Here is a 57,671-nt window from a genome sequence, read left to right on the forward strand (position 1 = left end):
TCGGGTCAAGGTAATCGGGCGTGCCGTCGCCGTCCGTGTCGTCGTCCGTGGGGTCGCCGTCCTCGTCAGCGTCCTCGTCCGGGGTGTCGATGCCGTCACCGTCATCGTCGAAGTCACGGTAGTTCACGTCCTCCGTCCCATCGGTGTCCGGAAGGTCGTTCGCAGGGTCGTCGATCTCGTCGTTCACGTCGTAGCCGTCGTCAACATCGCTGCCCTCGTAGCCGTCGTCAAGACCGTCGTTGTCCGTGTCCACACCCGTGAAGGCCTGGTCCGGCACACCGTCGAAGTCAAAGTCGTTCCCCTCGTTGTTGTCCGCGACCAGGTCGTTGTCGCTGTCGTCGTCAAGGTAGTCCGGAAGCTCGTCATCGTCCGTGTTCTCGGGCGTGAGACCGCCAAGGTAGGCGCTGTTCACACCGTCGTTCGAGGCATAGGTCGCCTCGTCGTCATCGTTCGGGGGGATGTAGCCCGCAGTGGACTGTGCCTCCACGTTGTCAGGTATGCCATCGTCGTCGCTGTCTATGTCCAAGTGGTCGGGCCTCCCGTCACCATCGCTGTCCAAGGGGTCCGTCAGCGGGTCGCCGTCGCCGTCAAGGTTCGGGTCCTCGGTCGTGTCCAGTATCCCGTCGTTGTCGTCGTCAAGGTCAACAAGGTCCGGTACACCGTCGCCGTCAGTATCGTCGCCGGGGTCCTGGTCCGGGTCAAGGTAATCGGGCGTGCCGTCGCCGTCCGTGTCGTCGTCCGTGGGGTCGCCGTCCTCGTCAGCGTCCTCGTCCGGGGTGTCGATGCCGTCACCGTCATCGTCGAAGTCACGGTAGTTCACGTCCTCCGTCCCATCGGTGTCCGGAAGGTCGTTCGCAGGGTCGTCGATCTCGTCGTTCACGTCGTAGCCGTCGTCAACATCGCTGCCCTCGTAGCCGTCGTCAAGACCGTCGTTGTCCGTGTCCACACCCGTGAAGGCCTGGTCCGGCACACCGTCGAAGTCAAAGTCGTTCCCCTCGTTGTTGTCCGCGACCAGGTCGTTGTCGCTGTCGTCGTCAAGGTAGTCGGGGTTATCCGAACCATCTGTATTTTCAGGGGTTATACCTTCGTCTCCACTTCCTTCATAAGCGTTGTCCAATCCATCCTTATCATCATCGTTACCTGTTGGCGGAATGTACCCACTCGTGGGTTGACCTTCCACATTATCAGGCAGACCATCATTGTCACTATCAATATCCCTGAAATTTGGCAGGTCATCTGAGTCACTATTTATTGGGTGAATGCCCTCTCCTGCTCCGGGGTATGATTCATAATGGTCATCAAGGCCATTGTGATCAGAATCTATTCCGCAGGGTAGCACAATGTGATCTGGATCTTGGGCTTCAATGTTATCCAATATCCCATCATTGTCGGAATCGATATCACGAAAGTCCTTATGGCCATCACTATCAGTATCTATCGGGAGTAATCCTCCACAGCTTCCAGGAGTTTCTTCATAGGCATCATCCAAACCATTATAATCTGTGTCTTTTCCGCTAGGTGGAATATATCCTGTGGTGGTTTGTGCCTCAACATTATCAAGAATACCATCATTATCTGAATCTATATCCTTATAATCTGGAATGGAGTCTTGATCCGTGTCCACGGGAATTAGTCCCCCACAGCTACCTGGCGTTTCTTCATAGGCATCATCCAGTCCGTTACCATCTTTATCTTTTCCACTTGGGGGAATGTACCCATAGGTCGTTTGAGCTTCGATATTGTCAATGATTCCGTCATTATCAGAATCCACATCCAAATAATCGGGAATGGAGTCGCCATCCTTGTCCGAGGGATTGGTCAAGTGATTGTTGTCGCCATCAGCATTCGCATCCTCAACCGTATCAATTATTCCATCTCCATCATCGTCAATGTCGTCCTTATTAGGAATTCCATCACCATCCGTATCTGTAAAAGTCAATGTTTCTGAAGGGACCGCAACCTTAACGGTTTCAAAAGAAGTTATTGAAAGGAAAATGAACAGGCCCAATACCAAAAAAAGGCTACGCAACCCCAATTTCCCAGGAGCGGAGAAAGTATTTTTTTCCATATAATGATAGTTTTGGTCAACTAATCACCATGGCTTGAGGTCGATATGGGATAAGAAATTGGGGCTTCTTATCTAATTGGCTCAGCAAAATTGCTATGTTCTCTGGCCAGGATACATAATTAAAGTATTTGAGAGTTTCATCCTACTTTAATCGATAAATGACCATTTACACATCCTTATTTACCAATTATAAAAGATACGTATGTAACCGACAAACGGATTATCACCCTTAAAAACATGAGAACATACGGGTGGGAAAAGTACTTCACTTTTTCTTAACATTTTATTTTTTTTCGTGTTTTTTCGCTGCTATTTATCAACAAAATGGGATTGATCGCAATACAGATGTACCTACGGATAATTGCATTATTTTTGCGCAAATTTTGACCATGGATTTCGAGAAGGAAATAGCAAGGAGACGCACATTTGGAATTATATCCCACCCAGATGCTGGAAAGACAACTTTGACAGAAAAATTATTGTTGTTCGGTGGTGCGATTCAGGAAGCCGGAGCTGTAAAAAACAACAAAATCAAAAAATCAGCTACCAGTGATTTCATGGAAATTGAACGCCAGCGGGGGATTTCCGTAGCGACCTCTGTTTTGGCGTTTATTTACAAGGATAAGAAAATCAACATCCTGGATACGCCAGGTCACAAGGATTTTGCAGAGGATACCTTTCGAACCTTGACCGCAGTGGATAGCGTTATTGTAGTTATTGATGTTGCCAAAGGGGTCGAGGAACAAACCGAAAAATTGGTAGAGGTTTGCCGAATGCGAAATATTCCCATGATCGTTTTCATCAATAAACTGGATCGTGAGGGAAAAGATGCGTTTGACCTACTGGATGAAGTGGAACAGAAACTGGGACTAAACGTGACACCCCTAAGTTTTCCGATAGGCATGGGATACGATTTCAAGGGTATTTACAACATCTTTGAGAAAAACATCAATTTGTTTAGTGGGAATAGCAAGAAGAACATTGAAGAGACCATCGCTTTTGACGATCTTAACAATCCCGAACTTGAAAATATCGTTGGCCAAGAAGCGGCACAGGAGTTAAGGGATAATCTTGAGCTTGTTGATGGGGTCTACCCTCCTTTTGATAATGAAGCGTATCTAAAAGGCGAACAACAACCGGTGTTTTTCGGGTCAGCATTGAATAATTTTGGGGTACGAGAGCTTTTGGATTGCTTCATACAAATTGCTCCGGCACCAAGAGCAAAAAGGGCAGAAGAACGGGAGGTGAAAGCATCAGAGAAGGATTTTTCAGGCTTCGTTTTTAAAATCCATGCCAATATGGACCCTAAACACCGTGATCGCCTTGCCTTTATCAAAATAGTTTCGGGAACTTTTGAGCGCAACACTCCCTACCTTCATGTCCGTCATGATAAAAAACTGAAGTTTTCAAGTCCCAATGCTTTTTTTGCCGAGAAAAAAGAAATTGTGGATGTCTCCTTTCCAGGAGATATTGTGGGATTGCATGACACCGGAAATTTCAAAATCGGGGATACGTTGACCAACGGGGAAAAATTGAACTATAAAGGGATTCCAAGTTTTTCGCCAGAGCACTTCCGTTATATCAACAATGCCGACCCGATGAAGGCCAAGCAGTTGAACAAGGGTATTGACCAATTAATGGATGAAGGGGTTGCCCAGCTTTTTACTTTGGAGTTGAATGGCAGAAAAATCATCGGAACCGTTGGCGCTCTGCAGTATGAAGTTATCCAATATCGTTTAGAACATGAATACGGAGCTAAGTGTACCTATGAAAATTTTCCGGTGCGCAAAGCGTGTTGGGTGGAAGCTGAAGATGAGAACAACGAGGAATTCAAAGAATTCAAACGGGTGAAACAGAAGTTTTTGGCCAAAGACAAACAAGGACAGTTAGTATTCTTGGCAGATTCCCAATTCTCATTGCAAATGACGCAGCAGAAATACCCATCGGTTAAATTCCATTTTACTTCGGAGTTTGCTTAAGATTTTCCAATATGTTTAGAAAAGAAAAAAGCCCTGAAATAAATTTCAGGGCTTTTTTTAGGCTTCTCCAGTGGGTCCAAAATTGAGCGGAATGTGGGGTTGCTCATAGTCTTTGATAGTACCATGTGCTTTCTCAAATCTCGCCACATTGTCATTTAAGGCCTTCAGGAATTTTTTTGCGTGTTGCGGTGTCAAAACAATTCTGCTTTTTACCTTGGCTTTGGGCGCCCCGGGCATCATGCTGATGAAATCGACCACAAACTCGGAAACGGAATGATTGATAATCGCTAAATTGGAATAGATTCCTTCAGCCGTTTTTTCATCCAATTCTATGTTTATCTGCTTTTGATTTTGACTGTTGTCTGCCATATCTAATTTTACTTTAAAAAGAAAACCCTGACCATTTGGCCAGGGTTTGTATTAGAATTTGAATTCCTCTTTTCGGGCCATGATCTCATCATATTCCTCTTTCGAGCCAACGATGATGCTGTCATAATCCCTCATACCAGTACCGGCAGGAATTTTATGTCCAACGATAACATTCTCCTTCAATCCTTCCAAGGTATCTACTTTACCGCTCACCGCAGCTTCATTCAACACTTTGGTCGTTTCTTGGAACGATGCCGCTGAAATAAATGATTTCGTTTGAAGCGAAGCTCTGGTGATTCCTTGAAGGATAGGTGTAGCCGTTGCAGCCACAGCATCCCTTGCAGTCACCAAAGTTTTATCTTCCCTACGCAAAATGGAGTTTTCATCCCTTAACTCTCTGGCCGTCACAATTTGACCGGCTTTCAAGTTTTCAGACTCCCCAGCATCCTCAATTACCTTCTTACCAAAGATTTCGTCATTCTCTCGAATGAAGTCATCCTTGTGTACCAATTGATTTTCAAGGAAAGTCGTATCTCCAGAATCCTCAATTCGTACTTTACGCATCATCTGACGTACGACAACCTCGAAGTGCTTGTCATTGATTTTCACACCTTGTAAACGATATACTTCCTGTACCTCGTTCACCAAGTATTGTTGTACAGCTGATGGGCCTTTGATAGCCAAGATATCCTCAGGAGTGATGGAACCATCTGACAACGGCATACCCGCACGAACATAATCGTTCTCCTGAACCAAAATCTGGTTGGACAGTTTCACCAAGTACTTCTTGATTTCACCTGTCTTGGATTCGATAATTATCTCGCGGTTACCTCTTTTGATTTTACCAAATGAAACCACCCCATCAATCTCAGAAACCACGGCAGGGTTGGATGGGTTACGAGCCTCGAACAACTCGGTCACCCTTGGAAGACCACCTGTAATATCCCCAGCTTTGGCAGATTTACGTGGAATCTTCACAAGAATCTTTCCTTCCTTAATTTTCTCACCATCGTCAATCATCAGGTGGGAACCTACAGGTAGGTTATACGAACGAAGTGTTTCCCCTTTACCATCCTTGATCAACAAGGTTGGAATAAGCTTCTTATTTCTAGATTCGGAAATTACCTTCTCTTGGAAACCTGTTTGTTCGTCAATTTCAACTTGATAGGTTACCCCTTGCTCAATATTCTCGTAAGCAATCTGTCCGGTAAATTCGGAAACAATAACACCATTATAGGGATCCCATTGACAAATAACATCGCCTTTTTTGATTTTGGCTCCATTCTTAACGAACAATTGAGAACCATAAGGAATGTTATTGGTACTCAGGGTAATACCTGTATTGGCATCAACTACCTTGATTTCAGAAGTACGTGAGATTACAATATTTGCTTTTTCTCCTTCGCTGTTCTCACCGACAACGGTTCGCAAATCCTCAATCTCAGCAACACCGTCAAACTTTGCCTCCAATTTGTTGTCTTCAGAAATGTTACCGGCAATACCCCCCACGTGGAAAGTACGAAGTGTCAACTGTGTACCAGGTTCCCCAATGGATTGGGCTGCAACCACACCAACGGCTTCACCTCGTTGAACCATTTTGTTGGTTGCCAAGTTTCTTCCGTAACATTTGGCACAGATTCCTTTAGGTGCTTCACAAGTTAGTGCTGAGCGCACCTCGATTCTCTCAATCGGCGCAGCCTCAACTCTCTTGACATCCGCCTCTGAAATTTCCTGGCCAGCTTCAAGAAGCAACTCCTCGGTCAAAGGGTTATATACTTCATGTAGGGATACCCTTCCTAGAATTCTTTCTCCAAGGGTTTCCACAACTTCTTCATTTTTCTTAAGCGCTTGAACCTCGATACCTCTTAGGGTACCACAGTCTTCAATGTTGATGATAACGTCTTGGGATACATCCACCAAACGACGTGTCAAGTAACCAGCATCCGCAGTTTTCAAAGCGGTATCTGCAAGTCCTTTACGTGCACCGTGAGTTGAGATAAAGTATTCCAAAATGGACAATCCTTCCTTAAAGTTGGAAAGAATTGGGTTTTCGATGATCTCTCCACCGCCGGCGGTTGATTTTTTAGGCTTTGCCATCAAACCACGCATACCGGTCAACTGACGAATCTGCTCTTTGGAACCCCTTGCGCCAGAATCCAACATCATATACACGGAGTTGAATCCTTGTTGATCTTCGCGAATTCGCTTCATGGCCAATTCCGTCAACATGGCGTTGGTCGATGTCCAAACATCAATAACCTGATTGTATCGCTCATTGTTGGTGATAAGTCCCATGTTATAGTTCATCATGATACCATCAACCTGTCCATTCGCATCAGAAATCATTTCATCTTTCTCTGCTGGTATAATAATATCCCCTAAACTAAAGGATAGACCGCCCTTGAAAGCGAACTCATATCCCATGGTCTTGATCTTATCCAAAAACTCGGAAGTCGTAGGAACGTCGGTTACAGCAAGGATATCACCAATGATGTTCCGCAACGCTTTTTTGTTCAATACGGAGTTGATGTAACCTGCTTGCTCAGGCACAACACTGTTGAACAAGACACGACCTACCGTAGTCTCAATAATTTGATTGACCAACTCGCCCTCATCATTAAAGTCTTTGACCCTAACTTTGATTCCCGCATTCAAATCTACTTTTCCCTCGTTGAAGGCAATCACCACTTCCTCATCGGAATAAAAGGTCAGCCCCTCTCCCTTAACAGGAACTTCAGGAGTAGATTTTCGCTCTTTGGTCATATAGTACAATCCCAATACCATATCCTGCGAAGGAACGGTAATAGGTGAACCGTTTGCCGGATTCAAAATGTTTTGGGATGCCAACATTAACAATTGGGCTTCCAAAATAGCTTCTGGCCCCAATGGTAAGTGAACTGCCATTTGATCCCCATCAAAATCCGCATTAAATGCAGTACATGCCAATGGGTGCAAACGAATCGCCTTACCTTCAATCAGTTTAGGCTGGAACGCTTGGATACCCAAACGGTGTAATGTGGGGGCCCGGTTCAACAATACCGGATGTCCCTTAAGGACATTTTCAAGGATATCCCACACTACAGGCTCCTTCTTGTCTATAATCTTCTTGGCAGACTTTACAGTCTTTACAATACCTCTTTCAATCAGTTTACGAATGATGAAAGGCTTGTAAAGTTCGGCTGCCATATCTTTTGGAAGACCACATTCGTACAACTTCATTTCCGGTCCAACCACGATTACGGAACGTGCAGAGTAATCCACACGTTTTCCCAATAGGTTTTGGCGAAAACGACCTTGTTTTCCTTTCAAAGAATCGGAAAGGGATTTCAGTGGTCTGTTGGATTCTGTTTTTACTGCGGAAGCTTTTCTTGTATTATCGAAAAGTGAATCCACAGCTTCTTGAAGCATCCTTTTCTCGTTCCTCAAAATCACCTCAGGTGCTTTGATTTCCATCAATCGCTTCAAACGGTTATTTCTAATAATAACCCTACGATATAGGTCATTCAAATCGGAAGTGGCAAAACGACCACCATCCAATGGCACCAATGGACGCAATTCTGGTGGAATAACAGGTACCACCTTCATAATCATCCATTCAGGGTTGTTTTCACGGTTATTCTGCGATTCACGGAATGCCTCAACCACTTGAAGTCGCTTCAGAGCTTCGGTTTTTCTCTGCTTTGAAGTTTCGGTATTTGCCTTGTGTCTTAATTCATAAGACAGTTGTTCCAAGTCAATTCGGGATAACAGATCAATCAAACATTCAGCACCCATTTTGGCGATGAACTTGTTTGGGTCTGAATCTTCAAGATATTGGTTTTCTTGAGGAATGGATTCCAGAATGTTCAAGTATTCCTCTTCTGTCAAGAAATCCATTTTCTGGATTTCCTCTCCTTCAGGTCCTTTTGCAATACCTGGTTGAATGACCACATACCTTTCGTAATAAATGATCATATCCAACTTCTTGGAAGGCAATCCCAAGAGGTATCCAATTTTGTTGGGAAGAGAACGGAAATACCAAATGTGCGCCACTGGCACTACAAGGTTGATATGCCCTACTCGGTCCCTTCGTACCTTTTTCTCAGTCACCTCAACACCACAACGGTCACAAACAATACCTCGGTAGCGAATTCGCTTGTATTTTCCACAGGCGCATTCATAATCCTTGACTGGACCAAAAATACGCTCGCAAAACAACCCATCGCGCTCAGGTTTGTGCGTTCTGTAGTTAATGGTTTCCGGTTTTAAAACTTCCCCTCGGGACTCTGCCAAAATAGACTCTGGTGAAGCCAATCCGATTGAGATTTTATCAAACCTTTTTGGTACATTACTATCTTTTATTCTAGCCATAACAATATGGAGATGATATAATTAAAAATGCTTTATATAGTATTCTATTCTTCCAAACGGATATCCAAGCCCAAGCCCTTAAGCTCATGCATCAATACGTTGAAAGATTCTGGCAATCCAGGTTCCGGCATCGTCTCACCTTTTACAATGGACTCATAGGTCTTGGCACGTCCGATTACGTCATCTGACTTCACGGTCAAAATTTCACGCAAGGTAGAGGAAGCTCCATAGGCCTCAAGTGCCCAAACTTCCATCTCACCAAATCGCTGACCACCAAACTGGGCTTTACCACCCAAAGGTTGCTGTGTGATCAATGAGTAAGGACCAATTGATCTAGCGTGCATCTTGTCATCAACCATGTGACCTAATTTCAACATGTAAATGACCCCTACGGTAGCGGCCTGATCAAATCTTTGACCTGTTCCACCATCATATAGGTAAGTGTGCCCAAACAAAGGAACTTCGGCTTCATTGGTAAATTCATTGATTTGATCCAACGTTGCTCCGTCGAAAATTGGGGTTCCAAATTTTCTGCCCAATTTCTGACCGGCCCAACCCAAAACGGTTTCGTAAATCTGACCAATGTTCATCCTTGATGGTACACCCAATGGGTTTAAAACAATATCCACTGGTGTTCCGTCTTCCAAGAAAGGCATATCTTCTTGACGAACAATTCGTGCCACGATACCTTTGTTACCGTGGCGACCTGCCATTTTATCCCCTACTTTAAGCTTACGTTTTTTGGCGATATAAACCTTGGCCAATTTCATGATACCTGCTGGAAGTTCATCTCCGACAGAGATGGTAAACTTGTCCCTTCTCAGGTTACCTTGAATATCGTTCAACTTGATCTTGTAGTTGTGCAATAAATCGGCAACCAATGCATTGGTCTTATCATCAGTGGTCCAACTTCCGCTAATCAAGTGAGCAAAATCATCCACTGCGTTCAACATCTTGACCGTATATTTCTTTCCTTTTGGAAGGACTTCCTCACCCAAGTCGTTCATAACGCCTTGAGAAGTTTTTCCACCTACCAGTCCGAAAAGTTTTTCAACCAAAACGTCTTTCAACTGCTGGAACTTCACTTCGTAGTCCATCTCCAATCGAGAGATTGCCTCCTTATCCTCAGAACGCTTGCGCTTATCCTTGATGGAACGTGAGAACAATTTTTTGTCGATAACAACTCCCCTCAATGATGGAGAGGCTTTTAAAGATGCATCCTTCACATCACCGGCCTTATCACCAAAGATGGCTCGAAGTAATTTCTCTTCTGGAGTTGGGTCTGATTCTCCTTTCGGGGTAATCTTACCAATAAGAATATCTCCAGGTTTTACTTCAGCACCGATACGGATCATACCGTATTCATCCAAATCCTTGGTTGCTTCTTCGGATACGTTTGGAATATCGTTGGTCAATTCCTCGGCACCCAACTTGGTATCTCGAACTTCAAGAGCATATTCATCAATATGGATGGAAGTAAAGATATCTTCACGAACCACCTTTTCTGAAATCACGATGGCATCCTCAAAGTTGTATCCCTTCCAAGGCATAAAGGCCACCTTCATGTTTCGACCAAGGGCCAATTCACCACTTTGGGTTGCATACCCTTCACAAAGTACTTGTCCTCTCTTCACCTTATCCCCTTTGCGAACAATGGGTTTTAGGTTGATGGATGTACCTTGATTGGTCTTTCTAAACTTCACCAATTCATAGGTCTTGGAATCTTCTTCGAAGCTTACCAATCTTTCTTCCTCTGTTCTGGAGTACTTGATGGTGATTTTCTGTGCATCAACATATTCCACAACTCCGTCTCCCTCTGCATTGATCAATACCCTTGAATCGGTGGCGACCTGTCTTTCAAGACCGGTTCCCACGATAGGTGATTCAGGACGCAACAATGGCACGGCCTGACGCATCATGTTGGATCCCATCAAAGCACGGTTCGCATCATCATGCTCCAAGAATGGAATCAAGGAAGCAGAAATGGAAGCGATTTGATTTGGAGCAACATCCGTGTAGTTTACCTCGCTTGGATCTACTACCGGGAAGTCACCTTCCTCTCGTGCGATGACCTTGTCTGAATCAATCTTACCATCTTTTGCTGTTGGAATGTTTGCTTGGGCAATTTTCATTCCTTCCTCTTCTTCAGCACTTAAATAGATAAATTCCTTGGTGTCCACTTTTCCATCAGCCACTTTACGGTATGGTGTTTCCAAGAACCCCATGGGGTTCACCTTGGCAAACACGGATAGGGATGAAATCAAACCAATGTTCGGACCTTCAGGGGTCTCAATAGGACATAATCTTCCGTAGTGCGTATAGTGAACGTCACGAACCTCGAAACCTGCTCTTTCCCTGGAAAGACCTCCTGGTCCAAGGGCAGACAACCTTCTTTTGTGGGTTATCTCTGCCAAAGGATTGGTCTGATCCATGAACTGTGACAGCTGATTGGTTCCGAAGAAAGAGTTGATTACGGAAGAAAGCGTCTTCGCGTTGATCAAATCAATCGGAGTAAACACCTCGTTATCACGAACGTTCATTCGTTCACGAATGGTACGTGCCATACGAGCCAATCCCACACCAAACTGTTGTGACAATTGCTCACCCACAGTTCTCACACGACGGTTGGACAAGTGATCGATATCATCAATCTCAGCTTTGGAGTTGATCAACTCAATCAAATATTTGATAATGGTAATGATATCTTCTTTGGTCAAGACCTGCTTGTCCATTCCGATATCCAATCCCAACTTTTTGTTCATTCGGTAACGCCCAACTTCTCCCAAATTGTAACGTTGGTCGGAGAAGAACAGCTTATCGATGATACCACGTGCAGTTTCCTCATCGGGCGGCTCGGCATTACGTAATTGTCTATAAATGTGCTCTACCGCTTCTTTTTCAGAGTTGGTAGGGTCTTTTTGCAATGTATTGTGAATAATGGCATAGTCTGACTGGGCATTGTTCTCCTTGTGGAGAAGAATGGTTTTTACGTCAGCATCCAAAATTTCATCAATGTGTTCTTTTTCAAGAACGGTATCACGATCAAGGATGATTTCATTTCGCTCAATGGAAACCACTTCTCCCGTATCTTCATCAACAAAATCCTCGTGCCAAGTGTTCAATACCCTCGCGGCCAATTTTCGGCCCAAGACCTTCTTAAGTCCTGCTTTGGAAACCTTGACTTCTTCAGAAAGGTCAAAAATTTCCAATATATCCTTATCCCGTTCAAAACCAATGGCTCGGAAAAGCGTGGTCACGGGCAACTTTTTCTTTCTATCAATGTAAGCGTACATTACGGCATTGATATCCGTAGCAAATTCAATCCATGATCCCTTAAAAGGAATTACCCTGGCTGAATATAATTTGGTGCCGTTAGCATGGAAGGATTGTCCGAAGAAAACCCCAGGAGAACGGTGCAATTGTGAAACCACTACACGTTCCGCTCCATTAATAACAAACGTACCACTAGGGGTCATGTACGGAATAGTACCCAAGTATACATCCTGTACAATAGTCTCAAAATCTTCGTGTTCAGGATCGGTACAGTATAATTTCAAACGCGCCTTCAAAGGAACGCTGTAGGTCAAACCTCTCTCAATACATTCTTGAATGGAATATCTTGGGGGGTCAATGAAGTAATCCAAAAACTCAAGTACGAACTGGTTTCTGGTATCGGTAATTGGAAAGTTCTCCATGAAGGTGTTGTACAGACCTTCATTTCCTCTTTCGTCAGATTTTGTTTCAAGTTGGAAAAAGTCTTGAAATGACTTAATCTGAATGTCCAAGAAATCCGGATAGTCCGGTATGTTCTTAGCGGATGCGAAATTTACTCTTTCAGTATGATTTGTGAACATCAATGGACAAATTTTGATCGTGATTAATTACGGTTTGTGTACGGCTTTATACACTCCTTCATAAATAGGCTAAGGTCTAACCATTTTTATGGAAAGACCTTAACCCAATTTGTATGGTAAAAGCGATTATTTAAGCTCAACTTCTGCTCCTGCTTCTTCCAAAGATTTCTTAATACCTTCTGCTTCGTCTTTAGCAACTCCTTCTTTAACAGCTTTAGGAGCACTATCAACAATTTCTTTAGCATCTTTCAATCCTAATCCGGTCAACTCCTTAACCAATTTAACCACTGCCAATTTAGAACCACCGGCGGCTGTAAGGATTACATCGAATTCTGATTTTTCTTCAGCGGCTTCTTCTCCACCACCAGCGGCACCACCTCCAGCAGCGACTGCAACCGCAGCGGCAGCAGGCTCAATACCGTACTCTTCTTTTAGGATGTCAGCCAACTCATTTACCTCTTTTACGGTTAGGTTAACCAACTGTTCTGCAAAATCTTTTAAATCTGCCATTTTTCTATCGTTTAATCAAATTTTTAAAAATATACTTAGTTATTGTGCGCGAATTATTTTTCAGATAGGGTCTTCAGGATACCGGCCAACTTGCCCCCTCCAGACTTAAGTCCAGAAATAACATTCTTGGCAGGGGATTGAAGCAATCCAATGATATCCCCAATAACCTCTTCCTTAGATTTAATGCTAACCAAAGCATCTAAGTTTTCGTCTCCTATATAGACAGCTTCCTCGATGAAAGCGCCTTTAAGAAGAGGTCTATCTGATTTTTTTCTAAAGTTTTTGATAAGTTTTGCCGGAGCATTTCCCGTTTCAGACAACATAAGGGAGGTATTCCCTTTAAGTACTGTGGAAAGTTCGCCGAACTCCTTATCGGAAGCTTCCATTGCTTTTTCAAGCAAGGTATTTTTTACAACCGCAAGTTTAATATTGGCCTTGAAGCAAGCTCTTCTCAAATTTGAAGTGGTCATTGCGTCCAATCCTGAAATATCAGCCAAATAAATATTGGTGTTTTCAGCCAACTGTGCAGTCAAATCTTCTATTACTGTTGCTTTTTCTTCTCTTGTCATAGTTAAAATATTGAACTACCAGTTAATTAAACTGCTTTAGGATCTAGAGGTACACTTGGGCTCATTGTACTGGAGAGGTAAATGCTCTTCATATATACCCCTTTTGCTGCAGCAGGCTTCAATTTTACCAAAGTGTCAATCAACTCCTTGGCATTTCCTGCAATTTTCTCTGCAGAGAACGAAGATTTTCCTATTGCGGCGTGTACAATTCCTGTTTTGTCTACCTTAAAATCAATTTTACCACCTTTAACATCGGTCACGGCCTTGGCCACATCCATAGTTACGGTACCGGTTTTCGGATTGGGCATCAAACCTCTTGGACCCAAGATTCTACCTAAGGGACCTAGTTTACCCATTACGCTTGGCATGGTGATGATCACATCAACATCGGTCCAACCGCCTTTGATTTTATCCAAATATTCATCCAACCCTACAAAATCGGCACCGGCCGCTTTGGCCTCTGCCTCCTTGTCTGGGGTCACCAATGCTAAAACCTTTACTTCTTTACCTGTACCATGCGGTAAGGTAACCACCCCGCGAACCATTTGGTTCGCTTTTCGCGGGTCTACGCCCAAACGAACCGCAAGGTCAATGGAAGCGTCAAATTTTACGTTGGTAATTTCTTTAATTAAAGCGGATGCCTCATCTAGGGAATAGAGCTTGTTCCTGTCTATTTTGGAATGGGCCTCTTTTTGCTTTTTTGTCAATCTTGCCATTATAAAGTCTTTTCGATTTTAAAAAGGTCTTTTACCAGATACTTTGAGACCCATGGATCTTGCGGTTCCTGCAACCATGTTCATTGCAGATTCCACGGTAAAAGCATTTAAATCGGCCATTTTGTCTTCGGCGATTGCCTTTACTTGATCCCAGGTAACATTACCTGATTTTACCCTGTTAGGTTCGCCAGATCCTTTTTTAATCTTAGCTGCTTCCATCAATTGAACTGCCGCGGGTGGTGTTTTTACAACAAACTCAAACGATTTGTCTTTGTAAACGGTGATAACCACGGGTAGAACTTTACCCGGTTTGTCCTGGGTTCTTGCATTAAATTGCTTGCAGAACTCCATAATGTTAACACCAGCAGCACCTAAGGCGGGTCCAACCGGTGGCGATGGATTCGCAGCACCTCCCCTAACTTGTAGTTTAACTACCTTATCTACTTCTTTTGCCATTGTTTTTAATTAAAATGAAAGCGTGTCAATTGGAAGCAACACAACTTTATATATGTAACAGCTCTATTATTAAACTTTTTCCACTTGCATGTAACTGAGTTCCAATGGGGTCTTTCTTCCGAAAATCTTCACCATTACCTCAAGCTTGCGTTTTTCTTCGTTGATTTTTTCAACGGTTCCATTGAAACCATTAAAGGGTCCATCAATCACTTTCACCGTTTCTCCAAGAACAAATGGAATAGCAACATTATCAGTGTTGACAGCCAGTTCATCCACTTTCCCGAGCATTCGGTTTACCTCTGATTTCCTTAAAGGAACAGGGTCTCCTCCTTTGGTTTCCCCTAAAAATCCTATAACATTGGTAATGGATCTAATAATATGTATCATTTCACCACCCAAATTGGCTTTGATCATAATATAGCCTGGAAAGTAAACCCGCTCTTTATTGATTTTCTTTCCATTTCTTATCTGAACCACTTTTTCGGTGGGAACCAAAACCTCTTCAAGGTAATCTCCGAAGCCATTGCGCTCCACTTCACTTTCAATGTAGCCCTTGATTTTGTTCTCTTGGCCGCTTACAGCCCTAACCACATACCATTTTTTCTCCAGAACCTCCGACATAGCCAATTACCCTAAAACTTGTTCAAAATACAATGTGATCAACTTACTGAACAAGGAATCCACTCCCCAAGTAGCCAAGGCAAACAAGATGGAGAAAACAGCAACAACAACCATAAGGTTTGAAGCCTTTTCCCGGTTCAACCAGGTTACATTGTTTTTTAATTCCTCGAAAGATTCCTTTACGTAAGTCAACATATTCTTCTACTTATATTCCTTAGCACGGGAGGAGAGACTCGAACTCCCGACACCTGGTTTTGGAGACCAGTGCTCTACCAACTGAGCTACACCCGTTTATATTTACACTGAAAGGTATCCGTCATTTAGACGGACACCCTTTAGTGCAATACCTTATTGTATAATCTAATTAATCTAGAATTTCAGTAACCTGACCTGCACCTACAGTTCTGCCACCTTCACGGATAGCGAAACGTAGACCTTCGCTCAACGCGATTGGCTGAATCAAGTCAACTGTAATTGTCAAGTTATCGCCAGGCATTACCATTTCAACTCCATCAGGAAGGTTGATATTTCCGGTAACGTCAGTAGTTCTAACATAGAACTGAGGACGATAGTTGTTGTGGAACGGAGTGTGACGACCACCTTCTTCTTTCTTAAGGATATAAACCTCAGCTTTGAATTTGGCGTGAGGCTTAACAGAACCTGGCTTACAGATTACCATACCTCTTTTTATGTCAGACTTTTCAATACCTCTCAAAAGAATACCTACGTTGTCTCCAGCTTCACCTCTATCCAAAATCTTACGGAACATTTCTACCCCTGTAATTGTAGAAGCTAATTTCTCAGCACCCATACCGATAATATCAACGGCATCACCAGTGTTGGCAACTCCTGTTTCAATACGACCGGTAGCAACCGTACCACGACCAGTAATTGTGAACACGTCTTCAACGGGCATCAAGAAATCCTTGTCGACATCTCTTTTTGGAAGTTCAATCCACTCATCAACAGCATTCATCAATTCCATAACAGTGTCAACCCATTTTTGCTCACCGTTCAATGCACCAAGTGCAGAACCAGCGATAACAGGACCGTTGTCACCATCGTACTCGTAGAAAGAAAGCAATTCCCTTACTTCCATTTCAACCAATTCCAAAAGTTCATCGTCATCAACCATATCTACTTTGTTCAAGAAGACAACGATACGTGGAATACCTACCTGACGTCCTAAAAGGATGTGCTCTCTGGTTTGTGGCATAGGACCATCGGTCGCAGCTACAACCAAAATTGCACCGTCCATCTGGGCAGCACCCGTAACCATGTTCTTCACATAATCCGCGTGACCAGGACAGTCAACGTGAGCATAGTGTCTGTTCTCAGTTTGGTACTCTACGTGAGACGTGTTAATGGTGATACCACGTTCTTTTTCCTCAGGAGCGTTGTCAATAGAGTCAAAGCTTCTAAGCTCAGAAAGACCAGCGTTGGCCAATACAGTGGTAATCGCAGCTGTCAATGTAGTTTTACCATGATCTACGTGTCCAATAGTACCGATATTTAGGTGTGGTTTGGAACGATCAAAAGTTTCCTTTGCCATTTTAAAAAATTTTAATCTTAGTTTATATTAGTGTACAAATCGTTTTTCGAGCCAATGACGGGATTTGAACCCGTGACCTCTTCCTTACCAAGGAAACGCTCTACCCCTGAGCTACACCGGCTTAATGGATCTTCAGGTTTAGAGTTTAAGTTTCAAGTCTAGACTATTAAACTTTCAACCTCAGCAACTTGAAACCTTTCTTCAAGTCTTTGAGCGGGAGACCGGGTTCGAACCGGCGACATTCAGCTTGGAAGGCTGACGCTCTACCAACTGAGCTACTCCCGCATTTTTTTGGGTTTTTATACCCAACATTTACTTCAATATTTCAAAAAACTTCCCTTTTCAGCTGTTACCATGAACAGACGTAAGTGGGGAGAGCAGGATTCGAACCTGCGAAGGTGAAAACCAACAGATTTACAGTCTGTCCTCGTTGGCCGCTTGAGTATCTCCCCGCCTTATTTTCAGTATCTTAGAGCCGGTAGAGGGACTCGAACCCACGACCTGCTGATTACAAATCAGCTGCTCTAGCCAGCTGAGCTATACCGGCATTTTGCAGCCTTTTTTAACACAAAAAAAGCCCGTTATTTCTAACGGACTGCAAATGTATTGATTTATTTCTTTAATCAAAATAAATTTAAAAAAATTTTGATCACGCCTTAGCCCTTTGTTTCTCTTTCTTTTTAACTAGTTGGCGCTCCAAAGAATTACACGCTGAATCAATGGCTTCTTCAAAAGATTTACATTGTTTTTTTACAATGATTTTATCCCGAGGCACCAATAACTTTATTTCCACAATCTTGTTCTCTTTGGCACTTGTGTTTTCAACTTTCAAGTAAACATCAGAACCTATGACCTTATCGTAAAAAAGATCTAGTTTGTCCATTCTTCTTTGAATGAAATCAATAAGTTTAGCGTCAGCCACAAAATTTACAGATTGTGCATTTACTTTCATAAAATGTTGTTTTTTTTAGGCTACCAGAAGGCAGACGGGTTAAACAGTACAAGAATCTTATTTCTTGCTCCTTGGATGGGCCTTCAAGTGTACATTTTTCAGTTCGGCTATACTATTATGTGTATACACTTGAGTGGATGCCAGGCTGGCATGACCCAATAACTCTTTCACAGCATTTAAGTCGGCTCCCCTGTTCAGCAAATGCGTTGCAAAGGTGTGCCTCAGTATATGAGGGCTCTTTTTTACCTTAGGGGACACCAAACTAAGGTACTTATTTATAGTACGATAAACAAGCGTTTCATATATTTTAAGGCCCGACGAAGTTAAAAAGAGATACTTTGAATCAATCGCATTTTCAAGCTTAGACCTGCGCTCCATGTAGGCTTTTAAAATTGAAAATGCGCTTGGGAGCAGGGGAAGAATACGCTCTTTGTTTCTTTTGCCCAAAACCTTTAGATTATTGTTGGCGTAATCAATGTCGTTTACCTTGAGGTTTACCAGTTCAGCACGACGTACCCCAGTCGTGTACAACAGCTCAATCATCAGCTTGTCGCGAACCCCTTCAAAATTATCCGCAAATGGGATTTGCTGCAAAACTTTTGTCATTTCTTCTTCAGAAAAAGGTACCTCAATTTTTTTACTTGTCTTAAGAGCCTTGTGTTTGAGTAAGGGTGAAGTAACGATTACCTCTGTTTTTTGAAGAAATCTATAGTAGGCCTTTAAGGAAGAAACCTTTCGATTGATGCTTCTATTGGATATTTTATCATTGGACAGTTTTACAACCCATGACCTTATTTGCGGATAAGAAACGTCATCGATATCTTTCTCGTCAAATTCTTCTGAGCAAAATTTTGAAAATGCATCAATATCCTTCTTATAAGCCTCAATGGTGTGCCTCGAATAGTTCTTTTCCAGTTCAAGATAGTCAACGAAAGCTTTAACCCACATAAACCAAAGATATCAAAATGACGGAAAGGTCTAAAAGAAAACATCCTTTGCAATAGAGTATTGCAAAGGATGTCTATATATTTTAAGAGGTAACCCTTAAATCTCTTCCTGGTCCCTTAGACCTTGAATGTACTGAGCTTTTTGTACCTCAGCTCTTCGCTTTACAGAAGGTTTGGTATACTGCTGTCTAGTTCTTAGTTGACGCATGGTACCCGTTTTATCAAACTTTCGCTTGAAGCGCTTAAGGGCTCTATCGATGTTTTCTCCTTCTTTTACTGGTATTATTAACATGGGCTACAACCTCCTTTCTTTTATATTTTGGATGGCAAAGATAGTACTATATTCGAAATATAAAACAGTTAACTGTTCAAATTAATTCTGGGGCACTTTGGCAAAAACTTTCTTGTCCACCATAAGCTTTGCAAGAATCTCCTTTAAGATTTCAGAAGTTCCACCACCGATGCGTCCCAAGCGACTGTCACGGTATAGCCTGGCCAAGGGATACTCTTCCATATAGCCATAGCCTCCCAACATTTGCAAACAGCCATCAATTACCTTATCCGCCATTTTGGTGGACATCAATTTGGAAATGGTAGCCTCCTTTACTGCGTACTCACCTTCATTTAATCTTTGGGCCACCATATAATTGTAGCTTTTGCATACTTCCATTTCTGAGTTAAGCTCCACCATTTTGTGGCGAAGCGCTTGGAAGTTATCCAGTGATTTACCAAAAGCTGTACGTTCTTTCATATACTCCAAAGTATATTCCAAGGCATGTTCGGCCCTAGAGTGGGCATTGATTCCCATAATCAAACGCTCCAAATCAAAATGTTGCATGATATAAGAGAAGCCCTGATTTTCTTCTCCCATCAAATTTTGCAAAGGAATCTTTACATTGTCGAATGCGATTTCCGCCGTGTCTGAAGCCCGCCAGCCCAATTTGTCCAACTTGGTTGCCGAAACCCCAGGCGTATCCCTATCGATCAAGAATATACTAATGCCCTTATTTCGTAGATCTGGTTCGGTCTTGGCGGCAATAATCAAATAGTCACTGTAGAAACCATTGGTGATAAAGGTTTTGGAACCATTGATTAGATAATGATCTTCCATTTTTACCGCAGTAGTCCGCATGCCCGAAACATCGGAACCTCCAAAGGGCTCCGTTATGCAAAGGCAACCTATTTTATCTCCCGCAATACTGGGAGCCAAATATTCATTTTTTAGACGTTCGTCCCCTTCTGCGTTCAGATGCGTCATGGCCAAATAGACATGTGCCCATATTGCTGCGGCAAATCCTCCAGAATTTACTTTTTGAAGTTCTTCCAAAAGGATGACGGTATAGAAAAAGTCCAACTCCAGCCCCCCATAAGCTTCCGGGTAGGCCAAACCAAAATATCCCATTTCACCGAATTTATTCCAGATGGAACGGTCAATGACCCCGGTTTGCTCCCAATCATCTACATGTGGCACCACTTCCTTCTGCAAAAAATCCCTTAGACTTTCTCGGAACAGTCGATGCTCTTCATTAAAATAGGTATCCCCCATAATTTTATTCTATTCTTCTTCGAATGACAAATATAATCCAATCCTGTCAATCTTTTCTTTAGAAACGTTAAACACTTCAACCAATTCGTTTAAGGACCTTATCGGTCCATTTTCCATTCTGTAGTGTACAATTTTATCGGCCGTTGACCTATCAATATAAACCAACTGGGCCAACTCCGCGACTGAAGCCTTGTTTATCTCAATTTTTTCGATTTTTGGCGGCTTCAACACTTGGAACCTAAGCAGGGCTCTCTCCACTACCTCAGCATCCAATCCATAAACATCGTGTAATTGATCGTTCACTAGAAAGCCCCCAAGCCTATCTCGGAATTTTATAATTCTACCGGATAATTTCTCTCCAATACCGCTAATTTGCCTCAACTCTTCGGCAGTGGCATTATTTAAATCTTTTATTACAACCGTCTTTTCGTTCTGATACTTTCTTGAATAGCTGTTGTTTGTATCTGTTTTTCGAGAAGTTTTCTTCCAATCTGGAAATTTGAAATTTGGTGCCATCACTTGAAGCAAAGAGTCCGATATCCGGGTCACTTCTTGAAACTCTTGGGGTGAGTTCACAAAATTTCCCTTTTTCCGAAAAGCCATCAATCGGTCTATTTCGGCAGGGGACATCCCAAGAACATATCCTTTATAATCACTAATGAAATTTGGATTGAAAGTAAACGTTCGTGTAGATTCCTTAGTAATCAGGGTAGTTTTCAAGCTATCAATGCGTTGTTGATGGTCAACATCAAGAAAAGCCAGATTTTCGTTTGAATCTCCATTTGATAAAACAAAAAAGTAGACCCCTTGGAGGAAAATTATCAGCAATAACAAAAAGAAAATCCCACTTCGTTCTTGTCTATTGAACTTGAAGTGGGATTTCAATTTTTTCAAAATTGGAATTTTATTTCCCCAAGGATTTAATTCCATCGAGATATTTGGCCAATTCCTCCTTCACTTTCGGGAACAACAACAAGAGTCCCACCATGTTGGGGAAGACCAAGGCCAAAATCATGGCATCAGAAAACTTGATTACGGCGTTCAGCGTGGTGGACGCTCCGATAATAACAAATAACAAAAACAACACCTTATATGATAAATCGGCCCATTTTGTTCTTCCAAATAGGTATTTCCATGATTGTAGGCCATAGTAGGACCAAGAAATCATAGTGGAGAAAGCGAACAAAATAATGGCAACGGTAAGTACGTACGAGAAATGAGGTATTACCGAGTCAAACGCCATTGAGGTAAGGTCAACGCCTCCGATATATTCTCCAGTTTCGTTAACTAGAACCGAGCTATTTGCAGAATTTCCATAGTCAAAAATTCCTTGTACGCTAGAACCGTCCATATTAAAGAAAATAATCACCAAGGCAGTCATTGTACAAATCAGTACGGTGTCAATAAAGGGTTCCAAAAGTGCAACTACGCCCTCACTTGCCGGATATTTGGTTTTCACAGCAGAGTGCGCTATGGCAGCCGAACCGGCCCCAGCCTCATTGGAAAATGCGGCTCTTTGAAATCCAACGATCAATACCCCAACCAAGCCTCCAAGGCCTGCCATTGGAGTAAACGCTCCTCCAATAATAAGACCAAAGGCCGTACCTATGTATTCGTAGTTAGCGAAAATGATGATCAAGGATGCCAGAACATAAATTCCCGCCATAAACGGAACCACCTTTTCGGTCACACTTGCTATTCTCTTTATTCCCCCGATGATTACAATACCGACAACCACCGCCAAAACAATTCCTATCCAAAATCCTGAGGTTGCAAAGTCTAATCCTACCAAAGACGAAAGCTGTGAGGCAGCTTGATTTGATTGAAAGGCGTTACCGCCTCCGAAAGAAGCTCCAACACATAAGATGGCAAATATCACAGCCAAGACCTTACCTAATTTGACAAACCCTTTTTCTTTTAGCCCTCTTGACAGATAGTACATTGGACCACCATATACGGTTCCATTTTCATCTACATCGCGATACTTTACACCTAAGGTGCACTCAACAAATTTTGTTGACATGCCAATAATTCCACAGACAATCATCCAAAATGTGGCACCTGGTCCTCCCAAGGCGATAGCCACTGCCACTCCTGCAATATTTCCTAGTCCCACTGTACCGGAAACCGCTGTGGCCAAGGCTTGGAAATGACTTACCTCGCCTTCTTGACTTTCATCCCTGATGGTATCGGGGAGATCTCCTTCAACAATGTTCACTTCGGCCTTTTCTACTCCATGGCCTTCCGACCCTTCCAGCTCATCATACTTCCCTCTTACCGTATTTATGGCCAATGGGAATCTTTTAATCCCTGGGAAACCAAAGTAAATGGTGAAAAAAGTAGCTCCCAAAACAAGAAGGATCAATACGATGGGTATGTTGAATCCTGCAATTGGAATCGGATACAAAACAATGGATTCCCATGTATCTGCGACCGGTTGAAAAGCACGGTCAATACGCTGTCCCCAACTTAGGTCGGCTTCGGCATCTTGAGCAAAAGATAAAACAGGAAGTAAGGTTGAAATTATAACTAGAAGTCTATGCTTCATAATTTGGATGTTTGGTATGTTAATTTGATGTAAAGTGGGCAATATCCTAAAAAAATTCAACGCAATCAAATTATCGATATGTTAAACTACCCGATCTTGAACATTTGGTTGAGTTTTTTTATTTGTTCCGGCCGACCGAGAACAATGACCTTTCCTTTGGGTTCCAAGGTCAAATCAGCTTCTGGATTTATGATGTAATTTCCCGTTGGATCTATGTACCCTATAATAGTGCATCCTGTTTTTCTCCGAAGATCCAAATCCCGAAGAGAATGACAGTCCACCTGGCTAGTAAAATCTTCAATTTCAATCTCTTCAAGGTTGGTGGTGTGCTCCCCTTCGATAGAGAGTTGATCCATGAAAGTTATCAGATCTGGCATAACCACTAAGGAGGCCATGTGATCACCGCCTATTTTATCGGGCATTATTACCTTATTGGCACCGGCAAATTGCAGTTTTTTTAAGGAAGTCACATGGGATGCCCTGCTGATTATGAATAGTTTTTTGTTAAGTTGACGAGCCGAAAGCACGATAAAAAGGTTAGCCGCATCATCGGGTAAGGCGGCAATAAGATATTGGGCTCTATCAATGCCCGCCTCCAGAAGTACCTCATCTTCATTGGCATCTCCTTCTATAAAGAGTGCTTCTTTTTCATGGCGTTCGATAACATCTTTATCTCTTTCAACGACCACAAAAGGTTTATTGTAAGCTTTTAATCTTTCGGCGGCCTGTTGACCATTCCTACCAAATCCACAGACCACGACATGGTCGGATAAACTATCGATTATCTTTTTCACTTTTTTCTTCTTTAAAATTTGAAGTGAATTCCTGCCCAACAAATATTCGGTAATCACCGAAATGGCATATCCGAATATGAAAACACTGGTAACGATTAAAAATACGGTAAAAATTTTGGCGTCGGCATCCAAGGGTTTTACTTCGGCAAATCCCACGGTGGTAACCGTTATGATGGTCATGTAAATGGCCTCTATCCATGAAAAACCTGAGATAATCCTATAGCCAATAACCCCAAATAGCAGCACCAATATCATTAAGCCTATTGCCAATACTATTTTTGAACGAAAGAGTTTGATCATATTTAAAGGTCAAAAACAGAGGTTCTCTTGGTATACACCAAATCTTTTATTCTTAGCCAAAATGCCATGAAAAGATACAGGGCAAATCCGAAGCCTAAAGTAGCAAAAGTCAAATAAATAAATGTAGTACGCACCACCCTGGCACGTATGCCCAAGCGTTCTGCTATTCGCCGGCAAACTTCAAACCCTCTTTTCTGGAAGTAATACAGAATATCGTAAAACCAAGACATGCTTAAAAATATGTATTTCTATTCAATAAATGGGTCCCTACCGCACATTGTAAACATCTGTTTTTGCTACAATAGTGTTGATGTAGCTGTAATTTGGATTGACTTTCCATAGCGTCTTGGGATTTCATGCCAATTCGGTCAAAACCTGTGACGACAGCATTGGTTTCAGGTCGTATGGACCTTAGCAGTTGAATTAACTCTTCATTCCAGTCCTGCCCCAAATGTTTAGCATAGCAAAATTTTAAGGGGACCACTATATTGATCAGCAATAGATCAATAAAATTCACCGAAACCTTCTTTTTACTCTTTCGGGATACCTTACCAAAGGTAAAATGATTGTCCCAATACGAAGAAGCAAAAACTTGAAAGATGTCATAAAACGTTTCTTTCGCAGTAATCTCGACCAAGGTTTGGAAAAGGCTTCGGTGTTTGTGATAAAGACCGGATAACTGGGAAATACGAATCGTCGGGAAGTTTACGGGCCTAATACCATAAAAAGCAGGCTTTGTTATTGACTGATTCAAAGAGAATTTTTGTTTCAGATAACTGTATTCTCTTCCTAGATTCAGAAAATAAAGATCCTGGCAATCCCGAACGTCCAAAAGACCAAAGTGCCCAAATAGAAGACTCTCCAGTACGTGCTTTTTAACCGCTGTTTTTCGTACTACGGAAAAATCCAATTCTTGGGCCCTTTCCAAAAAAAATGGCCCATTTACTTTTGTTCCAAAGCTCTTGCAGAGCATTTGGAATAAAACGGCCTCCCAATCATTCTTGGAATTTTCCAAAAGCTTGGTGATCAAAACTGATTTTTGTTCCAAACGTTCAATGTAAAGTCGTTCTGACCAACTCGTCCAAATCAACGTATCCACATCGGCCAGTTCCCTCTCACAATTTATGAAGCTGGACACGGAATTGTCCATAAGTTTTTGATAAGCGGACAAAAGTTTTGGAGGAATGATGTGCTTGAGCTCCACTGTCGGAATCTGTGATTTGTCCTTTCTAAAAACTGGAATGTCATCGTCCCAAACCACATGAAGGATTACATTGTCATAATTTGTATCGGTTTCATGATGGTGTGCATACCAGTCGGAAGCTTTTATGTGAATCTCAACGTTTCCGGCCCAAAGCTGGCCATCAACTTCCAATTGTGCGTTAAAAAAGTCAGGCCCCTCACCAAAATTTGCTGTTCCAGTAAGTCTGACATGTACCTCCTCATTCTGTGAGGACAATAGTGTAGTGTTGGCGAGCTTATACTGCCAAATGAAATGAAGTAGGTCTTCGCGCATGATTTGGGTCATTTTTATAGTAAATGCCCATGATTTTCAGTAGATGGTCGATTTGGGGTTATTTCATCAAGAAATCATGTATCGATAAATTATTCAGCTACTTCGCCTTCCCAGTTCATAAAGCCACCTTCAAGATTATAGGCATTGGCTATGCCCACACTGTTCATAATGGCACAGGCTTGACCGCTTCGGTTCCCTGAGCGGCAGTACACATAATAATTTTTGGATTTGTCCAATTTTTCAATCTCGTCCAAAAACTCTTGCCCCAAATAAATATCAATATTGGTCGCGCCGGGAATATAGCCTTCCTCAACTTCTTCTGAGGTTCGGACGTCTAAAACAAAAGCATTGTCATCTTGGGCCAATTGCTCAATCCATTCTTCTTGTGATAAATCTGACATCTTTAACAATTTAAGTTGTGCAAAAATAAAAATCCGGAGCATTACCCCGGATTTAAATCGCATTATTCTTTTTTTTAAACCTTTATGGAGCATCCAATCGCCCGGGTTTTGGTCACCTCAATCTCTTTTCCGGCCAACATTGCGTCCACCGCATTTTCCACGTACTTGTCGTCCACTTGTGAGGCATTCTGGTAATTGTCGTCAATGGCTCCAATATATCGCACTAAATTGCCCTTGTCTGTTTTTTCCAAAAGGTAAACGTGCGGTGTGCGTGTGGCACCATACTGCGGAAATACTTTTTGACCTTCATCCAGCAGATAGGGAAAAGTGAATCCTTTTTCCTTGGCCCGCACCTTCATTTTCTCAAAACTGTCGCCAGGTTGCACAGAAGGATTATTTGGATTGATCGCAATCACGGGTACCCCTTGGGCCTTATATTTTGTGTCCAAGGCAATGATGCGGTCTTCATATTTAACAGCATAAGGGCAAGTATTGCATGTAAAAATCACCAAAAAGCCCTTAGCATTCTCAAAATCGGATAAGGAGACCATGTTTCCGTCAATGTTCTTCAAAGAAAAGTCGGCAGCGATATCACCCACTGCATATCCTTCATCAGTGGTAGTGGTTTCTGTGGAAAAGGAACCTGTAGCCATAAAAAGTACCAGCAGGCCCAAAATTTTAATAGATTTCATATGTTCTTAATTAATGAATTGCTGTAGTTCTTGAGTCAACTCTTCATAGGTAAACTCCTGTTCGTAAAAATTGCGTTTCTTACCCTTATATATAAGGGTCGCCGGAATGCCCCCTCCCCACTCTTCGGCCACTTTGGGAATCCAGTCGTTTTGTTTTGGGTCATCCAAAATAACCACTTCCGATTGAATCCCTTTCTTTTCCACAAATGGTTCCAATCGGGATTTCCACATATTGGGCATGTCCAAACTTACCAGTAGCACCTTAACGTTTTTATCCTTGAACTCTTCATTTACTTGTTCAAAGTAGGGAAGTTCTTTAATACAGGGCTTGCACCATGTTGCCCAAAAATTAACGATATAGGTGTAAGAATCGTCCTTGTGAAGTAGCGGCTCAAATCCATCAAAATCATAAACAGGGAACTTGACCGCAACTTCTTCCGCAGGATCCAAATTTTGACTGACATCCCTATCTGATTCGTTATCCTTGGTTTCCTTGGATTTACCGATACAACCAATGAGTAGCGTAGCAAACAAAACAAGTGATAACCGCAAGTATTTCATTATCGGGATTTTAGCAGATTAAAGGTAAATAAAGCTTCTCCCAAGGACTTTTTTTTAACAAAACTTTATAGCCATTAATTTTTACACGGAAAATGATTTAACATACATTTGTATATACAAATATTGTAAATACATGAATGTTGAACAAATCATAAAGACCTCCAAAAAAATTCCTTTGGAAAGCAGGACATTGATACACATGACTTTGGTGCACAATAAAGTCAATGAACAAATCAACAGTGCGCTAAAACCTTTTGAGGTCTCGTTGCAACAATTTAATGTACTTCGAATATTACGTGGACAGAAAGGACAACCAGCCAACCTTTCTACGCTGAATGAAAGAATGGTTACGAAAATGAGTAATACCACTCGATTGGTTGATAAATTGTTGGTAAAGGGATATGTGAGTAGGCAAATCTGTGAGTCCAATAGACGTAAGGTGGAGATATTGATCACCGACCTTGGGCTTGAAGTGCTTTCACAAATGGACAAAGCCGTGAGCAAAGCCGAAAACGAAGCCGTCTCCAATCTTTCACAAACTGAATTAAAAACATTGAACACATTACTTGATAAATTTTAAGATGAATACAATTATTGACACACTGAACTGGCGGTATGCCACCAAAAAGTTTGACAACACAAAAAAAGTATCCGACGAAGATTTGAACACCTTATTGGAAGCGGCCCGTTTAAGTCCCTCCTCCTATGGACTTCAACCCTATCATGTTTTTGTAATTACCGACATGGAAATTCGGAAAAAACTACAACCGGTTTCTTGGAACCAAACACAAGTGGTAGATGCTTCCCATCTATTGGTTTTTGCAAACAAGGCCGAATTTGGAAGCGAGCTCGTGGACGACTACTTGCAAAATGTAAGTTCAACCCGGGGCATGGATATGGAAAATTTGAAAGGCTATGGCGATTTTATGAAATCGAAGCTTCTAGATCTACCTGTTGAATCTAAAGACGTTTGGACAGCCAAGCAAGTATATATCGCTCTGGGGAACGTGATGACAGCTGCTGCCACCTTGGAAATAGATACATGCCCCATGGAAGGTTTTGAAGCCGACCCGTATGATGAAATATTGGGCTTAAAGGACAAAAGCCTGAGAACGGCGGTAGTGCTTCCCATCGGTTACCGATCGGAAGAAGACCAAACCCAGCATTTCGCAAAAGTCAGATACTCCAAAGAAGAATTATTCACACATATATAAATAGTTAAAAACAATCATTACAATTTTAATCTCACAATCATGAAAAGAAGCATTTTTACCTTGGCCCTAACCCTAGTTTTTGGAAGCTATGCATTGGCAAATCCGGTGGACGGAGAAAAAAAAGAAGTTAAAGCCGACGAAAGCACGGTAACCTGGAAAGCTTACAAAGTAACAGGATCACACACGGGGACCATTGCTCTTAAGTCTGGAGCTTTGGAATTCGACGGTGATAAATTGACCGGTGGCGAGTTTGTAGTAGACATGACCACTATCAACACCACAGATCTTACAGGAGACTATAAGAACAAATTGGATGGTCACTTGAACTCTGACGATTTTTTCTCTACGGCCTCCAACCCAACATCATCATTGGTTTTTACAAATGTGGAAGCCAGTGGAAAAAACTCATACAAAGTAACAGGTAACCTTACCATTAAAGGTATCACCAAGCCTGTGACTTTTGATGTATCCATTTACGGCAGTAAAGCTACTGCAACTTTGAAAGTTGATCGTACCAATTACGACGTAAAGTATGGCTCAGGAAGTTTCTTTGACAACTTGGGCGACAAAACCATATATGACGAATTTGATTTGGTTGTTGATTTGCAGATGTAATCAGCGCTAGTTTAGTGTTTGGGAATCCTGCCTAGTACTTTCTAGGCGGGATTTTTATTTTAAAGGCAAAGTTTGTGAATTTCATTTTCCTTTCTATATTTGATGCAATGAATGCAACAACAGTAAATACTTGGTGGTGGATTAGCTTACGTCGAAAATCGTGAGATAGTCCCCATTATGAACATATAAGAGGCTTGTCATCACGACAAGCCTTTTTTAATTCAGCATATTGAAATGAAATACAAACTTCATACACACTACAAAAAAATCTTGGCCGATACCATTACACCGGTAAGTGTTTATTTAAAAATCCGGGACAAGTACCCGAATAGCATTCTTCTGGAAAGTAGCGACTACCATGCCAACGACAACAGTTTTTCCTATATCTGTTGTAATCCCATTGCGTCCATAAAAGTGGAGAACGAACAGGTGACCCAGTCTTTTCCCAATGGCAGTAGTGACGTATTGCCCATAAGAGGCACTACCGATGTTACCGAAACCATACATGATTTTGCCCAAAACTTTGAAACGGATAACAACGGCTTCAAATTCATCAATAAAGGACTTTTTGGGTATATGGCCTATGACGCGGTACGCTACTTTGAAGATGTTGAGATTGCCAAAAAAAAGAATTCCATCCAAATTCCTGATATCTATTATGCCATTTATCAAAACATTATAGCGATCAACCATTTTAAAAATGAAGCCTACATCTTTGCACATTGCTATGATCAGGAAAGCAACGTACATGAAATTGAACAATTGCTTAACTCCAGAAATTTTGCCTCATATAATTTTACCAAGGAAGGCAATCCTGAATCGAACTTAAAAGATGAGAACTATAAAGAACATGTTGAGTTGGCCAAAAAACATTGTCAGCGAGGCGATGTTTTTCAGTTGGTGCTCTCCCGTAGGTTTACCCAAAATTTCAAAGGCGACGACTTTAATGTATACCGGGCACTTCGCTCTATAAACCCCTCCCCCTATCTTTTTTATTTTGATTACGGGGATTTTAAAATTTTCGGAAGCTCCCCAGAAGCACAGTTGATTGTGAAGGAAGGCAAAGCAGAAATTCATCCTATTGCCGGTACGTATAAAAGAACCGGTAGCGACGAACAAGATGCCGAACTTGCCAAAAAACTAGCTCTGGATGACAAAGAAAATAGCGAACATGTGATGCTGGTTGATCTGGCAAGAAACGATTTGAGCCGAAATGGAAATGCCGTCAATGTTGAGACGTATCGGGAAGTGCAATACTTCTCCCATGTCATTCATTTGGTATCTAAGGTCTCTGGCCAAAAGAAAAAGGACATTCCGACCATGAAGGTAGTGGCCGATACCTTTCCCGCAGGTACTCTTAGCGGGGCACCCAAACATATGGCCATGCAACTTATTGAAAAATATGAGGAAACCAGCCGTTCGTATTACGGTGGGGCCATTGGTTTTATGGATTTTGAAGGCAATTTCAACCATGCCATTATGATTCGCACTTTTTTGAGCAAGAATCATAAGTTACATTACCAAGCAGGAGCGGGATTGGTTGCAGCCTCTGACCCAGAAACAGAATTGCAAGAGACTTATAATAAACTGGGGGCACTTACCAAGGCCCTCGAAATTGCAGAAACTATCTGATTATGGGACGAAAGATTTTGATGATTGACAATTATGATAGTTTCACATACAATCTGGTGCACTACCTTGAGGATTTGGACTGTGAAGTCACCGTAAAACGAAACGATCAACTCACCTTGGACGAGGTGGAACCCTTTCATGAAATTGTGTTATCCCCAGGACCCGGAATACCGGATGAAGCAGGATTGCTCAAACAAATTATTGAGACCTATGCCCCCACCAAGCGAATTTTTGGCGTTTGTTTGGGTCAGCAGGCCATTGGTGAAGTTTTTGGGGGAAGCTTGGTCAACCTCGACCAGGTATACCATGGCATAGCCACGACAATTACGGTTTTGGATGAGGATATTATCTATCAAGATTTGCCCAAACAACTTGAGGTGGGACGTTACCACTCTTGGGTGGTCCATCCTGATTTGCCCGAGGAGCTCGAAGCAACTTCGGTGGATGAAAATGGGGAAATCATGTCCCTTCGGCATAAGACCTATGATGTATCTGCCGTACAGTTTCATCCTGAATCGGTATTGACACCCCACGGAAAACAAATGCTAAAAAATTGGTTGAAAAATGAAAGAAACGCTGAATAGACTCATTAACCACGAAATCCTTTCAAAAGAGGATGCGAAACAAATTTTGGTCAACATCGCCAAGGGGGATTACAACACTTCCCAGATTGCTGCCTTTTTGACCGTATACATGATGCGAAGTATAACCATCGAGGAATTGGAAGGTTTTCGTGATGCACTTCTTGAACTTTGTTTGGCCGTGGATTTATCAGAATACAATCCCATTGATCTTTGTGGCACCGGAGGGGATGGCAAGGACACTTTCAATATCTCCACCTTGGCGTCCTTTGTGACAGCTGGAGCTGGAGTAAAAGTCACTAAACATGGGAATTATGGAGTTTCCTCCAAATGCGGCAGTAGCAATGTAATGGAGTTTTTGGGCATTAAATTCAGCAATGAAGCCGACTTTTTGAGAAAGTCCATTGATCAAGCAGGAATTTGTGTGCTCCACGCACCTTTGTTCCATCCCGCCATGAAAAATGTGGCCCCTATTCGAAGGGAGCTGGCGGTAAAAACCTTTTTCAATATGCTAGGTCCTATGGTGAATCCGGCGTTTCCCAAAAACCAAATGGTGGGTGTATTCAATTTGGAGTTGGCCCGTATGTACGGTTACCTCTACCAAAACACCGATAAAAAGTTTACGGTATTGCATGCCTTAGATGGCTATGACGAAATTTCGTTGACCGGCGCTACCAAAACCATATCCAACGATGCAGAAGGCATATTAAATCCCTCGGATTTTGGAGTTTCCGATATTTCAGCAGACGCAATTATTGGTGGAGACGATGTAGCAGATTCCGCCAAAATATTTATGGATGTTTTGCAAGGCAAGGGTACCGAAGCCCAGAACAACGTAGTTTGTGCCAATGCCGGGGTAGCTATAGCCACAGTTGATGGAACAACTCCAAAAGAAGGTTTTGAAAAAGCCATGGAATCATTATTGAATGGTAAGGGATTGAAAGCCCTTAAAAGTTTACAAAAGTTAAGCGTTGCATGAACATTCTTGATAAAATAGTAGCCGATAAGCGGAGAGAGGTTGAATTGAAGAAATCTTTGATTCCGGCATCGCAGTTGATGCAATCGGTTATGATGGATAGAGAGACCCTTTCTTTAGCCAAACAGTTGCGAAAAAGTAGGTCGGGCATTATAGCTGAGCATAAGCGGCGTTCTCCTTCAAAATCTATCATTAATAATAGTTTGAATGTGGAGGATGTAACCGAAGGGTACGAGCAAGCTGGGGTATGTGGTATGTCGGTGCTTACTGATGGAAAGTATTTTGGTGGTTCTTTGGATGATTTACTGTTAGCAAGGGCGTCGACAAACATCCCCCTGCTACGAAAAGAATTCATCATAGATGAATATCAAATTTTGGAAGCCAAAGCGTATGGAGCGGATGTAATTTTGTTAATCGCAGCGGTGCTTTCCCGAAGTGAAATCAAAATCCTTTCGGAAACGGCCAAGGCCCTTCGGCTTGAGGTTTTGCTGGAAGTGCATAACGACACTGAACTGGAAAAATCCTTGATGCCAAGCCTGGATATGTTGGGCGTGAACAATAGAAATCTCAAGAACTTTGAGGTGAGTTTAGAAACCAGCAAGCTACTGGCCAGCAAGATACCCGATGATTTTGTGAAGGTATCCGAAAGTGGTATTGGCAGTATTGAAGCTATAAAAGAATTACGGCCTTTTGGTTTCCAAGGGTTTTTAATTGGAGAGAATTTTATGAAGACAGATAATCCTGGCTTAAGTGCACAAAAGTTTATAATGGGTTTGGAAAAGTAACAAAAATGTCATTTCGAACGAATGTGAGAAATCTAAAAATTGGATTTCTCAATCACTTCGCTCATTTCGAAATGACAAAGGACTGGAAATATGAAACTGAAAGTTTGCGGTATGAAATACAATCCGAAGGAAGTGGCTGAACTTCAGCCCAACTACTTGGGTTTTATTTTTTGGGAACCTTCTTCACGCTATTTTGAAGGGAGAATGCCCGAACTACCATCCAACATCAAAAAAATTGGTGTTTTTGTGGATGCACCTCTGGAAGAGGTAAGGGATAAAGTCAAAAAGTACAATCTCGATGGTGTTCAGTTGCATGGCAACGAGACCCCCGACTATTGTGAAAGACTTCGTCATGCTGAACTCGTTTCAGCATCTCATGATGGGGTTCCAGAACCTCCTTTACCCAAGAGGCAGCAAGTTCGGAATGACCCATTGGAAATCATCAAAGTGTTCTCCATGAAAGACGAATTCGACTTTTCCACTCTGACCGCATACGAGGAAGTCTGTGATTATTTTCTTTTTGATACCAAGGGAAAACTTCCTGGTGGTAATGGATACACTTTCGATTGGTCCATCCTCGTAGACTATCCTTCCACCAAACCTTTTTTCCTGAGTGGAGGCATTGGACTGGAGGAAGTCGAAAAACTAAAGCTCTTTTTGGAAAGTCCTGCATCAACATATTGCCATGCCATTGATGTCAACAGCCGTTTTGAAACCAAACCCGGCTTAAAGAACATCGAAAAACTATCAACATTCAAAAAATTGCTATTTGAAAACGAATCAATAAAAACTGAGAATCCATGAAAACATATCATGCTGATGAAAGAGGGTATTATGGAGAATTTGGCGGTGCCTTTATCCCTGAAATGCTCTATCCCAATTGTGAGGAACTTCGTCAAAATTATCTGCGAATCATGGTGGACCCTTCCTTTCAGGAAGAGTTCCATCAATTGCTTAAAGATTATGTGGGGCGCCCCACCCCACTGTATTTTGCCGAACGGCTTTCAGAAAAATATGGAACCAAAATCTACCTCAAACGGGAAGATTTATGTCACACCGGCGCACATAAGGTAAACAATACCATCGGTCAGATTTTAATGGCCAAAAAATTGGGTAAAAATCGAATTATTGCCGAAACTGGAGCTGGTCAGCATGGGGTGGCCACCGCTACGGTATGCGCTTTGGTGGGTATTGAATGTGTGGTGTATATGGGTGAAATCGATATTGCCCGTCAGGCACCCAATGTGGCCAGAATGAAAATGTTGGGGGCCGAGGTACGTCCTGCGCTTTCGGGGAGCAAAACTTTGAAGGATGCCACCAACGAAGCTATTCGCGATTGGATCAACAACCCAGTGGACACCCATTATATTATAGGTTCCGTTGTTGGACCTCACCCCTATCCAGATATGGTTGCCCGGTTTCAATCGGTGATTTCCGAGGAAATTAAATGGCAACTGAAGGAAAAAGAGGGACGTGAAAATCCCGATTATGTAGTCGCCTGTGTGGGAGGAGGAAGTAATGCAGCCGGGGCGTATTTCCACTATCTGGATAATCCCGATGTCGGCATTATAGCCGTCGAAGCGGCTGGTCGGGGCATCGACTCTGGTGAGAGCGCAGCTACCTCAGCACTTGGGAAAGTTGGTATCATCCATGGTAGCAAAACATTGCTCATGCAAACAGATGACGGTCAAATCACAGAACCCTATTCTATTTCTGCAGGATTGGACTACCCAGGAGTAGGTCCTATGCATGCCCACTTGTTCAAATCGGGTCGTGGGGAATTCATTTCTATTACCGATGATGAGGCAATGACGGCTGGTTTGGAGGTGTCGCAGTTGGAAGGAATCATCCCGGCCATTGAGACCAGCCATGCTTTTGCCATCTTCGATTACAAAAAATTCAAGCCTGACAATATTGTGGTTATCAACCTATCGGGACGCGGGGACAAAGACCTGCAGACCTACATTGACTATTTCAAACTTTAATCATGTCATTCCCACTGTAGTGAGAATAATTAAGTGAAATGAAAGAAAACCGAATAAAACAAAAACTTCAAGAGAGCAAAAAACTTCTGTCCATATATTTTACAGCAGGTTACCCTAATCTCAACGATACTGTTGGAATCATCCAAGATTTGGAAAAAAATGGGGTGGACATGATTGAAATTGGCTTGCCTTTTAGCGATCCTTTGGCCGACGGCCCTACCATTCAGGATAGTTCAACACAGGCACTCAAAAATGGCATGCATACCGAACTGTTGTTCGAACAGCTTAAGGATATCCGAAATACAGTTTCCATTCCATTGATTTTGATGGGCTATTTCAATCCCATGTTGCAATATGGCGTGGAGGACTTCTGTAAAAAATGTTTTGAAATTGGAATCGACGGCATCATTATGCCCGATTTACCTTTGGACGTTTACCAGGAAGAATACCAAGCTATTTTCGAAGAATATGGTTTAATCAATGTTTTTCTCATCACCCCCCAAACCAGTGAAAAGCGAATTAGAGCCATCGATGATGCCTCTGATGGGTTCATTTACATGGTCAGTTCGGCCAGTACCACAGGTGCCAAAAAAGGTTTTGGCGAGGAGCAAAAAGCCTATTTTGAACGAATTTCCAACATGGGACTCAAGAATCAGCAAATTGTCGGATTTGGTATCAGCAATGCAAGCACATTTCAGCAGGCTACGGAGAATACCAAGGGCGCCATTATCGGTTCGGCATTCATAAAACACTTGACCGCAAAAGGAGTGGGGTCCATTTCGGATTTTGTCGGTCAAATTCGCTAAATTCAGGTCCAAAACAACCCTAAAAACACGCTATGAAAAAATGGCTTCTCTGGACAGGTCTAATGACTTCCTTTTTTGTCCATGCCCAAGATTCGTTGACCCTAAAGTCCCAAGTTGCCAAATCCATTGAGGAACTGCAGGATTTTGTTGCCATTCCCAATGATGCCCTCAATGCAGATGATATTGATGACAATCTTATTTGGTTAAAGCGAAAGTTCGGGGAAAGAGGTTTTAATACCGCAGAACTGGAGACCGAGAATCTTCCCTTGTTTTTTGCAGCACTTCCTGTAGATGACACTAAGCCCACTGTTTTGATTTATATGCATTTTGATGGCCAGTCCGTAGATCCCTCAAAATGGAATCAACCCAGTCCTTACCAAGTTGTTCTGAAAAAACCCGATGAGGATGGTTTTGAAACAGTTCCGTTTGAAGAATTGAAGGATGATATTGATTACAATTGGCGCCTTTTTGGACGTTCAACCTCTGACGACAAAGGTCCAATTGTAATGTTTTTGAACGCCATCGACCTTCTGAACAAGGAAGGAAAGGAAATACCATTCAATGTGAAGGTCATTTTGGACGGAGAAGAAGAAAAAAGCAGCAAGCCCTTACCAAAAGCGGTGAAACAATATCGCGATTTGCTCGAAGCTGATTTTTTAATGATCACCGACGGCCCGGTACATCCATCAGGAAAGCCGACCTTAATTTTTGGGTGTCGCGGCATAACTTCGCTTACCATAACAACACATGGCCCCTATAAACCGCAGCATAGTGGTCATTATGGTAATTATGCGCCGAATCCTGGGTTTCAGTTGGCGCAACTTTTATCTTCTATGAAGGATAAGGACGGACGGGTGACCATACCTGGGTATTATGATGGTATTACTTTGGACGAAACCGTAATGGCGACGCTGAAAAGTGTTCCCGATAGCGATTCGGAAATTTCGCAGAAGCTCCAATTCAAATCACACGAAGAGGTAGGCAATTTTTATCAGGAAGCCTTGCAATATCCTTCGCTAAATATCCGAGGGCTTGGTTCTGGTTGGATTGGAAAAAATGCAAGAACCATTATTCCTGAAAGTGCCACGGCAGAATTGGATTTGCGATTGGTTCCGGAAACGGATGGAGGTCGATTAAAAGAATTAGTTAAAAACCACATTTCAGAACAAGGCTACCACATCTTAAACCATACGCCTTCCAAAGAGGAGCGTATGGTCCATGACAAAATTGTTACTGTGAGCGAAGGTAGTGTTACCGATGCTTTTCGAACGGATTTGGATAATCCATACGGAAAGTTCTTGCAAGAGGTGCTTAAGAAAACCTTTCAAGAAGAAGTGGTACGAATTAGGATAATGGGTGGAACTGTTCCCATTGCCCCATTCATCAATGAGTTGAAAATCCCGGCTTTTATTGTACCTATGGTCAACCCTGACAATAACCAACATAGCCCAAACGAAAATCTCCGAATTGGTCAGTTGGCTTATGGTATCCAAGCTTTTTATGGAGTTTTGAGTAGTTCAATAGACTAATAAACCCCAAGCAAAACGCATAGATACTCCATCAAACCTCAACGCTCTTAGAGAATTTTTTCCGATAGCCACTGGGCGTACACTGTATTTTTTCCTTAAATAATCTGTGGAATAAGGACATGCTGTTAAAACCACTGTCAAATGCAATGGTCTTAATGGGATTGGTAGTCTGCAACAGCAAATCACATGCCTTCTGGATTCGAACATCGCTCAATGCTTGTTTAAAGGTAGTACCCGTACTCTTTGCAAAAACCCTACAAAATGAACTATGGGTCATCCCTAGCTCACGCGCCACCTCATTGCTACTAAGGTTTCGATGGTATTCCTTTTCAATCCGCGCATAGACCTTTCTGACACGTTCCAAATTAAGGGAAGACACTGGGAGATGCTGTTTTTCGCTCAAAAAGCCATACTTCGATTCCGACATTAATTTCAATACTCGAAACAACACCAGTAACCGCTCTGTTTGGTTCAATCGAGGTAACTTTATCAGTTCCTTACCAATCTTCTGTAATGCAGGTCTTTCAAAATAGAGTCCCCGCGAGGCGTCTTGCAATAGTCCCAACACTTTCCGGAACTCACTAAAATACAGTCCCATTTGCTGAATTTTCTCTCCCTCGAATTGAACAACATATTCTTCAAATACCTCCGACTCAAAACCAGCGCTAAAACAATTATGGGGCAGATCAGCCCCTAAGAGCACCAGGTCTCCATCTGCAAATCGTGTTATGGTATTCCCCACAAATCTTCTTCCATTTCCAGCTGGCAGATAGACAATCTCATATGCAGGATGATAATGCCAAAATCCTCCCCCCCGATATCCTTGAGTTTTAAAGTGAAAAGCATGTACCGAAGCATTTTCAAGAGAAGAGATACGTTGTAGACTTGCCTTTTTCATATGCTAATTTAACCAGTATTGGAAGTAAATTAGACAAATTAAAGGATTTATTGGAACAAAAAATGGAATTTGTTTACGGGGAATCGTCGGAAATTTGACTTCTACAAAACTAAATCTCATGCGATATAAAACACTAGGTAAAAGCGGATTGATCACAAGTGAATTAACTTTGGGCACCATGCTTTTTGGAGAGAGCTCCGGAAGGGCGACCCCAAAAAAAGAAGCTTTGCAACTTGTAGACCATTATTTGGGAGAGGGCGGAAATCATCTGGATACAGCCGATGTATATGCTGGTGGCATTTCAGAAGAAATTATTGGAGAGGCTTTAAAGGGAAGACGTGACCAAGCCTTGATTGCGACCAAAGTCCGATTTCCAATGGGAGAAAACATCAATTCTGCCGGACTTTCAAGATGGCATATCATAAAAGGGGTGAACGATTCTTTAAAGCGTCTGAATACGGACCACCTCGATTTGCTTTATCTCCATTGTTGGGATCCTTTAACTCCTTTGGAAGAGACACTACGTGCTTTGGAAGACTTGGTACAAAGTGGAAAGGTGCGGTATTTGGGCCTATCAAACTTTAAAGCATGGCAGGCCATGAAGGCCCAAGGCTTATGTCATCAACTCAACCAAAATTATTTTGTAGCGGCCCAGTACCAATACAGTTTAGTGAAAAGGGATATTGAATATGAATTCTTCGATTTTATGGAAAGTGAAGGTTTGGGATTGGTGCCATGGGGACCCTTGGGAGGAGGGTTTTTGACCGGGAAATACAGGAAAGAAGGTCCTACTGATGGAAGAATTGCTTCCACAGGTGAAGATACCGAAGAATCCTGGGAGCGGCGTAGCACTGAAAAAAATTGGAGAATTATCGATGTTGTACAAGAGCTTTCGGAAAAACATAATTGCACCCCTACCCAAATTGCCATTGCCTGGATACTTTCCAAGAAGGTAGTTTCTTCTGTAATTCTGGGAGCGAGAACCTTAGACCAACTAAAGGACAATTTGAAAGCTAGTCGCATTCAACTGTCCGCAGAAGAAATTCAAGCTTTGGACCAAACTAGTGCCTTGGAGGAGTTATATCCCTATCGCATGATTGAGGCTTATGGAAAAAGGCCTTTGTAGCAATGTGCTTGTATAAAACCTACTACGATTCTTTTGGGTTTTTTGTAACAAAGCTGGGTAACAGTTTACTAATTTGGAGCGATAAGCAACCAAATAGCCCCATAAATGAAAGAAAGAATTATTGGAATAGACGTAGCGCGTGCCCTTGCCGTCATTGGAATGATTTTGGTGAACTTTAAAGTAGCGTTTGGGGACAAGGGAAGTTCATCCTTAAAGTTCATTCTCAGTCTACTCGAGGGCAAGGCAGCAGCAACATTTGTAGTTCTTGCGGGTATTGGGATTGCCTTTCTTTCCAAATCTGCAATAAAGGGTGAGAATTCTGAAAAATTAAAAAAAATCAAATCCCGTCTGTTAAAAAGGTCATTGTTCCTATTCGTTGTGGGCCTTGCCTATCTTCCCATTTGGCCTGCGGACATACTTCATTTTTATGGAGTATACATGCTTATTACCTTGTTGGTGCTGACATCCCGTAGAGGGAAAGTATTTGGGTTGGCCACTTTTTTGGTTGTCTTGTTCCCAGTGCTCATGCTGGTTTTCAACTATGACTTGAATTGGGATTACAAGACTTACGAATACGTAAATTTTTGGACCCCTTCCGGGTTTGTTTCCAATCTTATGTACAATGGATTCCATCCCGTTGTCCCCTGGTCTGCCTTCATGTTGATTGGCCTCTGGTTTGGAAGATATGATTTAAGAAACACTAAGTTTTTGGTAAAATCGGCTTGGCTAAGTTTTGGTCTTTTTGTGTTTATGATTGCCTTATCAAAACTTCTCATTTTGATGCTTTCTGAAGGAAGCGTGGAAACTCATCAAGAATTGCAGTATGCTTTGGGAACCAGTCCCATGCCCCCTTTACCAATCTATATGATTTCCGGAAGTAGTTTCGCCATTTTTATAATTTCAGTTTGCATACTAATAGCTAAGAAACTAAGAAGTAACCCCATAATCAATGCCCTGAAAAAAACAGGGCAATTGGCCTTGACATTCTATGTGGCACATGTAGTGATTGGTATGCTCCCTATCTATTTTTTGGGGCAAAAGCGTATGGGAAATTATTCAATTGAGTTTTCAACAGGCTATGCCCTAATATTCAGTGGAGCATGTATCGCATTCGCCATCCTATGGACGAAATATAAGCCCATCGGCCCGCTGGAAGGAATAATGCGAAAGATAACCGACTAAGTATTCTTACGTATATCCTAACTACGCTGAATTCCTGCTCGCATTAATGTTACCGTATAACGAACGGGTAATTATTTTTTCATAGATCTCCTTGAAATCGGACTCTTGTGAGACATGGAACAGTGCATTTTGCTGGATGACCAACAAGGGCAATACAATTTTTTCTCGAATCAATACCGATTCCCTAGAGACCGCTTCGTCTTCCATTAAAATGGAAGAGCCCGAAATTTCGAGCAAAAGCTTCTTGGAAAGCTCATATTCATCATGCAGAACATTCCAAAATTCACCAAATTCAGGGTCCTCTTTCATATAGCTGGTCAATCCGAAATTGGTCTTTGCCAATGACATCATGCTATTGTGCATAAGAGCTCTGAAAAAAGGCACTTCTTTGTAAAGGTTTTTAACTTCTTTGAGCTTGCCTTGATCTTTAAGGGTTTGAATAGCCGTTCCAATCCCAAAGTATCCAGGAACGTTTTGTTTCAATTGGCTCCACGAACCTACAAAGGAAATGGCCCTCAGGTCTGATAATTCCAATTGTTTTTTGTTTCCTCGTTTACCTGGGCGACTTCCAATGTTGGCCTTGGTGTAGTACTTCAATGTACTTCGGTGTTCCAAATAAGGAATAAACTTTTTATGTTCTTTTAGAGCCGTATACTTATCAAAACTTAACTCAGACAGTTCTTCTATCAACTTGCGCTGTGCTGCTGATATCACATGTTCCTTTCCAAAAAGGTTGTTGCTCAATCCCGCTGTAAGCAGCTGTTCCGCGTTATGAATGAATTGTTCTTTAGTGCCATAGGTGCTGGTTATCGTTTGGCCCTGTATGGTCAATTGAATTTCATGATTCGCTACATCTTTGGTCTGCGCAGCATAGAATCGGTGCGTCTTTCCACCTCCACGTGCAGGAGGTCCTCCTCGACCATCAAAGAAAATCGCTTTTATCCCATTCTTTTTGCAGACTTTGCTCAAAGTCTCTTTCGTTTTTAAAATTGACCAATTTGCCTTGAGATATCCTCCATCTTTAGTACCATCCGAAAAACCAAGCATTATGGTATGGGTGTCGTCCCTTCGTGCAAGATGCTCTCGGTATACCGGGGTATTAAAAAGGGTTTGCATTACAGTTTCGGAAGCGTCCATTCCCTTCATGGTCTCAAATAGCGGAATTATATCGAAGGATATTTCCTCAGCTTTCCATCCGCACCAACGAAATAGTCCGAATACAAAAAGAACTGAAAAGATATCTTCCGAATTACTGATAATGTATCGGTTACAACCCTCTTCTCCGTTCTTTAATTGAATCTCTTTTAATTGCTGAATATTGGCAATGGTATCTTGAACGATTTCTTCGGTAAAGTCGCTCGGGTTCAATGAAATTTCTTTTTCAAGAAGCCATGTTATCAACTCTTCTTGGGACAACTCGTCCAAACTTTCTTGGATGGCTCCTTCTTTCTTTAGAACGTTCTCCACCACCAAGTGATGCTTACTGTGGTCCTGTCGAATATCGAGGGTAGCAAAATGGGATTTGAAGATGCGGACTTTATTGATCAAGGTATCCAACTCATCTAAATAAAGACCATGGAAGTCGGAAACCAAAATTTCCCGTATCTCGGTCAATTTAGACAGTATTTCCTGATGGCCAATGATAAAACTAAAGTCGAACATGGCTCGATAAAGTGCTCCACTCAGCTCCAATAAGGGTGTTTGTATTGATTTAAAGGTCAACTTTCTCCGTAACTCCTTTAATTCGTTATAATAACACTTCATCAAAGTAGTACGGAGTTCGTCGGCCACCTGCATGGTAATTTCTGCCGTAACAAAGGGATTGCCATCACGGTCGCCACCCGGCCAAAATCCTAATTTGATAATGTCGTAATTCGCAAACTCCTCGTCTCGAATGTTGCTTTTTACATATTTAAAAAGTTCTCCTACAGCATCATAGTAGGTATGGCGCAGAATGTGGATGATATTTTTGGCCTCATCCAAAGGTGTAGGTTTCTTGGTATTTACCAGGGAAGTAAGCCCCAATTGCTGCAGAGTAATATCAATTTCGTTGACCTTGTCCTCATCTATGAGTCTACCCAGTTCTGCAATAATATCGAGAACAGAAGGTGTATAAAACTGGGTGGGGTGGGCGGTCAAGACAATTCTTGCACTAAAACTTGATAGTTTTTTGGCAATCTTATCCCAATTCTTGTTCTGGTCCACCAACTCAAAATAATCTCGAATCGACATGGAGTTGGTATATTTCTGTAGTCTTGGGAAAGCGGAGTCCTCAACACTATCGTACAAAACCACTTGTCGCTCCACATACTGTATAATTTTGAACATGAAGTCCAGTCGGCCTTTTTCGTCGGTGATGTCGGTAAAATTCTTGAAGAAGGTATCCAGTATTTCCTGCGGCTTTTTACCCGCTTGTAGTCCTTTCTCACATTGGTCCATTAATATTGGGACCAAGATGCCCACATTTTCAATATCTCGGTACGGCAAGTTCAAAAACAGACTGTTATAAATATTGAACTTGTTGGTTACCGATTTTTTAAACTCTTCTAATCGTTTTAGCTGCTGCATGTTGTTGCTTCTTGATAGGCATTTTAGCTCGCTAAATATCGGCATAAAACCCATATTTGCCCAGTTAAAGGCATTCAAATAACAATTTGTTGAGCCGAATCAATAAAACTAACAGCTTTGCGGTGGACCGTCGTTCTTTTTAAAGAATTCTAGGAGACTTCAAAAAAACTCCGGTATTGTTCCACTCGAAAATCAAAAGTGGTATAGGCCGGATTTTTCGCTTTGGCTTTTTTATAGTATTCGAGACTGCCAATGGCACGGTTGGCAGCCCCTGAAGGTGCGGTGAGCGAAACTGTTCTTATCACCCTTTTGGTCTCGGGAAGTTGGAACCGATAAATTCTTGGGATTTCATTGGAAACGGTTTCCAATTGAACATTGAATGGCTTTATATGCCTTCGGAAGAAGTATTCAGGTCCATTTTTGCTGTTCCCGCCAGTGAACAATAGGGTATCGATTTGTTTATATTTTTGAAGATAGCCAATGATATTGCGCAGTTTCGCATTTTGCATACCCAAATCACTGGCATCCACTTTTTCCCGTTCTGCACTTTCTACAATATCGCATACTCCAATTTTATGCTTCAGCAGAAAATTCTTCCTTTGTTGGGCAGCTTCGTTGGTGGTTTCATATTTGAGCTGTAATCCAAAGATTTTATCCAGAATTGGCCACAATAGACCATTACAACTTCCATAACAAAAATCAACATCCTCTTCCCTTAGCTCGCCGGTACTGAATCTTGGGGGTGGTAAGGTGCCGACAATAATCTTGGTCGCTTCAGGAAATAGAAAGGGTTTGTAAGGATGTTTGTGTAAAAACACAGGATACAAATTGAATGCTATCGAACAAAAACGGGTTGGTTCGGCTTAAGGGTGTGTTCTTGACTGAACAAATACCCATCGTAGTTGAAACCTTTTATATCGTCCATAGTCTTGGCATCGGTATCCAAAATATAACGTACCATGGAACCTCGAGCTTTTTTAGCAAAAAAACTGATAACCTTTAGGTTATCATTCTTCCAATCCTTAAAAATGGGTGTGATGACAGGGGCCTTAAGTGTTTTTTCATCAATCGCCCCAAAATATTCGTTACTGGCCAAGTTTACAAAAAGCTCTCCTTCCTCCATTTCTTCGTTCAAAAATTGGGTCAACTCCTTTTTCCAGAATTCATAAAGATTCTTCTTTCTGCCCACTTTTAAAGCTGTCCCCATTTCAAGGCGATAGGGTTGAATTAAGTCCAATGGCCTTAAAATCCCATAAAGTCCCGAAAGAACTCGAAGGGTTCCCTGTAAATCATCCAGCTTTTCCTCTGGAATGGTATAAGCGTTAAGACCTTGATATACATCTCCATTAAAAGCATATACGGCAGGGCGTGCATTTTCTGGGGTAAACGGAACTGAAAATTGTTGGTTTCGCTCCCAATTGAGTTCAGCAAGATTGTCAGAAATCGACATCAATTTAGCCAGGGCCTTGGGCTTTTTCTTTACCAAAACGGAGTTGAGTTTCTGGGATTGTTCCAAAAACATCGGTTCGCTGAACCTAGCAGTCGGAAGCTGGGTTTCAAAATCCAAGGACTTTGCCGGTGAAATTACAATTTTCATACGTGCATATTTTTAGTAAAAGTAAACAGGAAAACTGACTTTTTCCACGAAGGCCAAAAAGTGTTTTCAATATCGAAATTGAAGAAACCTATTGCTCTTTGTGCTTTGCATAATTGCGCCACTTTTCAATACAATCCACCATATCTTGAGGCAATTCTGAGTTAAATTGCATCTGCTTCCCGGTCTTGGGATGCACAAAGCCCAAGGTTTTGGCATGCAGCGCTTGTCTGGGCAACACCTTAAAGGCATTGTCCACAAATTGCTTGTATTTCGTAAACGTAGTACCCTTCAATATTTTATCCCCTCCGTAACGTTCATCATTAAAAAGCGTATGGCCAATGTGCTTCATGTGCACCCTGATCTGGTGTGTACGCCCTGTTTCCAACCTACAGGACAAGAGGGTAACATACCCCAATCGTTCCAGAACCCTGTAATGTGTAATGGCCTCCTTTCCTTGTTCCCCTTCAGGGAAAACGGTCATTTGAAGGCGATTTTTAGGGTTCCTTCCAATGTGTCCCTCGACAGTTCCTTCGTCTTCTTCGACGTTGCCCCAAACCAAGGCTACATATTCACGTTCACTACTCTTTTCAAAAAACTGTTTTGCCAAATGGGTCATTGCCGATTCGGTTTTGGCGATTACCAAAAGTCCAGACGTATCCTTATCGATACGATGGACCAAACCGGGCCTATCCGAACTGTTGTTTGGGAGATTATCAAAGTGGTACACCAAAGCATTGATCAAGGTTCCGGAATAATTTCCATGCCCGGGATGAACCACCATTCCCGCTGGTTTGTTGACAACCAAAAGTGTATCATCCTCATACACTATATTAAGGGGAATGTCCTCTGGAGTCAACAAAAACTCATAGGGTGGGTGCTCGAACATCACCTTGACCTCGTCGCCAGCTTTTACACGGTAATTTTGTTTTACAATGACCTCATTTACCCAAATATGGCCCTGTTTGGCGGCCTGTTGAATTTTATTTCGGGTGGCATTCTCAATAAAGTTCATTAAGAACTTGTCAACCCTTAAGGGTTCTTGACCCTTGGCCGCCACAAAGCGATAATGTTCAAAAAGTTCATCTTGGGATAAATCGGAATTTTCAGAAGCTTCCATCCTTATTGCGAATCAGCCTGAACCCTTGCCTTTTCGGGAACGGTTCCATTGCCACAAATCAATTCGATTTTCGAGGTTTTGGGCAATTTGTCGCCGGGCTTAATATATTTTCCTTTATGTCGCAACCGATATACCATATCCCTACCAAGCTCATCGATATAGGTGACGCGCTGTACATCCAATCCTACGGCGCGTAGCATAGAGGAGGCATTGCGCTGTGTCACCTGAATAATATCGGGTACGGTCACTTTTTTATATCCTGAGGGATTTACGGTAAAATAAATTTTTCGATTGGCCTTTACCTTGTTTCCTGCAGGCGGGTCCTGTTCCAGTATGGAAAATCGCGGATATTCGGGATTGTAATTCGAGGAATCCAATACTTGATAACGCAGCCCAGCATCCTCTACTGCCTTCCGCATTTCCATGACCGACATTTTTGAAAAATCGGGCACCTCCACAAACTCACCGTGGTTCGTAGAACCCTTCAGCCACTGCAATAACAAATAGCAAATAAGTATTGTGGCCACTAAGGCAAGGCCCAATTGCAAAAGGAAAACCTTGCTTTTTAAAAAGCTCAGAAAATGTTTCATGCGCTGTTCTTGAAGGAACAAATATAGGAAAGCCGCAGCTTTTTTCTTTACTTTGGAATCGCCATATTCGACAACCGGATGAAAAAGAACATCGCCATTATAATGGGCGGCCACTCTAGTGAACATGATATTTCCATAAAAAGTGGCAATGTAGTTTATCGACATCTAAGCCGCGAAAAATATCAGATTTTTAGGGTTCATATCACAAAAGAAAAATGGGTTTATTGGGATGACACAGAGCAAGAGCATCCGATAGACAAATCAGATTTTAGCGTAATTGTTGATGGGTCAAAAATTCATTTTGATTGTGTATTCAATGCTATTCATGGTACCCCAGGGGAGGATGGTTTAATGCAGGCTTATTTTGAACTTCTGGGTATTCCCCAAACGAGTTGCGATCATTATCAAGCAGCCTTGACTTTCAACAAGCGCGATTTGCTGAGCACGCTTAAACCTTATGGCATCAAATGTGCAAAATCGCATTACCTAAATTCGGGTGATGCTATCAATACAGGGGAAATCATCAAAAAAGTAGGATTACCCTGTTTTGTAAAAGCCAATAGGGCAGGCAGTAGTTATGGCATTTCCAAAGTCTACAAGGAAGAGGATTTGGAAAAAGCGGTTCAAAAATCCTTTCAAGAAGATGATCAGGTGCTTATCGAATCCTTTTTGGAGGGGACGGAGGTTTCTGTGGGGGTGATTACCTATAAGGGTAAAGTAAAAGTACTCCCCTTGACGGAAATTGTTTCAGAAAACGATTTTTTCGATTACAACGCCAAATATCTGGGCCAATCCCAAGAGATTACCCCAGCCAGAATAACAGCTACGCAAGAAAAAAATGTAGTCCAGCTTGCCGAGAAGATTTACAAAACCCTAGGTTTAAAGGGTTATACCCGCAGTGAATTTATACTGTTGGAGGATGAACCCTATCTGTTGGAAGTAAATACCACACCCGGACTTACCGAAGAGAGTATATTGCCCCAACAAGCACAGGTCGCTGGTATTGGCCTCGAAGAATTGTTCGATAGTGCCATTGAAGAAGCGTTACGTTAGAAAATCTGTATTTTTAGACAAACTTTCCACTAATGAGGCGTGCAATTTTCCCTGGTTCCTTTGACCCCTTAACCCTTGGCCACTATGATATTATAAAAAGAGGGGTCACACTATTTGATGAACTGCTTATCGCCATTGGAATAAACGCCGACAAGCAATATATGTTCACCTTGGAAGAGAGGACCCGCTTTATTGAAGAGGCGTTTAAGGACGAGCCCAAAATAAAAGTAGTCACCTACCAAGGGTTGACCGTTGATTTTTGCAAAAAGGTAGGGGCCGATTTTATCCTTAGAGGCCTCAGGAATCCTGCTGACTTTGAATTCGAAAAAGCCATAGCGCATACCAATCGAAAACTTTCGGAGATAGAAACGGTCTTCTTATTGACTTCTTCTGGAAAATCTTACATCAGTTCTTCCATCGTAAGGGATGTGATCCGGAACGGCGGGGATTATACAGGCTTGGTACCAGAAACCGTAAGGGTCAGCTCCTAGAATCAACCACCATTCACCCCAAGATTTCGAATTTTCGACTACAAAACCCCGCATTTTAACCCAAAAACAACAGGTTTTGGGTCCTTCACAACATTAAATACTCATGTAAGAGCATTACTTTTAATTTAGTAAGAAATTTCTTAACATATCCTAAATCTTAACCTCAATTTTGAAGACTTCCCAAGCAGGACTTATTCCATATCCTATTCAACAACTTCCAGCAGCCACAGCTTTAGTGAACTCGGATTTTGCCTTGGTTCAAGCATCCGATGATTGGTATGCCTTATTTGGTATCCCTCAGTCCAAAAAATCAAAAGTGCCAATTTTTGACTTTTATGAAGGTCACGAAAGGTGTTCCAAAGAGATTCTCCAACAATACTTGGTGGGAAATGATGTTCGAACCATACGCCATGGTAAAAACATCGGTGACAAACAGGTGTGGCTCGAAAGCATCTTTGCTCCCTGGCTCGACCAAAAGAAAAATGCACAGGGAACTATTATCCAAGTTCGCGATATTTCGGAAGATGTTGAAAAAGATGCAGAACTGGAAAGAATGAACAATCTGCTCAATGCAACCTCAGAAGTGGCTAAAATTGGCAGTTGGGAGTACGACCTAGTTACCGAAAAACTCTCGTGGTGCGAGATGACCAAGAAAATACACCAAGTTCCCACTGACTACAAACCTTCGGTAGCCGAGGCCATAGAATTTTATAAACAAGGGTATAGTAGAAACAAAATTTCTATGCTCTTTCACAATTTAATGAGTGAAGGAGGGTCCTTTAATGAAAGATTACAAATCATCACCAAAAAAGGTGAAGAAAGATGGGTGGCTGCAGGAGGTAAAGCCATTACCCAAGCTGGAAAAATCATTAAGATTTTTGGCACCTTTCAAGATATCAACGAACAAATGCTGGCCGAAAAAAGAACCCGCGAAAGCGAACGTTTGTTGACCACCTTGATAGACAACCTTCCCATAAATGTCTTTATAAAAGACAAGGATTCAAGGAAGATATTGGTCAACAAGGCAGAATGCGACTATTTGGAAGTCGATGCCAAACAACTGATTGGAAAAACCGATTTTGACCTATACGACCCAAATGTGGCACAAAAATCAAGAGATGAGGATTTAGAGGTGATACGCACCTTAAAACCCATGTTGGCCCAGGAAACCATAAATGTTCGCAAAGATGGGAGTATCACTCATTTTTTAACCTCAAAAATCCCTCTTTTGGATTTGGATGGGAATGCATACGGTCTCATCGGTATGAGCTTGGACATTTCCAACCTCAAACAAAAGGAAGAACAGCTGCGAAATCTTATCAATGTTACGGCCATACAAAACAAAAAGCTTATCAATTTTGCACACATTGTTTCTCACAACCTAAGATCGCACAGTGCCAATTTTTCTATGCTTCTGGATTTTCTTTCCAAGGAAAATGACGAGAAAGAAAAAACCCGAATCATGAAAATGTTGCTTTTTGCTTCGGACAACCTCATGGACACTCTTGAAAATTTGAATGAAGTTGTGGATATCAGTACCAACGTAAACTTGGATAAAAAATCCATAAACCTCCTTAGCAGTATTGAGCGTGTGCAACAAAACCTATCGGCATTTTTAGAGAAATGTGGTGTTACGGTAATCAAGTCTGTTGACAAGAAGCTCAATGTCCTCAGCGTTCCTGCCTATCTAGAGAGTATCATTCTGAATTTGATGACCAATGCCGTCAAATATCGGGCTCTTGATAGGGCACCCAAAATTGTTATCAGTGCACAAAAACAGGATGGATTTATTGTGTTTTCAATAAGTGACAATGGCCTCGGGATAGATTTAAAACGTTATGGGGATAAACTTTTTGGGATGTACAAAACCTTCCATGACAATAAAGATGCAAGAGGTTTGGGCCTTTACATCATAAAAAATCAAATTGAGGCCATGGACGGAAACATTACTGTAACAAGCGAGGTAGGAAAGGGTTCTACGTTTAAGGTAAACTTCAATGACCAAACTCAATAGCATTTACATAATTGATGACGATCCCATAACCGTTTTTGGCATAAAGAAAATGTTGAAAACCATCGTGGAGTGTCCAAATGTGAAGACCTTTGAAAACGGGAAACTCGCCCTAGATCAAATTATGGATGAACTTAGGAAGGGAATTCAACCTCCTGAGGTAATCTTTTTGGACATTAATATGCCCATTATGGATGGATGGGAGTTTCTGGAAGAATTATTGAAATTGGACATCAAAGAGAAAATCATCATTAATGTGGTGACTTCCTCTATTGACACTTCGGATTATCAACGATGGAATAAGTTTAGAATCAATTGCTTACACTATCTTAACTATAAGAACAAGCCTATTTTCAGCATTGAACCCACAGATTTGAAAAGAATCAACTTAGCTTCTTAAATATTATATTCCCTATTTTTGATTTTCGGAGGTAGCGTACAAACTACCTTTTAAATAAAAATCATCGACCTTGAAATACATTACGTTCTTAGCGGTCATGTTTTTAATGTTCTCCTGCGAAACCAAGCCTGAAGAGGAGGTGGCTACATATCAAACCACCTTTGAAAGGTCTGAAGGCCTAGAAACGGCCACTTATCAGGAAACCATTGACTTCTACATTACCCTTGCCAAAGAATTCCCTGAGATTCATATTCAGACCATAGGTGAAACCGACAGCGGATTGCCACTGCATGTAGTGACTTTTAATCCGGATGGAGACTTTAATTGGGAAAATGTCCGCAATGACAAAGTCATTATTTTGATCAATAATGGTATACATCCTGGGGAAAGTGATGGGATTGATGCCACTATGCTTCTTTATCGTGATTTGGCCACTGAAAAAATGGCTGCACCAAAAAATACGGTCTTGGTCACCATCCCCATATACAATATAGGCGGAGCCTTAAACAGAAACTCAACAACCAGGGTAAATCAGAATGGACCAAAAGAATACGGTTTCCGGGGAAATGCCCTTAACTACGACCTTAACCGTGACTTCATTAAAATGGATACCAAAAACGCAAAGACATTTACCCAGATATTTCATTTGGTGCGCCCTGACGTCTTTGTGGATAACCATGTAAGTAATGGAGCTGACTACCAATATACCCTTACTCATCTGTTCACCCAGCACAACAAGTTGGGGGGAGAATTGGGCAAATACCTCCATGAAGACTTTATGCCCGATTTCGAAAAGAGGCTTTTAGATAAAAATTGGGACATCACCCCATATGTAAATGTATTCAATAGACCCCCAGAGTTAGGCTTTCAACAATTCATGGACCATCCCCGTTATTCAACTGGCTACACCAGCCTCTGGAATACTTTGGGGTTGATGGTCGAAACCCATATGTTGAAACCTTACCGCAAAAGGGTCAATGGAACCTATCAGTTGATGAGTACTCTACTTACGCAAGTGGAAAAAGAACACAAAACTCTAAAAGACTTCAGAGAAAATAAGGGCATCGAAAGATCAGCCTACTATTTTAACTGGCAGGTAGATACTACCCAACATACCACACTTAATTTTAAAGGGTACGAAGCTTCTATGATAGATAGTGAGGTTACCGGTTTGCAACGACTAAAATATGATCAAGACAAGCCGTTCACTAAAAAAACAGAATACTACAACTATTTCACTCCCCAAGATACTGTACAAGTACCCGCGGCATATTTGGTGAAGAAAGGCTGGCATAGGATTATTGAACGTTTAGATGCCAACGCAATTCAGTACCATTTAATGAAGAAGGACACTATCCTAGAGGTAGAGTCCTATAAAATTGTTGAATTCGAAACTCGCAAGAGTCCCTATGAAGGACATTTTCCTCATTTCAATACAAAAGTGGAAAAGTCAGTTGCTCCCATCACCTTTTCAGAGGGAGACCTCATAATCCCGACCGACCAACCGGGTTTTCGATATTTGATGGAAACTTTGGAGCCACAAGCGGAAGATTCTTTTTTTAACTGGAACTTTTTTGATACCGTCCTACAACAAAAAGAAAACTTTTCTCCCTACGTATTTGAGGACATCGCCTTGGAACTATTGACCAAGGATTCTGTGCTCAGAAACAACTTCTTGGCGAAAAAAGAATTTGACGAGGAATTTAAGCAAAACTGGTATGCGCAATTGGATTGGATACACAAGCACTCAAAATATTTGGAAGCTTCATATAGGCAATATCCTGTTTATCGGATTGCCAAAGGAAGTGCGGCAGAGGCTATGATTCCTTCGGATTAGGCCAATTTTTAAACAATACTTTAATGTTAAAGTATGAATTCTCCAATGCCTTTTTGGTTTTTTTGCGGCCCTTCCATTTTACCTTTTGGATGCCCTCATCAATTTGACCTTGCAATTCACCGTCATAATCAGTAGTCATGGCAAACCAATGCACCACCTTTAAAATATACTCACCATTTCTTCGGAAAATATGATAGGTTGTCCTTAAAAAACGGTCAATGGTCAAACCTTTCACCCCTGTTTCCTCCTCTACCTCTCGAATAGCGGCTTTTTCAATGGATTCTCCCTTGTCCACCTTTCCTTTGGGCAAATCCCATTTATTGTTTCGATAAATAAACAGAACCTTCCCTTTCGGATTGGTCACAAATCCACCACCTGCAACCACAACTGGAATTTTATGCTTAAAAACCTCCAATATTTTGGTCTCATCGGGATGATAGATGTACGCTGTTTTCAATTTGCCCTTGGCCAATGCGGTTATGGCCTTTAAAATGGAATCACTTTCCATGGAAAACAAGTTTCCATTGGCTTTTTCTGGGCGCTCATTTGTTAATACCAAAGGAGATTCATTAACAAAAACTTTATACATTTGCGCAATGATTTTAGACAAGGCCGTAGCAAAAAAAACTGCTGAGCTTCTATTACAAATTAATGCAATAAAGTTGGATCCAGAAAATCCCTTCACTTGGGCATCTGGTTGGAAATCTCCTATTTATTGTGACAATCGTATCATGCTTTCTTATCCCAAAGTAAGGGATTATGTAGCCAAGGCAATCGCAGAACAAGTAGAAAAACTGTATGGAAAACCCGACGTTATTGCTGGGGTGGCCACTGGTGCCATAGGTGTTGGCATGTTGGTCGCTGAAGCTATGGAGCTACCTTTCGTTTATGTGCGTCCAGAGCCCAAGTCCCATGGGAGGCAAAACCAGATTGAAGGCTATTTGGAATCCGGAAAGAATGTTGTGGTTATTGAGGACCTTATCAGTACTGGAAAAAGCAGTTTGAATGCGGTAAGGGCACTAAAAGAGCAAAATGTTTCAGTACAAGGGATGGTCGCTATTTTCACCTATGGTTTCGAAGTGGCTTCTGCTAATTTTGACAAGGAAAATATAGCATTAAACACCCTTTCGGACTATGACCATTTAATAGAATTGGCATCAGAAACCAAGTATATCAAAGAATCCCAATTACAAACCCTTTTGCAATGGAAAACTGATCCATCGCAATGGAAATAAACTTCGATAATGCATATTGAAACCCCAAAAAAGAAAGTAGCTAAAAGCGACAAACAACTTTTTGAGTTTTTAACAGATATCAAAAACTTTGAAGAGCTTATGCCCGAAAACATCGACAAATTTGAAGTTTTGGATGAGAAAACCTTCAAGTTTGCCCTTAAGGGCATGCCCGAAATTGTATTGCGACTCAAAGACCAATATCCTCACGAAAAAGTAGTACTTGGCGCAGCCAGTGACAAACTTCCATTCACTTTGACAGCGAATATCACTCCCTTGGGAGATGCAGAAAGTGAGGTGGGTTTAAGTTTTGAAGGCGAGTTCAATGCTATGATGGCCATGATGATAAAAGGACCTATTACGAATTTTATGGAAACTTTGTCTTCCAATATGTGAGGGCAGCTCAATACTGCAGAGTCACTTCCTTCAAATCATATTTTTGAACTGAGTCATCCTCCAATTCCACAATTAACTTCCCTTCTTCCGAAATACCACGGATAATTCCCATAAATAGCTCCTCCTGCTGATTCTTGAATGTGGATGGTTTATCCTTTCTGAACAGCAGCTGTTCATATTCGGTTTGAAGCTGTTGAAACGTTTTTTGGTTTATTGCATCCAAACGGAGCTTTAGATTCGAACGTAAACTTGCCAAAAGTTCATTCAAATCAAATTGCCTTCCCATAACCCCAGATAGGGATGATGCTTTGGTAAGAGTTCCAAATTGGGTTTGGTTTACATTAAGCCCTATTCCTATTATGACATTTTTGATAAACTGCCCTTTCAACAGGTTTTCAATAAGAATACCGCAGATCTTAAAGGAGCCTGACATTATGTCGTTTGGCCATTTAATCTTAATATTTGGTACTTCATATTGATTTAGGGCGTCGTAAACAGCCAAGGAAACGCAGATGTTTAGTTTGAATTGTTCAGATACTTTACAGCTTCCAAGGTTTTTTAAAACACTAAACGTCAGATTTTTACCTTCTTCCGTCTCCCAAATAGTCCCTAGTTGACCTCTCCCTTTCCGTTGATTTTTTGTGACCACGGTGGTATAATCCAAAAGTTCTTGGGAAAGCAGCAAATCCTTTAAATAAAGGTTCGTCGAATCCGTGGCATCAAGTTTGATTATTTCTGTTAGTTCTCCCAATGTGGAACGTCCAAGGATATGTTAAATTCTAGGGCTAAGAAAACAAAAAAAACATAAATTTGTAGAAACTAAAATTTTTGAATGCAGAAAACGAAAGCTAGCGCAGATGAACTGATTGCCTTAATATTAAATGGAATAGAAGAAGTAAAGGGAGTTGATACAAATCTTTTAGATCTTAGGGAAATTGAAAACACAGTTTGCGACTATTTCATAATCTGCAGTGGTACTTCCAACACGCATGTAAACGCGATAGTTTCCTCCATCCAAAAAACAGTTAGCAAAGCCATTCACGACAAGCCTTGGCATGTAGAAGGTTCAGACAACGCTGAATGGGTCTTGATGGATTATGTGAACGTTGTTGTACATGTATTTCAAAAACATACTAGGGAATTCTACGACATAGAAGGACTTTGGGGAGATGCCAAGGTCACCATGGTGGAGAGCAGCTATAATTCTTAAAAAAATGGCAAAAGAGAACAATTCCAATACCCCTAAAAAGCCCCGTTTTAGTTCGTGGTGGATTTATGGCGTAGTTATCGCACTTATTATCGGCTTCCAGTTCTTTGGTGGTAGTAGTTTTTCCAGTACCGAAAAAACGACCACATCTGAACTTCAGGAGTACCTACGCAATGGCGATATTTCAGAAATATTGATCATTACCAATACCAGGCAAGCCAAGGTTTTCTTGACTGAGGAAGCCCTGCAAAAAGATGTACACCGAAATGTGGCCGATCGCCCTTTCAACTTTTCTGCAGGCAAGGTCCCCCAGTACGTTTTGGACTATGGAGACCTTCAGAATTTTGAAGATGAAATAAAAAGTATCAAGAAAGAGAACAATCTTGATACTATTGTTGATTTTGACACCGAGTCCAACGTTTTGGGCGAGTTGTTGCTTTCCTTACTCCCTTTCGCATTGATCATAGGTATTTGGATATACTTGATGCGCAGGATGTCCGGCGGCGGCGGCGGCGGAGCTGGTGGACAGATTTTCAATATTGGAAAATCCAAGGCAAAGCTTTTTGACGAAAAGACCGATACACGCACATCCTTTAAGGATGTAGCAGGACTTGAAGGTGCCAAAGAGGAAGTACAAGAAATTGTAGAATTCCTGAAAAACCCTGATAAATACACCTCTCTCGGTGGTAAAATACCGAAAGGAGCCTTGCTGGTAGGTCCTCCTGGAACAGGTAAAACCCTCTTGGCGAAAGCGGTCGCTGGTGAAGCCAAAGTACCCTTTTTCTCACTGTCAGGTTCTGACTTTGTCGAGATGTTTGTGGGAGTTGGTGCTTCTAGGGTAAGGGACCTTTTTAAACAAGCAAAAGATAAATCCCCTGCGATCATTTTCATTGACGAAATTGACGCTATCGGACGTGCAAGAGGGAAAAACAATTTTACCGGTTCCAATGATGAACGTGAGAACACCCTTAACCAGCTATTGACTGAAATGGATGGTTTTGGAACCAATACCAATGTCATCGTTCTGGCCGCGACAAACCGAGCCGATGTTTTGGACAAGGCCTTGATGCGAGCTGGACGTTTTGACCGTCAAATCTATGTAGACCTTCCCGACTTGAGGGAGCGTAAGGAGATTTTTGATGTGCATTTGCGCCCTATCAAAACCGCAGAAACACTGGATTTGGATTTTCTGGCCAAACAGACACCTGGTTTTTCTGGTGCAGATATTGCAAACGTTTGTAACGAAGCTGCCCTTATAGCAGCGCGTAAAGAGAAAAAGGCTGTTACCAAACAAGATTTCTTGGATGCCGTTGACAGAATTGTGGGAGGGCTTGAAAAGAAAAACAAAATCATTACTCCGGAAGAAAAGAAGACCATTGCCTTTCATGAGGCAGGTCATGCTACAGTAAGCTGGATGTTGGAACATGCAGCTCCACTCGTAAAAGTTACCATTGTACCACGAGGTCAATCCTTGGGAGCCGCCTGGTACCTTCCTGAAGAAAGATTGATTGTGCGACCGGAGCAGATGTTGGATGAAATGTGTGCTACCATGGGTGGTAGGGCTGCCGAAAAGGTGATTTTTAACAAGATTTCTACTGGAGCCTTAAGTGATTTGGAAAAGGTGACCAAACAAGCTCGGGCCATGGTAACCATTTATGGATTAAATGAAGAGCTTGGGAATATTACTTATTACGATTCTTCGGGCCAAAATGAGTATGGTTTTACCAAACCCTATAGTGAAGAGACAGCACAGCGAATCGATGAGGAAATTTCGAAAATCATCGAAGAGCAGTATCAAAGAGCTATCAAACTCTTAGCGGAAAATAAAGACAAATTGTCTGAACTGGCGGACCGACTTTTGGAAAAAGAGGTTATTTTCAAAGATGACTTGGAAAAAATCTTTGGGAAAAGACCATTTCAAAAGGAAGAGCTGGAGACTGCAGAATAGGAAACAGACGATGGGTTTAGCTTTTTGTAAACCCAAAATCTATATTTAAATGGGCGTTTTTGACAAACTTTTTGGAGGTGGTAAAAAGGTTTCCAAGGAGACCATGGAGACCCGTGGTGCCCATATGCCGGATTTGAAAATACCTGTGGATGAAAAATTCACCATCTATTTCAAAAAGAATGGTGGAAAATTCATCTATTGCGAAGACGAGGCCGAAGTTTCTGAAGCTTTACAAAACATTATAAAGGAGAACGATTGGCAAAACCATTTGTTCTACACCTTGGATAATCGTTTGGTAAGCCGTTTTGCATCGGATAATATCGAATTCACGGAAAAAAGGAACGAAAGTGACGTCTTCTTCACCACCTGTGAGCATTTGGTAGCGCATAACGGTTCCATCTTGGTCTGCTCCAATCAAATCAAAGAGAAAAAACTATCTGAACTTCCTTCCAATCTTATCGTATATGCCACTACGAGCCAGTTGGTGGATTCCATCAGCGAAGCTTTAAAGATCATAAAAGAAAAATACGGGAAAAACATTCCCAATAATATCACTACACTTAAACATTTTGAGCCTACTCCGGAGAACAAAAA

General features: G+C 41.8%; 54 protein-coding genes, 5 tRNA genes and 1 pseudogene (1 of these 60 running past the window's edge). 24 read left to right on the top strand and 36 right to left on the bottom strand.

Going from position 1 to position 57,671, the window contains the following annotated elements; translation table 11 throughout:
* Nucleotides 1–2,068 (bottom strand): annotated as a pseudogene (locus tag EW142_RS16710) (gliding motility-associated C-terminal domain-containing protein); the annotation flags it as partial.
* 389 nt (nucleotides 2,069–2,457) lie between these two features.
* On the opposite strand from EW142_RS16710, the gene EW142_RS08300 reads away from it, so the two are divergent.
* Nucleotides 2,458–4,047, top strand: a complete 1,590-nt coding sequence (locus EW142_RS08300) for a peptide chain release factor 3 (protein WP_130612578.1) — start codon at nucleotides 2,458–2,460, stop codon at nucleotides 4,045–4,047.
* A gap of 57 nt (nucleotides 4,048–4,104) precedes the next feature.
* Here EW142_RS08300 and EW142_RS08305 read toward each other — a convergent pair whose 3' ends face one another.
* The 27 genes from EW142_RS08305 to EW142_RS08435 form a co-directional block, all read right to left on the bottom strand.
* Entirely contained in the window at nucleotides 4,105–4,416 is a 312-nt protein-coding gene (locus EW142_RS08305) for a DUF3467 domain-containing protein (RefSeq protein ID WP_130612581.1), read from the bottom strand.
* Between the two features lie 51 nt (nucleotides 4,417–4,467).
* Nucleotides 4,468–8,766, bottom strand: coding sequence for a DNA-directed RNA polymerase subunit beta' (rpoC, locus tag EW142_RS08310; RefSeq protein WP_130612584.1), 4,299 nt, complete (start codon nucleotides 8,764–8,766; stop codon nucleotides 4,468–4,470).
* A gap of 44 nt (nucleotides 8,767–8,810) precedes the next feature.
* Nucleotides 8,811–12,620 (bottom strand): DNA-directed RNA polymerase subunit beta, encoded by a 3,810-nt coding sequence (rpoB, locus tag EW142_RS08315; RefSeq protein WP_130612587.1) that lies wholly within the window; start codon nucleotides 12,618–12,620, stop codon nucleotides 8,811–8,813.
* A 126-nt stretch (nucleotides 12,621–12,746) separates the two neighbouring features.
* Nucleotides 12,747–13,130, bottom strand: a complete 384-nt coding sequence (gene rplL / locus EW142_RS08320) for a 50S ribosomal protein L7/L12 (RefSeq protein WP_130612590.1) — start codon at nucleotides 13,128–13,130, stop codon at nucleotides 12,747–12,749.
* 53 nt (nucleotides 13,131–13,183) lie between these two features.
* Complete coding sequence (rplJ, locus tag EW142_RS08325) at nucleotides 13,184–13,699, bottom strand: 50S ribosomal protein L10 (RefSeq protein ID WP_130612592.1); 516 nt, start codon at nucleotides 13,697–13,699, stop codon at nucleotides 13,184–13,186.
* A 26-nt stretch (nucleotides 13,700–13,725) separates the two neighbouring features.
* Nucleotides 13,726–14,415, bottom strand: coding sequence for a 50S ribosomal protein L1 (gene rplA / locus EW142_RS08330; protein WP_130612595.1), 690 nt, complete (start codon nucleotides 14,413–14,415; stop codon nucleotides 13,726–13,728).
* 18 nt (nucleotides 14,416–14,433) lie between these two features.
* Nucleotides 14,434–14,871 carry a 50S ribosomal protein L11 gene (gene rplK / locus EW142_RS08335; RefSeq protein WP_130612597.1) on the bottom strand — a complete coding sequence of 146 codons (438 nt, stop codon included), beginning with the start codon at nucleotides 14,869–14,871 and terminating at the stop codon, nucleotides 14,434–14,436.
* A 69-nt stretch (nucleotides 14,872–14,940) separates the two neighbouring features.
* Complete coding sequence (gene nusG, locus EW142_RS08340) at nucleotides 14,941–15,492, bottom strand: transcription termination/antitermination protein NusG (RefSeq protein ID WP_097047424.1); 552 nt, start codon at nucleotides 15,490–15,492, stop codon at nucleotides 14,941–14,943.
* Nucleotides 15,493–15,498: 6 nt separating this feature from the next.
* Nucleotides 15,499–15,687 (bottom strand): preprotein translocase subunit SecE, encoded by a 189-nt coding sequence (gene secE / locus EW142_RS08345; protein WP_130612601.1) that lies wholly within the window; start codon nucleotides 15,685–15,687, stop codon nucleotides 15,499–15,501.
* Between the two features lie 23 nt (nucleotides 15,688–15,710).
* A tRNA-Trp gene (locus EW142_RS08350) sits at nucleotides 15,711–15,783 on the bottom strand.
* Nucleotides 15,784–15,856: 73 nt separating this feature from the next.
* Entirely contained in the window at nucleotides 15,857–17,044 is a 1,188-nt protein-coding gene (tuf, locus tag EW142_RS08355; RefSeq protein ID WP_130612604.1) for an elongation factor Tu, read from the bottom strand.
* A 49-nt stretch (nucleotides 17,045–17,093) separates the two neighbouring features.
* Nucleotides 17,094–17,165: transfer RNA gene (locus EW142_RS08360), tRNA-Thr, on the bottom strand.
* A 91-nt stretch (nucleotides 17,166–17,256) separates the two neighbouring features.
* A tRNA-Gly gene (locus EW142_RS08365) sits at nucleotides 17,257–17,329 on the bottom strand.
* Nucleotides 17,330–17,413: 84 nt separating this feature from the next.
* Nucleotides 17,414–17,496, bottom strand: a tRNA-Tyr gene (locus EW142_RS08370).
* A gap of 21 nt (nucleotides 17,497–17,517) precedes the next feature.
* Nucleotides 17,518–17,591 (bottom strand) — tRNA-Thr (locus EW142_RS08375).
* Nucleotides 17,592–17,693: 102 nt separating this feature from the next.
* On the bottom strand, nucleotides 17,694–17,996 hold the full coding sequence (gene hpf / locus EW142_RS08380; RefSeq protein WP_130612607.1) for a ribosome hibernation-promoting factor, HPF/YfiA family: 303 nt from the start codon (nucleotides 17,994–17,996) through the stop codon (nucleotides 17,694–17,696).
* Nucleotides 17,997–18,053: 57 nt separating this feature from the next.
* Nucleotides 18,054–18,944, bottom strand: a complete 891-nt coding sequence (locus tag EW142_RS08385) for a tyrosine-type recombinase/integrase (protein WP_130612610.1) — start codon at nucleotides 18,942–18,944, stop codon at nucleotides 18,054–18,056.
* A 96-nt stretch (nucleotides 18,945–19,040) separates the two neighbouring features.
* Nucleotides 19,041–19,235: a 30S ribosomal protein S21 gene (gene rpsU / locus EW142_RS08390; protein WP_130612613.1), complete on the bottom strand. Its 195-nt coding sequence runs from the start codon at nucleotides 19,233–19,235 to the stop codon at nucleotides 19,041–19,043.
* An 81-nt stretch (nucleotides 19,236–19,316) separates the two neighbouring features.
* Nucleotides 19,317–20,489, bottom strand: coding sequence for an acyl-CoA dehydrogenase family protein (locus EW142_RS08395; RefSeq protein WP_130612616.1), 1,173 nt, complete (start codon nucleotides 20,487–20,489; stop codon nucleotides 19,317–19,319).
* A gap of 9 nt (nucleotides 20,490–20,498) precedes the next feature.
* Nucleotides 20,499–21,383 carry a ComEA family DNA-binding protein gene (locus EW142_RS08400; protein ID WP_130612619.1) on the bottom strand — a complete coding sequence of 295 codons (885 nt, stop codon included), beginning with the start codon at nucleotides 21,381–21,383 and terminating at the stop codon, nucleotides 20,499–20,501.
* A gap of 10 nt (nucleotides 21,384–21,393) precedes the next feature.
* Nucleotides 21,394–23,037 carry an alanine/glycine:cation symporter family protein gene (locus tag EW142_RS08405; protein ID WP_130612621.1) on the bottom strand — a complete coding sequence of 548 codons (1,644 nt, stop codon included), beginning with the start codon at nucleotides 23,035–23,037 and terminating at the stop codon, nucleotides 21,394–21,396.
* An 86-nt stretch (nucleotides 23,038–23,123) separates the two neighbouring features.
* Entirely contained in the window at nucleotides 23,124–24,131 is a 1,008-nt protein-coding gene (locus EW142_RS08410; protein WP_130612624.1) for a potassium channel family protein, read from the bottom strand.
* A gap of 2 nt (nucleotides 24,132–24,133) precedes the next feature.
* Nucleotides 24,134–24,361 (bottom strand): PspC domain-containing protein, encoded by a 228-nt coding sequence (locus tag EW142_RS08415; RefSeq protein ID WP_130612627.1) that lies wholly within the window; start codon nucleotides 24,359–24,361, stop codon nucleotides 24,134–24,136.
* 2 nt (nucleotides 24,362–24,363) lie between these two features.
* Complete coding sequence (locus EW142_RS08420) at nucleotides 24,364–25,647, bottom strand: DUF2851 family protein (RefSeq protein ID WP_130612630.1); 1,284 nt, start codon at nucleotides 25,645–25,647, stop codon at nucleotides 24,364–24,366.
* An 89-nt stretch (nucleotides 25,648–25,736) separates the two neighbouring features.
* On the bottom strand, nucleotides 25,737–26,048 hold the full coding sequence (locus EW142_RS08425) for a rhodanese-like domain-containing protein (RefSeq protein ID WP_130615628.1): 312 nt from the start codon (nucleotides 26,046–26,048) through the stop codon (nucleotides 25,737–25,739).
* A 74-nt stretch (nucleotides 26,049–26,122) separates the two neighbouring features.
* Complete coding sequence (locus EW142_RS08430; RefSeq protein ID WP_130612633.1) at nucleotides 26,123–26,740, bottom strand: thioredoxin family protein; 618 nt, start codon at nucleotides 26,738–26,740, stop codon at nucleotides 26,123–26,125.
* Nucleotides 26,741–26,746: 6 nt separating this feature from the next.
* A complete protein-coding gene (locus EW142_RS08435; RefSeq protein ID WP_130612636.1) occupies nucleotides 26,747–27,301 on the bottom strand; it encodes a TlpA family protein disulfide reductase in 555 nt (184 codons plus the stop codon).
* A 133-nt stretch (nucleotides 27,302–27,434) separates the two neighbouring features.
* Between EW142_RS08435 and EW142_RS08440 the strand changes: the two genes are divergently transcribed.
* The 11 genes from EW142_RS08440 to EW142_RS08490 all read left to right on the top strand — a co-directional run bounded on the left by EW142_RS08440 (nucleotide 27,435) and on the right by EW142_RS08490 (nucleotide 37,424).
* Complete coding sequence (locus EW142_RS08440; RefSeq protein ID WP_130612640.1) at nucleotides 27,435–27,881, top strand: MarR family winged helix-turn-helix transcriptional regulator; 447 nt, start codon at nucleotides 27,435–27,437, stop codon at nucleotides 27,879–27,881.
* Nucleotide 27,882: 1 nt separating this feature from the next.
* Nucleotides 27,883–28,515: an NAD(P)H-dependent oxidoreductase gene (locus EW142_RS08445; RefSeq protein WP_130612642.1), complete on the top strand. Its 633-nt coding sequence runs from the start codon at nucleotides 27,883–27,885 to the stop codon at nucleotides 28,513–28,515.
* 39 nt (nucleotides 28,516–28,554) lie between these two features.
* Nucleotides 28,555–29,130: a YceI family protein gene (locus EW142_RS08450; protein WP_130612645.1), complete on the top strand. Its 576-nt coding sequence runs from the start codon at nucleotides 28,555–28,557 to the stop codon at nucleotides 29,128–29,130.
* 234 nt (nucleotides 29,131–29,364) lie between these two features.
* Complete coding sequence (locus EW142_RS08455; RefSeq protein WP_130612648.1) at nucleotides 29,365–30,762, top strand: anthranilate synthase component I family protein; 1,398 nt, start codon at nucleotides 29,365–29,367, stop codon at nucleotides 30,760–30,762.
* 2 nt (nucleotides 30,763–30,764) lie between these two features.
* The gene (locus tag EW142_RS08460) at nucleotides 30,765–31,346 is read left to right on the top strand and encodes an anthranilate synthase component II (RefSeq protein WP_130612651.1); all 582 of its coding nucleotides are present in this window, start codon (nucleotides 30,765–30,767) and stop codon (nucleotides 31,344–31,346) included.
* Nucleotides 31,327–32,322: an anthranilate phosphoribosyltransferase gene (gene trpD, locus EW142_RS08465; protein ID WP_130612654.1), complete on the top strand. Its 996-nt coding sequence runs from the start codon at nucleotides 31,327–31,329 to the stop codon at nucleotides 32,320–32,322. Before EW142_RS08460 ends, trpD begins: the two co-directional genes overlap by 20 nt.
* Nucleotides 32,319–33,104, top strand: coding sequence for an indole-3-glycerol phosphate synthase TrpC (gene trpC, locus EW142_RS08470; RefSeq protein ID WP_130612657.1), 786 nt, complete (start codon nucleotides 32,319–32,321; stop codon nucleotides 33,102–33,104). Before trpD ends, trpC begins: the two co-directional genes overlap by 4 nt.
* A 90-nt stretch (nucleotides 33,105–33,194) precedes the next feature.
* Entirely contained in the window at nucleotides 33,195–33,908 is a 714-nt protein-coding gene (locus tag EW142_RS08475; protein WP_130612660.1) for a phosphoribosylanthranilate isomerase, read from the top strand.
* Nucleotides 33,905–35,089, top strand: coding sequence for a tryptophan synthase subunit beta (gene trpB / locus EW142_RS08480; RefSeq protein WP_130612663.1), 1,185 nt, complete (start codon nucleotides 33,905–33,907; stop codon nucleotides 35,087–35,089). The genes EW142_RS08475 and trpB overlap by 4 nt, the downstream gene beginning before the upstream one ends.
* Before the next feature lie 38 nt (nucleotides 35,090–35,127).
* Nucleotides 35,128–35,895, top strand: a complete 768-nt coding sequence (gene trpA, locus EW142_RS08485; RefSeq protein WP_130612665.1) for a tryptophan synthase subunit alpha — start codon at nucleotides 35,128–35,130, stop codon at nucleotides 35,893–35,895.
* A gap of 32 nt (nucleotides 35,896–35,927) precedes the next feature.
* Nucleotides 35,928–37,424 (top strand): M20/M25/M40 family metallo-hydrolase, encoded by a 1,497-nt coding sequence (locus EW142_RS08490; RefSeq protein WP_130612668.1) that lies wholly within the window; start codon nucleotides 35,928–35,930, stop codon nucleotides 37,422–37,424.
* A 31-nt stretch (nucleotides 37,425–37,455) separates the two neighbouring features.
* Here EW142_RS08490 and EW142_RS08495 read toward each other — a convergent pair whose 3' ends face one another.
* Nucleotides 37,456–38,322, bottom strand: coding sequence for a helix-turn-helix domain-containing protein (locus tag EW142_RS08495; protein ID WP_130612671.1), 867 nt, complete (start codon nucleotides 38,320–38,322; stop codon nucleotides 37,456–37,458).
* 118 nt (nucleotides 38,323–38,440) lie between these two features.
* On the opposite strand from EW142_RS08495, the gene EW142_RS08500 reads away from it, so the two are divergent.
* Nucleotides 38,441–39,448, top strand: a complete 1,008-nt coding sequence (locus tag EW142_RS08500) for an aldo/keto reductase (RefSeq protein ID WP_130612674.1) — start codon at nucleotides 38,441–38,443, stop codon at nucleotides 39,446–39,448.
* A 105-nt stretch (nucleotides 39,449–39,553) separates the two neighbouring features.
* Nucleotides 39,554–40,630 (top strand): DUF418 domain-containing protein, encoded by a 1,077-nt coding sequence (locus EW142_RS08505; RefSeq protein ID WP_130612677.1) that lies wholly within the window; start codon nucleotides 39,554–39,556, stop codon nucleotides 40,628–40,630.
* A gap of 21 nt (nucleotides 40,631–40,651) precedes the next feature.
* Here the strand turns inward: EW142_RS08505 and EW142_RS08510 are convergent, their stop codons facing one another.
* From EW142_RS08510 to EW142_RS08530, 5 genes are all read right to left on the bottom strand, one after another.
* Nucleotides 40,652–43,198 carry a phosphoenolpyruvate carboxylase gene (locus EW142_RS08510; protein ID WP_130612680.1) on the bottom strand — a complete coding sequence of 849 codons (2,547 nt, stop codon included), beginning with the start codon at nucleotides 43,196–43,198 and terminating at the stop codon, nucleotides 40,652–40,654.
* Nucleotides 43,199–43,347: 149 nt separating this feature from the next.
* Nucleotides 43,348–44,016 (bottom strand): uracil-DNA glycosylase family protein, encoded by a 669-nt coding sequence (locus EW142_RS08515; RefSeq protein WP_130612683.1) that lies wholly within the window; start codon nucleotides 44,014–44,016, stop codon nucleotides 43,348–43,350.
* A 17-nt stretch (nucleotides 44,017–44,033) separates the two neighbouring features.
* A complete protein-coding gene (gene yaaA, locus EW142_RS08520; RefSeq protein WP_130612686.1) occupies nucleotides 44,034–44,795 on the bottom strand; it encodes a peroxide stress protein YaaA in 762 nt (253 codons plus the stop codon).
* Nucleotides 44,796–44,883: 88 nt separating this feature from the next.
* Nucleotides 44,884–45,912 carry an RluA family pseudouridine synthase gene (locus tag EW142_RS08525; protein ID WP_130612689.1) on the bottom strand — a complete coding sequence of 343 codons (1,029 nt, stop codon included), beginning with the start codon at nucleotides 45,910–45,912 and terminating at the stop codon, nucleotides 44,884–44,886.
* Between the two features lie 2 nt (nucleotides 45,913–45,914).
* Nucleotides 45,915–46,502: a PASTA domain-containing protein gene (locus EW142_RS08530; protein ID WP_130615630.1), complete on the bottom strand. Its 588-nt coding sequence runs from the start codon at nucleotides 46,500–46,502 to the stop codon at nucleotides 45,915–45,917.
* Nucleotides 46,503–46,580: 78 nt separating this feature from the next.
* Between EW142_RS08530 and EW142_RS08535 the strand changes: the two genes are divergently transcribed.
* The 5 genes from EW142_RS08535 (at nucleotide 46,581) to EW142_RS08555 (ending at nucleotide 52,294) form a co-directional block, all read left to right on the top strand.
* Complete coding sequence (locus EW142_RS08535) at nucleotides 46,581–47,555, top strand: D-alanine--D-alanine ligase (protein WP_130612692.1); 975 nt, start codon at nucleotides 46,581–46,583, stop codon at nucleotides 47,553–47,555.
* A gap of 32 nt (nucleotides 47,556–47,587) precedes the next feature.
* Complete coding sequence (gene coaD, locus EW142_RS08540; protein ID WP_130612695.1) at nucleotides 47,588–48,046, top strand: pantetheine-phosphate adenylyltransferase; 459 nt, start codon at nucleotides 47,588–47,590, stop codon at nucleotides 48,044–48,046.
* A 169-nt stretch (nucleotides 48,047–48,215) separates the two neighbouring features.
* Entirely contained in the window at nucleotides 48,216–50,060 is a 1,845-nt protein-coding gene (locus EW142_RS08545) for a PAS domain-containing sensor histidine kinase (RefSeq protein WP_240740188.1), read from the top strand.
* Nucleotides 50,044–50,457: a response regulator transcription factor gene (locus EW142_RS08550; RefSeq protein WP_130612700.1), complete on the top strand. Its 414-nt coding sequence runs from the start codon at nucleotides 50,044–50,046 to the stop codon at nucleotides 50,455–50,457. The genes EW142_RS08545 and EW142_RS08550 overlap by 17 nt, the downstream gene beginning before the upstream one ends.
* Nucleotides 50,458–50,527: 70 nt before the next feature.
* A complete protein-coding gene (locus EW142_RS08555; protein WP_417935776.1) occupies nucleotides 50,528–52,294 on the top strand; it encodes a M14 family metallopeptidase in 1,767 nt (588 codons plus the stop codon).
* On the opposite strand, the gene EW142_RS08560 is transcribed toward EW142_RS08555, so the two are convergent.
* Nucleotides 52,275–52,883 (bottom strand): NUDIX hydrolase, encoded by a 609-nt coding sequence (locus tag EW142_RS08560; RefSeq protein WP_130612703.1) that lies wholly within the window; start codon nucleotides 52,881–52,883, stop codon nucleotides 52,275–52,277. The genes EW142_RS08555 and EW142_RS08560 overlap by 20 nt on opposite strands.
* Nucleotides 52,884–52,890: 7 nt before the next feature.
* On the opposite strand from EW142_RS08560, the gene pyrE reads away from it, so the two are divergent.
* Together pyrE and EW142_RS08570 are read left to right on the top strand one after the other, a co-directional pair.
* Entirely contained in the window at nucleotides 52,891–53,529 is a 639-nt protein-coding gene (gene pyrE / locus EW142_RS08565; RefSeq protein ID WP_130612706.1) for an orotate phosphoribosyltransferase, read from the top strand.
* Between the two features lie 9 nt (nucleotides 53,530–53,538).
* Nucleotides 53,539–53,922 (top strand): SRPBCC family protein, encoded by a 384-nt coding sequence (locus tag EW142_RS08570; RefSeq protein WP_130612709.1) that lies wholly within the window; start codon nucleotides 53,539–53,541, stop codon nucleotides 53,920–53,922.
* 7 nt (nucleotides 53,923–53,929) lie between these two features.
* On the opposite strand, the gene EW142_RS08575 is transcribed toward EW142_RS08570, so the two are convergent.
* Nucleotides 53,930–54,673, bottom strand: a complete 744-nt coding sequence (locus tag EW142_RS08575; RefSeq protein ID WP_130612712.1) for a biotin--[acetyl-CoA-carboxylase] ligase — start codon at nucleotides 54,671–54,673, stop codon at nucleotides 53,930–53,932.
* Between the two features lie 81 nt (nucleotides 54,674–54,754).
* On the opposite strand from EW142_RS08575, the gene rsfS reads away from it, so the two are divergent.
* The 3 genes in view from rsfS to EW142_RS08590 are tightly spaced (at most 49 nt apart) and all read left to right on the top strand, a layout consistent with a single transcriptional unit that may run on beyond the window.
* Nucleotides 54,755–55,132: a ribosome silencing factor gene (gene rsfS / locus EW142_RS08580; RefSeq protein WP_130612715.1), complete on the top strand. Its 378-nt coding sequence runs from the start codon at nucleotides 54,755–54,757 to the stop codon at nucleotides 55,130–55,132.
* Between the two features lie 4 nt (nucleotides 55,133–55,136).
* Nucleotides 55,137–57,077, top strand: a complete 1,941-nt coding sequence (gene ftsH / locus EW142_RS08585) for an ATP-dependent zinc metalloprotease FtsH (protein WP_130612717.1) — start codon at nucleotides 55,137–55,139, stop codon at nucleotides 57,075–57,077.
* 49 nt (nucleotides 57,078–57,126) lie between these two features.
* On the top strand, nucleotides 57,127–57,671 hold the 5' portion of the coding sequence (locus EW142_RS08590) for an LUD domain-containing protein (RefSeq protein WP_130612720.1). The gene runs 64 nt beyond the window's last position; the window shows 545 of its 609 coding nt (coding positions 1–545); the start codon lies at nucleotides 57,127–57,129; the stop codon falls past the right edge of the window.

It is taken from the genome of Flagellimonas allohymeniacidonis (genome assembly GCF_004296335.1).
GTDB lineage: Bacteria > Bacteroidota > Bacteroidia > Flavobacteriales > Flavobacteriaceae > Flagellimonas > Flagellimonas allohymeniacidonis.

Bases quoted from the DNA above. Each gene is read 5' to 3' on its own strand.
- EW142_RS08410 (WP_130612624.1), bottom strand. From the start codon at position 24,131: ATGATCAAACTCTTTCGTTCAAAAATAGTATTGGCAATAGGCTTAATG.
- trpA (WP_130612665.1), top strand. From the start codon at position 35,128: ATGAAAGAAAACCGAATAAAACAAAAACTTCAAGAGAGCAAAAAACTT.
- EW142_RS08525 (WP_130612689.1), bottom strand. From the start codon at position 45,912: ATGGAAGCTTCTGAAAATTCCGATTTATCCCAAGATGAACTTTTTGAA.
- rplA (WP_130612595.1), bottom strand. From the start codon at position 14,415: ATGGCAAGATTGACAAAAAAGCAAAAAGAGGCCCATTCCAAAATAGAC.
- EW142_RS08570 (WP_130612709.1), top strand. From the start codon at position 53,539: ATGCATATTGAAACCCCAAAAAAGAAAGTAGCTAAAAGCGACAAACAA.
- EW142_RS08495 (WP_130612671.1), bottom strand. From the start codon at position 38,322: ATGAAAAAGGCAAGTCTACAACGTATCTCTTCTCTTGAAAATGCTTCG.
- EW142_RS08510 (WP_130612680.1), bottom strand. From the start codon at position 43,198: ATGCAGCAGCTAAAACGATTAGAAGAGTTTAAAAAATCGGTAACCAAC.
- EW142_RS08385 (WP_130612610.1), bottom strand. From the start codon at position 18,944: ATGTGGGTTAAAGCTTTCGTTGACTATCTTGAACTGGAAAAGAACTAT.
- EW142_RS08440 (WP_130612640.1), top strand. From the start codon at position 27,435: ATGAATGTTGAACAAATCATAAAGACCTCCAAAAAAATTCCTTTGGAA.
- rplK (WP_130612597.1), bottom strand. From the start codon at position 14,871: ATGGCAAAAGAAGTAGATAAGGTAGTTAAACTACAAGTTAGGGGAGGT.
- tuf (WP_130612604.1), bottom strand. From the start codon at position 17,044: ATGGCAAAGGAAACTTTTGATCGTTCCAAACCACACCTAAATATCGGT.
- EW142_RS08500 (WP_130612674.1), top strand. From the start codon at position 38,441: ATGCGATATAAAACACTAGGTAAAAGCGGATTGATCACAAGTGAATTA.
- EW142_RS08450 (WP_130612645.1), top strand. From the start codon at position 28,555: ATGAAAAGAAGCATTTTTACCTTGGCCCTAACCCTAGTTTTTGGAAGC.
- EW142_RS08475 (WP_130612660.1), top strand. From the start codon at position 33,195: ATGAAACTGAAAGTTTGCGGTATGAAATACAATCCGAAGGAAGTGGCT.
- EW142_RS08435 (WP_130612636.1), bottom strand. From the start codon at position 27,301: ATGAAATACTTGCGGTTATCACTTGTTTTGTTTGCTACGCTACTCATT.
- rplL (WP_130612590.1), bottom strand. From the start codon at position 13,130: ATGGCAGATTTAAAAGATTTTGCAGAACAGTTGGTTAACCTAACCGTA.
- ftsH (WP_130612717.1), top strand. From the start codon at position 55,137: ATGGCAAAAGAGAACAATTCCAATACCCCTAAAAAGCCCCGTTTTAGT.
- EW142_RS08505 (WP_130612677.1), top strand. From the start codon at position 39,554: ATGAAAGAAAGAATTATTGGAATAGACGTAGCGCGTGCCCTTGCCGTC.
- EW142_RS08395 (WP_130612616.1), bottom strand. From the start codon at position 20,489: ATGGGGGATACCTATTTTAATGAAGAGCATCGACTGTTCCGAGAAAGT.
- EW142_RS08530 (WP_130615630.1), bottom strand. From the start codon at position 46,502: ATGAAACATTTTCTGAGCTTTTTAAAAAGCAAGGTTTTCCTTTTGCAA.
- trpB (WP_130612663.1), top strand. From the start codon at position 33,905: ATGAAAACATATCATGCTGATGAAAGAGGGTATTATGGAGAATTTGGC.
- EW142_RS08560 (WP_130612703.1), bottom strand. From the start codon at position 52,883: ATGTATAAAGTTTTTGTTAATGAATCTCCTTTGGTATTAACAAATGAG.
- hpf (WP_130612607.1), bottom strand. From the start codon at position 17,996: ATGAAAGTAAATGCACAATCTGTAAATTTTGTGGCTGACGCTAAACTT.
- coaD (WP_130612695.1), top strand. From the start codon at position 47,588: ATGAGGCGTGCAATTTTCCCTGGTTCCTTTGACCCCTTAACCCTTGGC.
- EW142_RS08430 (WP_130612633.1), bottom strand. From the start codon at position 26,740: ATGAAATCTATTAAAATTTTGGGCCTGCTGGTACTTTTTATGGCTACA.
- yaaA (WP_130612686.1), bottom strand. From the start codon at position 44,795: ATGAAAATTGTAATTTCACCGGCAAAGTCCTTGGATTTTGAAACCCAG.
- EW142_RS08425 (WP_130615628.1), bottom strand. From the start codon at position 26,048: ATGTCAGATTTATCACAAGAAGAATGGATTGAGCAATTGGCCCAAGAT.
- EW142_RS08460 (WP_130612651.1), top strand. From the start codon at position 30,765: ATGGGACGAAAGATTTTGATGATTGACAATTATGATAGTTTCACATAC.
- rsfS (WP_130612715.1), top strand. From the start codon at position 54,755: ATGCAGAAAACGAAAGCTAGCGCAGATGAACTGATTGCCTTAATATTA.
- secE (WP_130612601.1), bottom strand. From the start codon at position 15,687: ATGTTGACTTACGTAAAGGAATCTTTCGAGGAATTAAAAAACAATGTA.
- pyrE (WP_130612706.1), top strand. From the start codon at position 52,891: ATGATTTTAGACAAGGCCGTAGCAAAAAAAACTGCTGAGCTTCTATTA.
- EW142_RS08415 (WP_130612627.1), bottom strand. From the start codon at position 24,361: ATGTCTTGGTTTTACGATATTCTGTATTACTTCCAGAAAAGAGGGTTT.
- rpoB (WP_130612587.1), bottom strand. From the start codon at position 12,620: ATGTTCACAAATCATACTGAAAGAGTAAATTTCGCATCCGCTAAGAAC.
- EW142_RS08455 (WP_130612648.1), top strand. From the start codon at position 29,365: ATGAAATACAAACTTCATACACACTACAAAAAAATCTTGGCCGATACC.
- EW142_RS08420 (WP_130612630.1), bottom strand. From the start codon at position 25,647: ATGCGCGAAGACCTACTTCATTTCATTTGGCAGTATAAGCTCGCCAAC.
- rpsU (WP_130612613.1), bottom strand. From the start codon at position 19,235: ATGTTAATAATACCAGTAAAAGAAGGAGAAAACATCGATAGAGCCCTT.
- EW142_RS08305 (WP_130612581.1), bottom strand. From the start codon at position 4,416: ATGGCAGACAACAGTCAAAATCAAAAGCAGATAAACATAGAATTGGAT.
- trpD (WP_130612654.1), top strand. From the start codon at position 31,327: ATGAAAGAAACGCTGAATAGACTCATTAACCACGAAATCCTTTCAAAA.
- nusG (WP_097047424.1), bottom strand. From the start codon at position 15,492: ATGTCGGAGGTTCTGGAGAAAAAATGGTATGTGGTTAGGGCTGTAAGC.
- EW142_RS08535 (WP_130612692.1), top strand. From the start codon at position 46,581: ATGAAAAAGAACATCGCCATTATAATGGGCGGCCACTCTAGTGAACAT.
- trpC (WP_130612657.1), top strand. From the start codon at position 32,319: ATGAACATTCTTGATAAAATAGTAGCCGATAAGCGGAGAGAGGTTGAA.
- EW142_RS08550 (WP_130612700.1), top strand. From the start codon at position 50,044: ATGACCAAACTCAATAGCATTTACATAATTGATGACGATCCCATAACC.
- EW142_RS08300 (WP_130612578.1), top strand. From the start codon at position 2,458: ATGGATTTCGAGAAGGAAATAGCAAGGAGACGCACATTTGGAATTATA.
- rplJ (WP_130612592.1), bottom strand. From the start codon at position 13,699: ATGACAAGAGAAGAAAAAGCAACAGTAATAGAAGATTTGACTGCACAG.
- EW142_RS08405 (WP_130612621.1), bottom strand. From the start codon at position 23,037: ATGAAGCATAGACTTCTAGTTATAATTTCAACCTTACTTCCTGTTTTA.
- rpoC (WP_130612584.1), bottom strand. From the start codon at position 8,766: ATGGCTAGAATAAAAGATAGTAATGTACCAAAAAGGTTTGATAAAATC.
- EW142_RS08490 (WP_130612668.1), top strand. From the start codon at position 35,928: ATGAAAAAATGGCTTCTCTGGACAGGTCTAATGACTTCCTTTTTTGTC.
- EW142_RS08445 (WP_130612642.1), top strand. From the start codon at position 27,883: ATGAATACAATTATTGACACACTGAACTGGCGGTATGCCACCAAAAAG.